This is a genomic window from Clostridiales bacterium (assembly GCA_018333995.1).
Taxonomy (GTDB): Bacteria; Actinomycetota; Coriobacteriia; order Anaerosomatales; family SLCP01; genus JAGXSG01.
Window position 1 is genome coordinate 57,672 of sequence record JAGXSG010000022.1, and the last position, 49,666, is coordinate 107,337.

Consider the following 49,666-nt stretch of genomic DNA (forward strand, 5'->3'; position numbering starts at 1 on the left):
ACGAGCCGGTGCCTCGCTCATAACCGTACACGGCCGGACTCGCGACCAGTTCTACCGAGGTGCGGCCGATTGGACCGTGATCTCGCGGGTACGCGACGCGGTCGATATCCCGGTGATCGGCAGCGGTGATGTTCTCTCGGCGGGCGACATCGCACGGATGTTCGAGTTGGCGGGCGTTCACGCGGTGATGGTGGCACGTGGCGCCCAGGGCGATCCGTGGATATTCGAGCGTGCGCGCTTCCTGCTTGACACCGGAACGGAACCGCCGCCGCCCAGTGCGTTCATGCGCATCGACATGGCACGTGAACATGGCGCGGCCCTTGTCGCGTTTGGCGGGGAACGGGCGTTTGTGAGGATGCGCAAGCATGCGGGTTGGTACATGACCGGACTCCCTGGTGCGACGCGTGTGCGCGAGCGTGTCAACGCCGCCACGTCCCACGCTGAGTTGGATAGCATTCTCGCCGAGTACCGGCAGCACCTCTCGGACAAGGGGCTTACGGAGTAACATCTGCGTTCGATCGTCTTAAGTCCGCTGTGGTAGACACCGAATCCGCTGTGGTAAACTCCACGTCGCACGTGAATCTGTCGTTCTAGCGAGAAGTGGGCGAACCGTCCGCTTCTTTTGTTCTGGAGGGAGGCCGGTCGTGGAACAGCTACTGCGCGAACGCATCGAAGCGCTACTCGCGCCTGCGGCCGTGCGCGAAGGGTTCGAACTCGCCGCGATCGAGACCGGTGGCGCGGTACACTCACCTGTCGTGCGCGTCTTCCTCGACCGCGAAGGCGGGATCGGAATCGATGCGATCGTGGAGGCGAACCGCTGGATCTCAACCGCCCTCGACGAAGCCGATCTCGTACCCGGTTCATACACCCTTGAGGTGAGCTCACCGGGCATCGACCGTCCGCTTACCACCCTCGATCACTACCGCCGGTTTCTCGGCGAGGCAGCGACGATCAAGGCGAGACAGGCAGGGGGTATGTCGACATTTCGAGGAACCATCGAGGAAGTGCGCGATGACGTCATTCTCCTTCACGTGCAAGATGAAACCGTCCACATCCCCTTCCGCGACATCGTAAAAGCGCGCCTGAAGGGCCGTGTGGACTTCTCTCAGAAGGGAACGGAGGAGTAGATGAGTTCTGAACTCATGGAAGCGCTGCGCCAGCTTGCGCGTGAGAAGAACATTGACGAGTACGACATGCTCAACCGTCTGGAGCAGCAGCTCGCGGCGACGTACCGGCGCATCATGGACCTGGAGAACGACGCCCGGGTTACTATCGACCGGGAGAGCGGTCGCATCTACGTCTATGAGCTCGTCCCCGTAGGAGGCTCAGAGGAGTCACCTGAGTTCGAGGAGCGAGACATCACCCCTACAGACGTCTCGCGTATAGCCGCCCAAGCCGCGAAGAACGTGATCATGACCTCGATTCGCGATGTGGAGCGAGAGCGCATCTATGAGGAGTACTCCGACCGTGTTGGAGAGAGTGTCACCGGCACGGTTCAGCAGTCGGATTCTCGCTACACCCTCATTAAGCTCCGCGAAGGAGTGGAGGCACTGCTTCCACCGTCCGAGCAACCGCCGAGCGAGCGATACGATCACAACCAGCGCATAAAGGCCTACATCACCGAAGTTCGCAAGACGACCTCGGAACCGTCGATCGTAGTCTCTCGGACACATCCGGGCTTGATTCGCAGGCTCTTCGAGCTGGAGGTGCCTGAGATTTACGATGGCGTCGTCGAAATCAAGAGCATCTCGCGCGAACCCGGCCTGCGTTCGAAGGTCGCGGTGTCCAGCCGCGAAAGCGGGCTCGACCCTGTTGGCGCATGTGTGGGACCCAAAGGCAGTCGCGTCAGGATGGTCGTCAGCGAACTGCGCGGCGAGCGGATCGACGTGATTCCGTGGGCGGAGGACGCCCAGACCTACGTCGGTAACGCGATCTCGCCCGCGAAGGTTTCCCGCGTCCTCATTGACGAAGCCAACCACATCGCCACGGTTATCGTCCCCGATGACCAGCTGTCCCTTGCTATCGGCAAGGAAGGACAGAATGCTCGCCTCGCCGCGAAACTCACCGGGTGGCGCATCGACATCAAGAGCGTTACGCAAGCGACCGCTTCAGGTCTACCTATCGGTTCTGGCCACATGCACGGAACGCCGGGAGATGAAACGCACGATGACCGTTGCGCCGCCGTGACCTCCTCGGGCCTTCGCTGCCGCAACAAGGCAAGACCAGGAACCCGGTACTGCGGCGTACACGAGAAGGAGGCGCTCAGCGAGTGAGCCATTCCCGCAAGACGCCGAAGCGGACGTGCGTCGGTTGTCGCTCGACAACAACCAAGCGTGAACTTGTACGGGTGGTCCGCACACCAGACGGCCACGTCGAACTCGACCCAACAGGTAAAGTTGACGGACGGGGAGCGTACGTGTGCGCTGCCGTTGAATGCTTCGATGCCGCAGTGAACCGAAACCGCTTCGACCATGCGCTTCGGGTGAGACTGCTTACCGACGATATCGACCGATGGCGACGAGAGTTCGAGGCGCTGCTCGATACCAAGCAGCCCTCGCCCCAAGGACGGTGAACCGATGCCCAGCATGAGAGTCCACGAACTCGCAAAAGAGTTCGGCATGACCTCCAAGGAGTTGCTCGAACATCTCCAAGGATTGAAGATTCCCGCCAAGAACCATGCGTCAACCTTGGTCGAGGCCTATGTTGACAAGATCCGCAAGGATCTCGGACCGCTCATCGCCGAGCGTCAAGCCGTGCTCGAAGAAGAACGGCTACGTGCCGAGGCAGCTGAGGCGCTCCGCATAGAGGCGGAGGATGTAGCGCGTAGAGAGGCCGACGAAGCTCGGCGTGCGGCCGAAGTAGCCGACCGTGCCGCTCGCGAAGCCGAAGAGCACGCGCGCCGTGAGGCTGAGGAGAAGGAAGCCGCTCGCCACGCTCTCGAGGAGTCCCAGCGCAGGGCGATTGTTGAAAAGGCCGCTCGGCTGACTGAAGAAGCACGCCTCGTGGCTGACGCGGCTGAGAGCGAACGCCTCGCCGCCCAAGAGGCAGCGCAACTTGAGAAGGCCGAGGACGAGCGCTACCGGCAAATGGCACGGGAAGCAGAGCGTGTGCAATCGGCGTCGAGCATCGTGATCGAAGAGGCGAAAGCGGCTGTCGCCGCCGCAGCGGCCGAGGGCGGTAAGCGAAAGAAGAAGAAAGAAAAGCGCGCAAAAGAGTCGGTCGCGGCCGCGCCGGAGAGAGTCCCGCAGCCAATGCCCGCTTTCGACGAAGAAGCCGCATCACCGGTCGTCGTAAGCGAAGGCGTCACTGTAGGCGAACTCGCCGACGCGTTTGGCGTTCCCTCGGCGGAGATCATCAAACGACTCATGATGCTCGGTGCGCCGCTCACCGTGAACCAGCCGGTGATGAACGAAATCGTTGATCTCATCGCGGACGATCTTGGGCGCCACGTCACAATCATCGCCCCGGAAGATGAGGTCGGATTCGTATTCGAAGACGCCGAGGAGGACCTGAAGACTCGTCCGCCAGTCGTCACCGTCATGGGACATGTCGACCACGGCAAGACATCGCTCCTCGACGCGATACGCGAGACGGGGGTCGCGGAGACCGAGGCGGGCGGCATCACCCAGCACATCGGCGCGAGCGTCGTGTTTCGCAACGAACGGCAGATCACGTTCATCGATACCCCTGGCCACGAGGCGTTTACAGCAATGCGCGCCCGCGGAGCGAAAGTAACGGACATCGCAATTCTCGTTGTCGCGGCCGACGACGGCGTCATGCCCCAAACCGTTGAAGCGATCCACCACGCGCAAGCGGCTGGTGTTCCCATGATTGTGGCGGTCAACAAGATCGACAAGGACGGAGCAAACCCTGAGACCGTCCGGCAGATGCTCACGGAACACAAAATCGTCCCAGAAGAGTGGGGCGGGACGAACATATTCGTGAACGTCTCAGCAAAGAAGCGACTTCACATCGAGGACCTTCTGGAGATGGTATTGCTCCAAGCCGACATTCTTGAGCTTGTGGCCAATCCAACCGCTCCCGCTTCCGGTGTTGTAATCGAAGCGAAGCTCGACCGAGGCCGCGGTCCGGTCGCGACGGTGCTCGTACAGCGCGGCACTCTTCGTGTGGGCGACGCGATCGTCGCGGGGACGAGCTACGGCCGGGTTCGTGCGCTCATCAATCCGCTGGGGGAGATCGTCGCAAGCGCGGGACCCGCCGATCCGGTCGAGATCCTCGGACTTGGGAGTGTCCCCTCGGCAGGCGATGAGTTCCGCATCTTCGCAGACGAACGGGATGCCCGGGATCTTGCCGAGGAGCGCTCGCTCAAGCAGCGCCTGCTGGCGCAGGAGAAGAAGGTGCACGTTTCACTCGACGACCTGTTCGCACGGATACGACAAGGCGGACTGAGAGATCTCAACCTCGTCGTGAAAGCTGACGTCCAAGGATCGATTGAGGCGCTCAAAGACGCGCTTGAGAAGATGGACCAGAGTGAGGTCCGCATCAACGTCATCCATTCGGCGGTCGGCGCGATCACCGAGACCGACGTCATGTTAGCCGATGCCTCCGACGCGATCATAATCGGCTTCAATGTGCGTCCCGAGCCTAAGGCAAAGGCAACCGCCGAGAATGAACATGTAGATATCCGCCTCTACCGTGTCATCTACCAGGCGATCGAAGAGATCAACGCCGCTCGCATCGGGATGCTCGCGCCTGAGTTCCACGAGGAGGAGACCGCACGGGTCGAGGTCCGCGAGCTCTTCCGTGTTCCAAAGGTTGGCGTTATCGCCGGCTCCTACGTCTTGGAAGGCGAGATCAGCAGGGACGATCTCGTGCGTGTGGTCAGAGACGGCACAGTTGTCTACGAGGGCAAGCTGCGCTCACTGCGACGCTTCAAAGAAGATGTGAAGTCGGTGCGCTCCGGATACGAATGCGGAGTTTCCGTCGAAGGATTCCAAGACGTCAAAGAAGGCGACATCGTCGAGGCATACAAGATCATCGAGGTCGCTCGCGAATCGTAGAATCGGATGGTTGCCATGAAACAGACACCCAGGACCCGCAAGGTCAACGAAGCGGTCCGTGAAGCCATTGCCAGTATCGTGCTGACCGAGGTAGCCGATCCGCGACTCGACCTTGTCACGGTGACCTCGGCAGAGGTCTCGTCGGACCTGTCAATAGCAAACGTCTATGTGACCGCCCACGGTGACGAGGACCGGTACCGCGAGATGCTCGACGGCCTCGAGTCGGCAAAAGGGCGCATCCGCTCGCTGCTTGGCAGGCGAGTTCCGATGCGGCTCACACCGGAGTTGCGGTTTTTCGTGGATTCCACGATAGATGGAAGCATGCGTCTCGCCGAGGCGCTCAAAGATGTGCCGCCCTCACTTCGAAACGCTGAGCCTGAAGACAGCGAAGACGCCGGTGACCTTGATCCAACCGATCCCGCACGCGCTGAAGGCGAGGAGTGAGGCGATGCTCGCTGAGTATCGGCACATCGCGGCAGCGCTGCGTAAAGCCTCTTCCGTGGTGATCGGATCGCACGTCAAACCGGATGGGGACGCTATCGGTTCGATGCTCGGGCTCACCCTTGCCCTGCAAAGTCTCGGAATCGCCGCCGTGCCCGCACTCGCTGATGATGCCCCTCCACCTTTCACCTACTCGTTTCTGCCAGGATTCGCGCTGTGCGTCCCGGCAGCGACGCTCGCGCCTCCGGAGGTGTTCGTAGCGCTTGACACGCCCAACCCCGAGCGTCTCGGCATGGCCGCGGATCTGTTCGCGAAGGCCGATTTGAGAATCGTCTGTGATCACCATCCCGACAACACACGTTTTGGCGATCTCAACGTTGTCGATCCGGAAGCCGCCGCAAGCGGCCAGATGGTGTGGCGGATCATCGAAGCTCTCAACCTCACGCCAACACCTGACGTCGCCCTGTGTTGCTGGGTCGCCCTTGCGACCGACACAGGACGTTTCTCGTACTCGAACACGACCCCCGATGCGCTACGTGACGGTGCCGCGATGGTTGAGGCGGGCGCCAACGTCGCTGAAGCACACCGGCTCGTCTACGAAAACAGATCGATGGCCTCACTCAGGCTCGAGGCGCGCGTGGTGTCAAGACTGTCAATTCACCATGGCGGACGTGTCGCGTACTCCTGGATAACCGATGGCGACTACGCCGAAACCGGAGCGCAACCTGCCGAAACGGAACACCTTGTCGACACCTTACGCGCGCTTGGGGGCGTAGACGTCGCCATATTGCTTCGAGTGCATCCAGACCACGTACGTGTGAACCTCAGATCGAAGACGGACTTCGACGTCAGCGCCGTCGCCAGGCGATTTGGAGGAGGTGGGCACGTGCCAGCGGCCGGATTCACGTTCGACGGCCCTGTGGACGCGCTTCTTCCGCCGCTCCTCGACGCCCTACCGGGAGGCGGTTCCATCTGATGGGCCGCCGGGGAGCTCCCACGGGCATCTCCGGAATCCTCCCGGTCGACAAGCCTGCCGGGATGACGAGCCACGACGTGGTCTCTGTGATAAGACACGTGACCGGGGAGAGGCGAGCCGGTCACGCGGGCACGCTCGATCCCGCCGCTACCGGTTTGCTCCTCGCGCTCGTTGGCCCCTCGACCCGGCTCGCACCGTATCTTATCGCCGCCGATAAGACCTACCTCGCTGACGTGGTTTTCGGCACGGCAACCACAACCGACGACGCACAAGGCGAACCCGTTCGCACTGCGATGGTGCCAGATGATCTTGCCGTCCACGAATACGCACGGCATGTGGTAGCCACACTCATCGGAACACACAACCAGATGCCGCCGGACTTCTCGGCTATTAAGCAAGGAGGAGTGAAAGCGTATGAAGCCGCACGCTCGGGCGCCCCGCTCGTTCTTACCCCGCGTAGCGTCGTGATCTCAGCCGCTCGACTCGTCTCCCTCGATTGCGGCCCTCCGGTCACCTGGCGTATCGCTGTGACAGTATCCAAAGGCACCTACATCCGCGCGGTCGCGCGCGATTTGGGAGAAGCGCAGGGCACCGCCGCCCACCTCGGCGCACTTCGACGCACGGCAGCAGGCAATGTCAACCTTGACTCCGCCAACCGGCTCGACGCGGTAAGAGAGGCTGGCTTCAGCATCGCGCGACTGTTCGCCGATCCCATCCAAGCCCTCGGACTTCCGGTCGTCACGGTGGATCCGCACACGGCAAGTCTGGTAGAGACGGGATCTCCGCTCACCGGTGTCGCTCACGCCGGCCCGCGAATCGCCGTCACCACCGCGTCACGCTTGCTCGCCATCCATGAGTGGGACCACTCTCTCCACGGCTACCGCCCTTCTGTGGTTTTGCCGGGAGGTGTCGCTCGATGCGGCTCATGACCTACTCCGACGGCATGTCGCGCCTAGGGCGCGTCGTGGTAGCGATTGGCGTCTTTGACGGCGTGCACATCGGGCACCAAGCGCTTCTCCACGCTGCAACTTCGGATGCGACGCGGCGCGGATGCCCGGCTGTGGCCGTTACCTTCGATCGCCACCCCGGCCAGGTGATCTCTCCCGAAAGCGCACCACCGCAGTTGCTTACCGTAGAAGACAAGTGCGCCCTTATCGCAGAGGCTGGGGCGGACATCGTGCTCGTGATTCCCTTCGATCTGCGCATCGCCCACATGCCACCGGCCCGGTTCATCGACGGCATCGTACTTTCGGCCCTCGACCCTGTCGCGATACATGTCGGATCGGATTTCCATTTTGGCCACCGTGCCCAGGGAGACGTTCGCACGCTCAGTTCCATCGGTGCACTGCGGGGCTTCGCCGTTTCAGGACACGAACTTGTAGAGACGGGCGATCTGCCAGTTACCTCGACACGCATCCGTGCGCTTGTCGCCGAAGGAGACGTGAGCGCGGCCGCGGCGCTCCTCGGAAGAGCGCACCGTGTCAGTGGACGCGTGGTACACGGCCGAGGGCAGGGCGCCTCACTTCTCGGCATACCAACCGCCAACATCGCACCGAGGGAGTTCAGCGCCCTTCCGGCGAACGGTGTCTACGCCGGATACGTCTCGGTGGACTCCCGCTCGTTTCCTGCAGGAATCTCGGTCGGTACGCCCCCTACGTTCCCGGAAGCGCGGGACACTCTCGAAGCTCACCTGCTCGGCTTCGATGGAGAACTCAGGGGGTCTGACGTAACATTGAACTTCCATGAGCGGCTCCGTGACCAGCGGGCGTTCGAGAATCCTGAAGGGCTAGCGTCCGCCATACTGGCTGACCTCGAACGAGTCCGTATACTCTTAACAGGAGGGAGTACCCCGTGACGGACGGCCGCCACACAAGCGATCCTCACGCGCCATACGATGACATGCCTCCCGACCCGTGGACCGAGCACGGAATCGACCTCTGGACGCTTGAGCAGGCGGAGCGTCTTGCGGCCGATGACGTCGATCCAGCAAGCACGAGGTGGGATGAGCTCGACGGACCTACGATCGACGAGTTCGACGATGCCGCACGAGAGTTTGAGCACGTTCACCAGTACGGCGCGTGTTGAAGCGGTCCTACCGGCTGGATGCGGCCGGTAACGGGAGGAATCGCTCTCATCGTCATCCTCGCGCTCGTTCTTACGTACGTGCTTCGTTAACGGATGTGCTAAACTTCACGGGTTGTGTCACTACCTTCGTCAGGGATCGCCGACTCACCGACGGCGATCGCGGATGGAGGCGAATCCAGAGAGAATGGTGAACTAGCTCATGTCGTTGTCCAAGGAAGTCATCGCCCAGATTGTCTCCGAGCACGCTCGGACAGAGGGCGACACCGGCTCACCGGAAGTACAGGTCGCGCTACTTAGTACGCGCATCTCTGAACTCACGGAGCATCTGAAGATCCACAAAAAGGACCACCACACCCGCCGCGGACTGCTAAGACTCGTAGGACAGCGCCGCCGCCTGCTCCGGTATCTCAAGAACAACGATATCGAGCGCTACCGCGCCATCGTTGCGAAGCTGGGGCTGAGAGGGTAAGAACGATAGGGAAACCGAAGGCGGGAGGTGTCCTCCCGCCTTCTTACTGCTAGGCGCCGGATGCGCCTGGCGGTCCAGAGGACCTCGCGCACGGGGCGTGGAGGTGAAGAGGCAGAGGAATGTGAAGCATGTCTAAGATCGTCAAGCGGTTCGAACTGTTTGGTAAGGAGTACGTGCTCGAGACCGGCGAACTCGCAAAACAGGCAGGTGGTGCGGTCGTGGTCCGCCAGGGCGACACCATGGTGCTCGTCACGGCCACAGCCTCGCGTCACCCCAAGGATCTTGACTTCTTCCCTCTGACCGTTGATTTCGAGGAGCGCATGTACGCCGCCGGCAAGCTCCCCGGAGGGTTCATCAAGCGCGAGGCTCGCCCGAGCGAGAAGGCCGTGCTCACCGCTCGCATGATCGACCGGCCGCTTCGCTCTGCGTTTGCTGACGGTTTCCGTAACGAAGTCCAGATCATCGCTACGGTTCTCTCGGCGGACCAGGTGCATCAGCCCGACGCCATCAGCATCATGGGAGCCTCAGCGGCACTGCTCGTCGCGGGCATCCCGTTTGAGGGCCCGCTCGCCGGTGTCCGAATCGCTCGCGTAGACGGCGAGTTCGTCGTCAACCCCACCTTTGACGAGCTTGAAGAGTCTGATCTCGATCTCGTGGTCGGCGGTTCGCGTGACGCGATCTACATGATCGAGGCAGGGGCGTACGAGGTCTCCGAGACCGACATGCTCGCCGCGCTTACCTTCGCCCAGCAGGCGATCGCCGAGTTCTGCTCGGCGCAAGAGGTCTTGCTTGCCGAGTGCAACGTGGTCCCGATGGAAGTCCCGCTCTACACCATCGCCGAGTCGTTGCGCGAGCGAGTCTTTGCCGACGGCTCCGAGAAGATGCGCGCAGCCCTGCACAACCCCGATAAGCACTCACGTCAGGACGGCGTCGCCGCTGTCAAAGATGAGATCCTCGCCACGTTCACCGGAGAAGAGCTCGCCGCTGACGGCAAAGACATCAAGACGCTTCTCAAGGAGCTTGAGAAGAGCACGATGCGCCGAATGGTGCTCACCGAGGGAGAGCGCGTCGATGGACGTCGCGTCGACGAGGTTAGGCAGGTCACATCGATCGCGGGGTACCTCCCACGCGCGCACGGCTCCGGTCTGTTCACCCGCGGACAGACCCAAGTCCTTTCGGTACTCACCCTCGGCATGCTCTCCGAATGGCAGCGGATCGACACGATCGATGTCACCGAGGGCAAGCGCTACCTCCACCACTACAACTTCCCGCCGTTTTGCACCGGCGAGACCGGGTTCATGCGCGGCCCGAAGCGCCGCGAGATCGGTCACGGCGCGCTCGCCGAGCGCGCGCTCGTACCGGTTCTTCCGGCCGAAGACGTATTCCCGTACACCATCCGGATCGTGAGCGAGGTCCTCGAATCCAACGGCTCGAGCTCGATGGGCTCTGTCTGCGGTTCGACACTCGCGCTCATGGACGCTGGGGTGCCGATATCGGCGCCGGTTTCCGGCATCGCCATGGGACTGATCAAAGAGGGTGACGAAGTCGCGGTCCTCTCGGATATCCAGGGGGTTGAGGACTTCCTCGGTGACATGGACTTCAAAGTCGCCGGTACCGAAAAGGGAATCACCGCGCTTCAGATGGACAACAAGGCCAAGGGCCTGTCCTACGAGGTCCTCAAGACCGCGCTGCACCAGGCAAACGCCGGACGGGCGCATATTCTCAGCAAGATGCTCGAAGCGATCGACTCGCCCCGCGGCGAGCTTTCCCTTTACGCTCCGCGAATCCTCACGATCAAAATCCCCAGTGACAAGATCAGGGACGTCATCGGATCCGGCGGCAAGGTCATTCGCGGCATCCAAGACGAAACCGGAGCGCACATCGACATCCAGGAAGACGGAACCATCTTCGTTGCCTCCCGCGACCAGGGTGGCGAGGAAGCCGTTCGACGTATCCAGATGATCGTGAAGGTCCCGGAGGTTGGCGAGCGCTACAAGGGCCGCGTCGTCTCAATCCAAGCGTTCGGCGCCTTCATTGAGCTCACACCCGGCAAAGATGGACTTCTTCACATCTCCCGCGTCGCCAAAGGCCGTGTGGAGAAGGTTGAGGACGTACTTGCCGTAGGTGATGAGGTGGAAGTCGAGATCCTCGACATCGACGAGCGCGGAAAGATCTCCCTTGACCGTCTTGACAAGCCCGACGCGCCTGTCGGCTCCACCGGATCCGGGCGGTCTGAAACCAACTCCAGCGAGGGCGACAGCAATCGCGGACCTCGTAGGGATGGCGGCGGAGACGGTCGTAGACCGCGCCGCCGCCACTAGGGGACGGCGAACGTGTTCTACCGTTCGACGCGTCTTGAAAACGGAGTGACCGTGCTGACCGAATCGATCGACTCGGTCCGGTCTGTCGCGCTTGGCATCTGGTTCTCGGTAGGGAGTCGTGACGAGACGCCCGCCGAGGCCGGTATGTCTCACTTCATGGAACACATGATGTTTAAGGGTACGCCGACGCGCACAGCTGCCCAGGTCTCTGAGGCGTTCGACGGTATCGGTGCTGAGCTCAACGCGTTCACCAGCAAGGAATACACGTGCTACTACTCCCGCATGCTCGACGAGCATCTGCCTACCGCGGTAGAGATTCTTTCGGACATGGTATGCCGAGCAACCCTCGCCGATGAGGCGTGCGCAAAAGAACGCCAGGTTGTAATCGAAGAGATCGCACGGATGGAAGACACTCCGGACGATCATATCCACGAGCTGTTTGGGCGGACGCTATGGCCTGAGCATCCCATTGGATTGTCTATTCTTGGCAACCGCGAGACCGTAGGCGTGTTTGACCATGCTGCTTCGATCGAGTTTCGCCGCCGCCACTATCTCACCGGGAACTGCGTAGTCGCAGCAGCCGGCAACGTTGACCATGACCTTCTTGTGGCACTCGTCGAGTCACATCTCGCCGAGCTTCCCGCTGGCCCGCGAAGCGAGCGTCCCGCCGCCCATTCGCCGTCTGCGAACCGTCTCAACGTGTTCGAAAAGGACACCGAGCAGGCCCATATCTGTTACGGCACGACGGGACTTGCGGCGCACCACGATGACCGCTTCGTCCTCTCCGTGATCAACCACATCATGGGCGGGGGCATGTCGTCGCGTCTGTTCCAGGAGATCCGGGAGAAGCAGGGACTCGTCTACTCGGTCTACTCGTTCAACGCCCAGTACCAAGACACCGGCCAGTTCACTGTCTACGCTGGCACACGTCCATCGAACGCTGCTCAGGTAGTCGCCCTCATACAGGAGGAGTTCGACCGCGTACGTGATGAGGGACTCGAACCGGCGGAGATCGAACGAGCTAAAGAGTCGATCAAGGGCCATCTCGTCCTCTCACTTGAGAGCACCCGCAACCGCATGACACGGCTCGGAAGAAGCGCGGTGACCGCCGGTGAGCTACTCTCCATAGACGAGATCGTCGCGCGCGTCGAAGCCGTCGATCCCCAAGCGGTTCGCCGAGTTACGGCTGACATCCTCGCGCGAGACCGAGTGCTTGCGATGATCGGCCCGTTTTCCACATCCGAAGTAGAACACCTCATCACCTGAGAAGTGGATGGTGACGGATATGATTGATGTTCTTGTCTCTGGCGGCGGTGGCAAAATGGGCCGGGAAGTGATCGCAGCGGTAACCGCGGCACCCGGAATGCGAGTGGTCGCCGCGGTCGACACAGCACACGCTGAAGAACCGATCTCGGACGGAGCTGGTGGCTCGATCACGTGCGAGGCGGATCTCTCTTCGGCTATCGACCATCACCGCCCGCACGTGATGGTCGATTTCACGCACCCTGAAGCGGTCGAGGCGCACGTGCGCACGGCCGCCTCAGCGGGAATCGATTGTGTTGTGGGCACTACCGGACTTGCTGTCGGCACGCTCGAGACCATCGCCGCTTCCGCTCCCGAAGGGACGTGTGTCTTCTTCGCCCCTAACTTCGCGATCGGTGCGGTGCTCATGATGCGCTTCGCCGCTGAGGCGGCTCGGTACATGCCCCATGTGGAGATTATCGAACTCCACCACGATCGCAAGGCAGACGCGCCAAGCGGGACTGCCTTGCGCACCGCAGCGCTCATCGCCGAGACCCGCCCGGAGGCGCCTGCTATTCCTGGCAGGGAAAGCCAGACCTTCGAGGGTGCCCGGGGTGCGCTCGTGGAAGAGATCGCGATCCACTCGGTCCGCCTGCCCGGACTCGTCGCCCACCAGGAAGTCCTCTTCGGCGGTCAGGGACAGACCCTCTCGATACGTCATGACTCAATTGACCGTACCTCGTTCATGCCTGGCGTCGTGCTTGCGATCCGCGCGGTGCGAGAGCGCACCGGTTTCGTCATCGGGCTTGAGAACCTGATGGAGATGTAGCGTGTCCGGCGCCGACTTACTTTCCAAACCTCGCCCCGTGGTCGTCATGAAGTTCGGAGGCACCTCCGTCGCCACCGCAGAGGGCCGCTCGGCAATCTCGAGCCACGTGTCTGCGGCGCTCGCCACAGATGAGGCGCCCGTCGTAGTCGTCTCGGCTATGGGCCGCGCTGGCTCGCCATACGCGACCGACACCCTGCTTTCGCTCGTCGAAGGCTTTCCCGTTGACCTGGCGGAGCGCGATTGGCTCATGGCGACTGGCGAGATCATCTCCGCTGTGGTGTGCGCCCATGAGCTGCGAGCTTCAGGCATCAAGGCGCGCGCGTTCACCGGCCCGGATGCCGGGATCGTCACCGACGGGGTGTTCGGTGCCGCCACCATACAATCGATCAATCCGGCGGCGCTTCTATCCGCGATTAACAGCAGGATCGTGCCCATCGTCGCCGGCTTTCAGGGTGTTTCTGCCGATGGCGCACTCACCACGCTCGGCAGGGGAGGAAGCGACACGACCGCATGCGCACTCGGGGTAGCTCTCTTAGCCGAGCGGGTCGAGATCTACACAGACGTGGACGGTGTGTTGAGCGCCGATCCTAAGACGTGCGGCGACGCGACTGTCCTTGAAGTGATCCGCGCTGACGAGCTTGTCCAGATGTCCCGCCACGGTGCCCGTGTGGTCCACACTCCCGCAGCGGAACTAGCGCTCTCAAGCGGACTTGCCGTTCTTGTGCGCAACACCTATAGCGAGCATCCGGGAACACGCGTCGCCGACATTTCGGCGTACCAGCCTGAGCGTGTAGCGACCGCCGTGACGAGTGCGGACGGCGTTGCCCGCATCAGGGTCGCACTGCCCGCTCCAGAGGCCACGAGAGCGCATATGGCCGCACAAACGCGTGTCTACCGGGCCATGGCGGACGCCGCAATCTCACTGGACATGTTCACGCCGGTAGGGGAGAGCCTTGTCTTCTCAGTGTCCGAGGCGTCGCTTGAGCGTGCATGCGACGTCCTTAGCACCCTCGGATTGACCTTCCAGGTGCAAGCGGGGCTGGCGAAGGTGACGCTCGTCGGGGCGGGCATGCATGGTGTACCAGGCGTCATGGCGCGGATGGCCGAGTGTCTCTCGGCGGCGGGTGTGACCGTTCTGCAAACCGCTGACAGTCACACGACGATCTCTGTGACGCTCCCTCGCGAGGAAGCGTCACGAGCGGTCCACGCACTGCACGAAGGATTTCTCCTCGGAAGTCGTGGAGACCACTGACGTCACACCTAGGGCCGTGTGACGCGGGACGGTCGGCGAATCCCGCTGTCACAGCTTTGTGGCACAATGAGCCACGTTGGAGTTGGAATTCCGCGCCACTACGGACTGATCCCGGCACAAGGGGTTTCTCATGGCAACACCGCGGTTTGGCAGGATTATCACAGCGATGGTCACACCCTTCGATGAAGATCTCGAACTTGACCTCGATCGCGCGCAAGAACTCGCCGTGCGCCTTCTTGACGAGGGTAGCGACGCTCTTGTTGTGTGCGGAACGACAGGCGAATCACCGACGGTCTTCTACGATCAGAAGATTGACCTGTTCAGGGCGGTGCTCGAGGCGGTAGGAGACCGCGCTCCGGTCATCGCCAACGCAGGCGACAACTGCACAGCTGACTCCGTGCGGTTCGCGCAAGATGTCGTCTCTCTCGGAGTCGATGCGATCATGGCGGTCGTTCCCTACTACAACAAGCCACCTCAAGAAGGGATGTACCGGCACTTCCAATCGATCGCGAACTCGGTTGATGTGCCTGTTGTCCTCTACAACATCCCTGGGCGGTGCGTCGTGAACATGACCGCCGAGACCACACTCCGGCTCGCTCACACGTGTGAGAACATAGTCGCGGTCAAGGAAGCGAGCGGGGACCTTGGGCAGTGTGCCGCGATCATATCTGGGGCGCCAGACGGATTCGAGGTTCTCGCCGGCGACGACGAGGTCACACTTCCCCTGATGGGTCTTGGCGGCACGGGCGTCATCTCGACCATCGGCAATATCGCTTCTGGCCGCATGAGAGAGATGGTGTACGCGCAGGCGAGCGGCGAGCATACCCGAGCGCTTCGCATCCACCTCGAACTACTGCCGCTCATGAAGACCCTATTTTTGACGGCAAACCCGATCATGGTAAAAAAGGCGCTCGAACTCATGGGCTTTCCCGTGGGATCCGTTCGCCTCCCGCTCGTTTTGCCAACAGATGAGCTCGTAGCCGAGTTGACTCGTGTGATGCGACACGTGGGCATGCTGCCCGCGTGATGAAACGGAGATCGGACCTTGACGTCGGTGCTACCGCCGATGCCTCGACTGTGGCGGCACGCACGGATGTGTAGCCGCCAGTAAGGAGTGCTGAAACCACCCATATGACATCGAAGAAACAGCGCCTCCGCGTGATCCCCCTTGGGGGTCTCGGCGAGATTGGCAAAAACATGACTGTGTTCGAGTACGGCAACGACATGGTCGTTGTCGACGCGGGCATTATGTTCCCGGACGACGACCACCCCGGGGTCGACCTGATCCTTCCCGACTACAGCTACGTACTCAAGCGCAAGGACAAGCTGCGTGGCATCATCATCACGCACGGCCATGAGGACCACACAGGCGCGTTGCCGTATCTCCTTAAGGACCTTGGCCATGCGGTACCGGTTCTCGGCACCAAACTGACGCTTGGTTTGATCGCGGTGAAGCTTGAAGAGCACAAGATCAAGAAGCCAAAACTTCGCGAGGTCAGGGCAGGCGGTCACGTCAGTCTAGGTGCGTTTGGCGTGGACTTCATGGCGGTCAACCACTCGATTCCCGACAGTGTCGCCCTGTTCATCCGCACACCTGTCGGCAACGTCGTCCACACCGGAGACTTCAAGCTCGACCAGACCCCTATTGACGGCCGCCTGACGGACTACGCCGCTCTCGCCTCCGCAGGCAAGAAGGGCGTCATGCTTCTTATGAGCGACTCCACAAACGCTGAAACCCCCGGCTTCACGCGTTCCGAAGCCATTGTGGGGTCATCACTGCGCGAGATCTTCGCTGCCGCGGAACAACGCATCATCGTGGCGTCGTTCGCAAGTCATATTCACCGGCTTCAGCAGGTCTGTGACGCGGCGGTCGAGTGCGGGCGGAAGGTCGTGGTGACCGGACGCTCGATGATCAACAACACGCGTATCGCTCGCCAGCTTGGCTACCTCGATGTCGCCGAAGGAAACCTCGTAGACGCCTACGACATGGACGATCTTCCTTCCGAGAAGGTCGTCGTGCTGTCAACGGGAAGCCAGGGTGAGCCGCTCTCAGCGCTGTCCCGGATGGCCATGTCAGAACACAAGACCGTGACCATCGAAGCAGGCGACACTGTGGTGATCTCGGCGACGCCTGTACCCGGCAACGAAAAAGCCGTCTCTAAAGTGATCAACCGTCTCACTCACTCAGGCGCTCATGTCATGCACAAGGGTGTTGCTGACGTACACGTGTCGGGTCATGCCGCAGCTGAAGAGCTCAAGCTCATGTTGAACCTTACCTCGCCGACGTACTTCGTGCCGATTCATGGAGAATCCCGCCACCTTCACTCACACGCCGATCTTGCGTTCGCGGTTGGGGTGCCGGAGCGAAACATCTTCGTCCTCGACGCAGGTGAATGCCTCGAGCTCGACGGCGAAGGAGCGCGAATCGCCGAGAAGGTCGAGGCCGGCGTAGTCTACGTTGACGGGCTGTCCATCGGAAACGTAGGCCAGGTTCTCTTGAAGGACCGCCAGGCACTTGCGCAAGACGGCATCGCGACGATCGTGGTAGCCGTGGACGCAAAGACCGGCAGACAGGTACGAGAGCCCGAACTCGTGGTCCGCGGTGTGGCCGCTGGTGCGGAAGAGTCACAATTCCTCGAAGAAGCCCGCGCCCGCGTCGTAAAGACCATCGCAAGAAGCACCAAGGAGGGCCCCTGCGACATCACAGCGCTCAAGGCCTCAATTCGAGAGTCGCTCTCCCAATTCATCTGGGAACGTACGCGCTCACGTCCAATAATCATTCCAGTTATCGTGGAGGTTTAGCCCGTGCGGGAGATTCTGATAGCGATACTCCTCGGCGTCATCCAGGGACTCGGCGAGTTCCTTCCCATATCCTCCTCCGGGCATCTTCGGCTCTTCCAAGACGCGTTTGGGTGGACTGACCAGTTTGGACTCGTCTTTGACACCTGGCTTCACGTCGCGACGCTCGGAGCCGTCGTCGTGTATTTCCGAGAGGACCTCGCCAACATGGCGACCGCGGCGTTCTCCCGCAACCCTGAGCGCGCCCGCGACAAGCGCCTCGCGTGGCTCGTAGTCGTCGCCACGATCCCCACGGGGATGATTGGACTTCTCGGCGGTGACTTTTTCGAGAACGCCTCTCTGCTTTTCATCGGCTTCGCGTTCCTGGGTACGTCAGCACTCTTGATGGGCGCCGATCTCCTCTCGCGCAAGAGTCTCTACCCCGCCGAGGGCCTGGGGTGGGGGAAGGCGCTGCTTGTGGGTATTGCGCAGGGCATCGCCATCATGCCGGGCATCTCGCGTTCAGGTGCGACCATGGCCGCGGGTCTTGCCCTGGGGCTCAATCGTGAGCAGGCCGCACGTTTCTCTTTCCTGCTCTCCGGACCGATCATACTGCTAGCCGCAGGTAAGCAATCTGTTGACGCCATGCTGGGCGGCGAGACAGGCCCGGGGGTGGCTGCCACACTCTTCGGTTGTACCGCCGCGGCGATCACCGGATATCTGGCTATCGCCGGCCTCATGGCCTACCTGCGTAAACACTCATTCAAGCCATTCGCGATCTATACGGCCCTGCTCGGCACGGGCGTGATAGTCTGGCAGTTGATGGCTAGCTGAGACCGCGAGAGAACGCGTCAAGATGACAAGGCGTGGCGACAAGACGACGTCCCGGCAAACTGGCACCCGGCGAACAAAGACAACGGGGGCACGTTCTGTAGCGCGATCACCTGACTCCGCCCGAAACGCCGCACTAGGTCCTGAGGCACGGAGGGACATCTTTGGCATCGCCCTCATCGCGATCTCCATCGCCCTCGCGATCGCTCTACTCAACGAGTCCGCGGGACTCGTAGGCGGTGCCGCTGCCACCGCGATGAGGCAGGTTTTTGGCGCTGGCTCCTTCGTGGTGCCGGTGCTACTCCTCGTGTGGGGCCTGACCTTCTTCGTCCGTGCGTTTGCGATCAGCGAGCGTCGTGTTGGCGCCGGATTGTGCCTCGTCTTTCTCGCGCTGATCGGGATGTTCGCAATGGCTTCTCCCACTGAATCCCTCTTCGACTCTGAACTCGTCCATCTGCACGGCGGCTACGTTGGATCCGCTATCGCCTGGACGCTCAGATCACTTCTCGGCAGCGAAATCGCCTACGTCACGCTCGGCGCAACCATGCTCATCGGTCTCGTCGTCGCGGGCATGTCCGTCTCTGGCATCGTTGAGTGGGCGACAAAGCGTTTTGGCGGCACGAGAAGTGGCGACGGTCCAGCTCCGCGTCAGAATCTGCCGCGAGAGCGGGCACCCAGGACCGTACCGCTCGGCGACACAGACGCGCTGTCCCGGCCCGCCGCCACACGAAGGAAAGAGCCGGGCACTCCAGATCTGGAGGCCCGGAAGGCGACGCAACCTACGCCTCGCGCGCGCCCGCCTAAAGCCTTGGAAGGCTTTGAGGTCCCCCCGTCGTCTCTTCTCACCAGAACGCCTGAGTCAGCAAGCCGTTCCCGCGCCAGTGACAGGGAGTTGAGTTCGACCGCACGACTTATCGAAGACACCCTCGCGACGTTTGATATCCAAGCCCGGGTGGTAAGCTGGATTCCTGGTCCAACAGTCACCATGTACGAGATTGAGCTTTCTCGCGGCATCAAGGTTAGCCGTATCACGCAACTCGCCGATGATCTGGCTCTCGCGCTTGCCGCGCAGACCGTGCGCATCCTCGCACCCATTCCCGGAAAGTCACTCGTTGGCATCGAGGTTCCCAACGCCGAGCGCTCCACTGTGACCCTCGGCGACATTCTGTCCGCACCTTCAGCACAAGGTGGCGGGCCCCTCACACTCGCGATCGGAAAAGACGTCGCGGGAGACAGCGTTCTGGCCGACCTCGCGACGATGCCGCACTTGTTGATCGCAGGGTCGACAGGCACGGGGAAGTCGGTGTGTATCAACGCCTTGCTCATGTCGATACTGATGCGGACGACACCTGCCGAGGTCCGGCTCATCCTCATAGATCCGAAGCGTATTGAGCTGTCCCTCTACAACGGAGTGCCCCATCTCTACGTACCGGTTGTCACAGAGCCCAAAGAAGCCGCCAGCGCACTGCACTGGGCGGTCGGAGAGATGGATGCCCGTCTCAAGCGGCTTCAGAAGGCGGGTGCTCGCAACATCGGCGCGTACAACGCGATGGTCCAGGACGGGACGGCGCCCGAAGGCGAACGGGAGATGCCGTACCTCATGATCGTCATCGATGAACTCGCGGATCTGATGATGGTCGCCGCGAAGGAGATCGAAGACTCCATTTGCCGACTTGCCCAACTCGCTCGCGCAGCCGGCATTCATCTCGTCGTCGCGACCCAGCGTCCCTCCACCGACATCATCACCGGCCTCATCAAGACAAACATCACGAACCGCATCGCCTTCGCAGTCTCGTCCGGAATCGACTCACGAGTCATTCTCGATCAGCCAGGTGCCGAGAAACTCATTGGCGAAGGCGATATGCTCTTTTCCACGCCTAAGCTTGACAAGCCCAAGCGCATCCAGGGCGCGTTCCTGACCGAGTCTGAGATCATCGCCGTAGTCGAGCACTTGAAGGGTCAAGCTGAACCCGAGTATCACGAAGAGATCCTCCACCTCAAAGTCACGCCGGGCGGCGGCGGTATGGGCCACGCCGATGATGACGATCCGCTTGTGTGGGAAGCCGCTGACATAGTCGTCACGTCAGGTATCGGTTCCACCTCCCTGCTTCAACGCCGCCTCAAAGTCGGTTACGCTCGTGCAGGACGCATCATGGACATGCTCGAGTCCAAGGGCGTGGTCGGGCAACCCGACGGCTCGAAACCACGTGAGGTCCTGGTCGACGTCGAGGACCTCGAAGCCATCAAAGCGTTCGAGCGATCAGACCGGAGCGACGATCCGAAGGAGGTGTAGGCGATGGCCGAGACACTCGGGCGTACCCTCGGAGAGGCGCGCCGAAAGCTCGGCATGGCCTTGACCGACGCGGAGTCGAAGACCTTCATCCGCGCCAAGCTCCTCGCCGCGCTGGAGGCAGGGGAGTACGAAGCCCTGCCCGACCCGGCGTACGTTCGCGGGTACATCCAAAACTACGCCAAGCTGCTCGGCCTCGACCCTAAACCACTCCTCGCGCTGTACGAGCGAGAGACGAGCTCTAGCACCCGCCAGCATCTTGTTCTACCCGAGCCGGTAGTTAGACCGCGCTCACACATCAACACCATTCCACCCAAAGTAGCCGTGTTGATCGCACTCATGGTTGGCCTCGTAGCACTCGCGGTGTGGGGTGTGACGCGGGCCGTGCTCGCCCCGGATCCTTCGCCGCCGCTACCCACCTCCACCGAGACAGCGCCGTCCGGAAACACGACCCCCTCCACGGAAGCCACCGTCCCTGCAGCGGCACCGGAACTTCCTGGCACGGCTCCAGGGGGCGCTGACGACGCACCTCTAGACGAAACTAGCGAAGCGCCAGACTCGGCTGTAGCCGTTCCCTTCACTCTGCGCGTCACCATCGCCCCCGACAACGCCTCGTGGATGCGGATCACTGTCGATGGCTTGATCGCCTACGAAGGAACTCTGATCGGTGAGGACTCACGTGATTGGGAGGTCACTGAAGAGGCGTCACTACGGATCGGACGCCCTTCGGCGGTGAGCGTCTACAAGAACGACACGAGTGTCGACATACCTTCGGGCGACCCGCCGGTGCTCGTGCTTTCCGCGAAGTGACCGGAGCCGTCCGCCACACTGCCTCGCACGCACCACAACAGTCAGTCAAGGGAATGGAGTATCCATGGCTAAGGACCAGAGCTTCGACATCGTCTCGGAAGTCGACATGCAGGAGGTAGACAACGCCGTGCAACAGACGGCAAAAGAGATCGCCCAGCGCTACGACCTCAAAGGGTCTGGAGCGAGCATTGCGCTTGACAAATCTGCCGCTACAGTTACCGTTGCGGCCCCGGCTGATTTCGTCGCCCGGCAAGTCATCGACGTACTCAACACCAAGCTCGTTCGGCGAGGAATCGATCTCAAGGCGCTGGCATGGGGCGACGTTGCACCGGCATCCGGCGGGAGTGTCCGGATCACAGCCGCACTCGTCAATGGCATCGAAACTGGGCTTGCTAAGAGGATCAGCAAGGATGTGCGCGACGCGAAGATCAAGGTGAAGGTACAGATCGAAGGTGACCGGCTGCGGGTCTTCTCGCCCAAGCGCGACGATCTTCAGGAAGTGATCGCATTTCTCAAGGAACAAGAGTACGGAATCCCGCTTCAGTACACCAACTACCGGTAGGAAGAGCGCCTGTGGCGTCCGTCGCTTTCATAACACTCGGGTGTCCGAAAAACGAGGTAGACAGCGAGCGCATGCGCGCGCTCGTCGCGTCCTCCACTCACCGGCTCGTCGATGACATCACTCACGCGGATGTCGCCGTTCTCAATACGTGTGGTTTCATCACCGCCGCCGTTGAAGAGGCGGTCGATCACGCGCTCGATCTCATCGACTGGCGCGATGCCGTCGCCAGCCGACGTCTCATCATCGCTGGATGCATGGTGTCGCGGTACGGAAGCGATCTTCACACCGCTATGCCTGAGGCCGATGCGTTCCTTCCGCTCGTTGATGAAGCCACCCTGTTGTCAGTTATCGACCGGGTCACTGGAGAGAAATCGGTCGTGAATTCGGGACCTACCCGGATCGATTCGGGACCGAGCGCGTATCTGCAACTTTCGGACGGCTGTTTTCGCACGTGCGCATATTGCACCATCCCCGCGATCCGCGGGCCTTACCGGTCACGGTCACTACCTGATCTGCTCACCGAGACAGAACTCCTCATCTCGAATGGCGCGAGAGAAATCGTCTGCATCGGCCAGGATATCTCGTCGTGGGGACGCGACCTTACCGGACCCCAGACGCTTACCGACGTCGTACGCGCCATCGCCGGGACTCACGGCCTCGCATGGCTTCGACTCATGTATACGCAGCCCGATGGCGTCACCGGCGACCTCCTCGAGACGATGGCCGCACTCCCGCAGGTCTGTCACTACCTCGACATACCGCTGCAACATGCTTCGCCGACGATACTGAAATCGATGGGACGTTCTGGTTCCCCGGAAGAACACCTCAACCTCGTGTCGAGGATCAGGCAGGTGATGCCAGACGTCACCTTGAGGACGAGCGTGATCGCCGGATTTCCCGGGGAGACAGATCGCGATGTGGAGACGCTTGAGAGCTTCCTTCGAGAGGTCGCTTTCGATTACGTCGGAGTCTTTCCTTTCTCGCCTGAAGAGGGAACGCGGGCTGCGACACTGCCCGGGCAGCTTCCAGAAGACGAGCGTCTCGAACGCGCACAGCTCTTGAGGGACACAGCAGACAGCATCGGATTTGCCAGAGCCGAAACGCGTGTTGGAACGGCGCACGAGGTTCTCTCCGAGGGGTTCGATGAGGACGGCTATCCGGTAGGCCGCACCCGCCAACAAGCTCCCGAGGTCGATGGAATCGTCACGCTCGACATCCCCGTGCCTCTCGGCGAGATCGTGCTCTGCAACATCACGGACGCTTCGGGATACGATTTGACAGGGGAGGTTGTCCAATGATCAGCGCCCTCAACGCCGCAAATACCGTGACGCTTCTCCGGATGGTGTTCATCCCGGTCTTCGTGGTGAGCATGCTCGCAGGGATGCCGTATTGGGGACCAATACTTGCGGCAGTCCTCTTTACTCTGCTCGCGGCGACCGACGCGGTCGACGGATATCTCGCTCGATCCCGCAATGAGATCACCACCTTTGGAAAATTCATCGACCCGCTCGCTGACAAGCTCCTCGTGACCGCCGCCCTCGTCGCGCTCGTCGAGCTCGGTGAGCTCCCCTCGTGGATTGCGCTCATAATCATCAGCCGTGAGTTCATCGTCTCAGGACTGCGAATGGTAGCCATCGCGGAGGGTAAGGTCATCGCCGCGTCGGGTTACGGCAAATTGAAAACCGTGTTCCAGGTCATCGCGATCATCGGGTTCATCGTCAAGGACTCAGATCCCCTCGTCCGGCTCCTCAGCGTGTCCGGCGCGGCCGCCTTTGAATACACCGCGTGGGCGTTCATGGCGGTCGCCGTGACCCTGACACTGGCCTCGATGTTTGACTACTTCTACCACGCCCGCGACGTGCTCGTTGGACCATGGCAGCCCTCGAAGGAAGCGTAGGGGAGACCCCCGCCGAGATGATCGCCGCTGCGCGCGACGCTGGCCTCACGATCGCGGTCGCCGAGTCGTGCACCGGCGGACTTGTCGCCACCCTTCTCACCGAGGTTCCCGGCGCCTCACACGTGTTCCTTGGCGGGATCGTAGCGTACGCCGACGAGATCAAGCGCGACCTCCTCGGCGTGCCCGCTGCAACACTCGCTACACACGGTGCGGTGAGTGCACAGGTCGCCGACGCTATGGCATCGGGGGTCAGAAAGCGCTTTGGTGTCGACATCGCCGTGTCGATCACCGGCATCGCCGGACCAGAAGGAGGAAGTGACGAGAAGCCGGTCGGGCTGGTCTGGTTCGCCGTCGCTGACGCGGCCGGGACGGATATCGTCTCGCACACGTTTGGCGGTGACCGGCACGACATCCGCGCGAGTGCGGCGCGCACCGCAATCGACATGCTGTACCGTCGAATCATCACGGACATCAAGCAGTGAGAGCGTTCATCGGGATAGGACTTCCCGACAGTTGGCGCCACACGCTCAACTGCTGCGCAGAACAGGTACGAGCAGTATGCCCCGAGTGGCGGGACGCGCGTTGGGTGCCGCCCGAGAACCTGCACGTCACGCTTGCGTTCCTCGGCGAGATCGCTCCGCAGACGGTTGACCCCATCATGACGGCCCTGCACTCGACTCTATCGTCGCACCAGCCCTTCACGCTCACCCTCAAAGAGCCGGTGGTTCCAGTGCCCCACGGACGGCGCGTCCGCATGTTGTGGGCCACCCTCGATGACTCGTCAGGTAAGTGCGAGCAGATAGCGCGAGCTGTCGGCGAAGCGGCTGCTTCGTACGGCGCACTTCAAGAGACTCGCACGTTCAAGCCGCATATCACCCTCGCGCGAGCCCGCTCTCCGCTCGTGTACGCAGCGCCCGGCAACGGCGGTTTCGACCAGTGCATCACGCCCTGCCTCACGAGCGATGCAGCCATGTCAGTCGCTCTTGTTACGCTCTACTCGAGCACGCTGACACCACAAGGCGCCCGCTATGCGATCCTCGGCAACGCCCCACTTGCCGGACGTTGACATCGAACGTATGTTCGTTTAAGCTCATCGCGCCCCCAGGGAGCCGCCCGACACAGGAAGAGGAGCACTGAGCGATGGATTCCGAGAAGGCCAAGGTACTCGATGCGACCAAAGAGCAGATCGAGCGCAAGTTCGGTAAGGGCTCCCTCATGAAGCTCGGAGAGCACGCAGCGGTGACGCAGGTGGCGGCGATCCCAACGGGTTCGCTCGCACTCGACGCGGCTCTCGGTATCGGAGGGGTACCTCGCGGTAGAGTGGTCGAGATATTCGGTCCCGAGTCGAGCGGCAAGACGACCCTTGCGCTCCAGATCGTTGCAGAGGCGCAAGCCATGGGGGGCATCGCCGCATTCATCGACGCGGAGCACGCCCTCGATCCCAGCTACGCGGCTCGACTCGGAGTCGACATCGACGACATCCTCATCTCGCAACCTGACACTGGAGAGCAAGCCCTCGAGATCGCGGACATGCTCGTGCGCAGCGGTGCGGTCGACGTGATCGTCGTCGACTCGGTGGCCGCCCTCGTCCCGCGCGCAGAGATAGAAGGCGAGATGGGAGATGCATCGGTCGGACTTCATGCCCGTCTCATGAGCCAAGCGATGCGCAAACTTGCCGGGTCGCTCAGCAAGTCAGACACCACGTGCATCTTCATCAACCAACTGCGCGAGAAGATCGGCGTCATGTTTGGAAGCCCTGAGACGACCACCGGGGGCCGCGCGCTCAAGTTCTTTTCTTCCGTGCGCATCGACGTCCGCCGCATCGATTCCATCAAACAGGGAACCGACATCGTCGGCAACAGGGTGCGCGCCAAGGTTGTCAAAAACAAGGTCGCTCCGCCTTTTCGCCAAGCGGAATTCGATTTGATGTATGGCACGGGAATCTCCAAAGAGGGGAACCTCCTCGACCTCGGCGTCGAAGAAGCGGTAATCGCAAAGTCCGGCGCGTGGTACACGTATGGCGAAGAGCGGCTCGGCCAAGGCAGGGAGGCGGCAAAAGAGTATCTCAGAGAGCACCGTGACATCCGCACAGAGATCGAGGCTACGATAAGGGAGCGCCTCGGTCTTCCCGCACTCGGCGGCACTCCCGCAAGCAAGGCGAATAACCCAGTCGAGTGAGGCGCCATGTCATTCACCGAGGACAAGGGAATCGTCCGCTTCACTACTCCCTCACCACGCTCACGAGTACGAGTCATTCAGCTTGACGGAGTCGAGGTGCGACGCACGTCGCGCGACGCTCTTGCGCTCGCCGGGATTACTGACGGCTGCGCTTATACGTCGACCGAACTCGAGAGTGCCCTCGAAGCGGTCGAACCGGCCTCCGCAAACAGCCGCGCGATCTCATTGCTTGCGCAACGTGAGCGGTCCGCGGCGGAAGTCTTCAAACGGCTGACCGGTGACGGCTATCCCTCCTCGGCAGCGCGCGAAGCCGTCGACCGCTCCGTCGAACTCGGCCTGATCGACGACGCGCGCTTTGCGGAGGCGTACGCACGAACAAAAGCGGCATCCCGATGGGGACGTGAGCGTATCGCCAACGGTCTAGACGCGGCTGGCATCGACCGGGATACCGCGCTGGCAGCACTCGACTCTGCTGTGCCAATCGATGGAGAAATCGAGCGTGCCACGTCGATCTTGGGACCGCTCGATCTTCACGACCGCAAGGTGCGCGAACGGCACGTGCACAGACTTGTCTCACGGGGCTTCCGCTACCCAGACGCGATGGAGGCCGTCATTCGCGCTTCTACCGCCACTAATCGAAATCAATCCGATTCTTGACCTTTTGTGCTGGTAATCGGTAGTATGTGCATGGCACATGTGATTCTCCGCCGCGTTTCGCGTGCAGCAATGCCGGCGGTTCGTCTGATTGTACACGGACTGTGATACCGGCCGGGCCTTACGAGGTCCGGCACGGCTGTATACGGCAGGATGCACCCATCGCGCAGCGACTATCACGTATGTCGTGCGGTGCGTCAGCCGAGCGATCCATGGCACACGCTCACTGCTTGAATACCTTGAGTAATGGCGTGTCACTAATCCCGGCGTAGCGACGCTCGCCCGTTACCAAAATTGTCAATGCTTGGAAGGGAGGGCACACAGTGGAACTCGCGCTCATTATTGTTGGTAGCGTGATCGGTGTCGCTCTCGGCTTCGTGCTCAGCAGATATCTCGTTACGGGTCGCGCGGCGCGGACGCGTGAAGACGCCGAACGGATTCTCAGGGACGCCGAGAAGCAGGCCGAAACGCTCAAGAAGGAAGCCCTGATCGAAGCGAAGGATCAGATCTTCCATTTTAAGCAGGACGCTGAAAGTGAGTCGAAAGAGAGACGAAAAGAACTCACCGCGCTTGAGAACAGGCTACTTCAGCGTGAAGAGAGCATCGACCGACGCGCTGAGTCCCTCGACAAGCGCGAGCATCAGTTGTCGAGTCTCCAAGGCCAAGTGACCAAGCGCGAAACCGAGCTCAACGATCTCGTGGAACAGGAACGCCAGCGTCTTGAGAGTCTTGCAGGACTCACATCGGATGAGGCACGCGACCTGCTTCTTGATCGCGTCAAGGACGACGTCCGAAGAGATGCGGCCGCATTTGTTCGTGAGACGGAGGCGCGCGCACGCGACGAAGCGGACAAGAAGGCTCGCAACATCGTCGGTATCGCCATCCAACGCGTAGCGGCAGACCACACCGCGGAGTCTACCGTCTCGGTTGTTCACATTCCCAGCGACGACATGAAGGGCCGGATCATCGGACGTGAGGGCCGCAACATTCGCGCCTTTGAGCAACTGACCGGAATCAACCTCATCATCGACGACACTCCGGAAGCCGTCATTCTGTCGAGTTTCGACCCAGTACGTCGCGAGATTGGCCGAATCACCCTTGAGTCCCTGCTGGCGGACGGTCGCATCCATCCCGCACGCATCGAGGAGCTGTTCAATAAGGCGGAAACCCTTGTCGGCTCACAGATCCAGGAAGCCGGAGAACAAGCCGCCTTCGACACTGGCATCCACGGGTTGCACACCGAAGTCGTACGCACGCTTGGCCGTTTGAAGTTTCGGACGTCATACGGCCAAAACGTACTGAAGCACTCCCTCGAAGTCGCTTACCTCGCGGGAGTGATGGCCGCTGAGCTCGGAGTCGACGTGAAGCTCGCTACACGCGCGGGGCTCCTCCACGATCTCGGCAAGGCGATCGATCACGAGATTGAGGGGCCGCATGCGCTGATAGGCGCCGATCTCGCACGCAGGATGGGTGAGACTCCGGCGATTGTTCACTGCATCGAAGCGCACCACGGCGACGTCGAACCGACGACAGTTGAAGCCGTGATCGTTCAAGCGGCTGACGCGATCAGCGCGGCGCGTCCTGGCGCGCGGCGCGAAACCCTCGAAAGTTACGTCAAGCGTCTCGAGAAGCTCGAAGCCGTCGCCCAGTCGCACCACGGCGTTGAAAAGTGCTACGCGATGCAGGCCGGACGGGAGATCCGTGTGATGGTCAAACCCGAACAGATCGATGACTCAGAATCCGTCTTGCTCGCACGCGAAATCGCCAAACAAATCGAAGAGGAACTCGAGTACCCCGGCCAGATCAAAGTCATGGTCATCAGGGAGAGCAGGGCTGTTGACTACGCGAAGTAGTCAGCCGTTTGATACGATTGGCACGGCTTCCAACCGTGCGAAAGGAGGCCGCTCATGCGGCCTCCTCCGCGTCAAACCTACGAAAATCCTTGGAGCTGAGAACCAGAGTGACAGCACGCAGCGACGACGACCACCGCGACAACGGCGGCCTTCTCGATTTCGTCGGGGCCGTCTCAGGTGAAACGTATCTGAAAGTCGAGGAGAACCTAGGGGAGGGGTTTGTCCGGCTTCGAGTTTCCGAAGCCGAACGCCGCCAGGCAACCCACGACATCCGCTCATTCGAAGATGTCGTCATCGAGCTGCTCAGGAACGCGCGAGACGCACGCGCGAACTTGCTCTTTATCGCTACCTCCCGCGATGGAGACAACAGGCTTCTGACCATGATCGATGACGGCGTCGGAATCCCTCAAGCACTTCACGACGCTGTCTTCGAACCGCGCGTCACGTCAAAACTCGAATCGATGGTCATGGATCGCTGGGGAGTCCACGGCCGCGGCATGGCTCTGTACTCAGTGCGATCAAACGTGAGCTCCGCGCGAATCGCGGTGTCTGACTCCCACAAAGGAGCCGCCATCTCCGTCTGCACCGACACGAGCGCACTTCCAGAACGAGCGGACCAGTCTGCTTGGCCCGCACTCGAGCGGGACGACACTGGCCGCATGTTCGTGGCTCGCGGCCCCCACAACATCATCCGGCGAGTACTAGAGTTCGTCTGTGAACATCCCGAACTCGATGTTTACTATGGCTCGCCCGCCGAGGTGGTTGCGACCCTTCGCTCGATCGCAAGCCGGGACCTCGACGCCTCCCAGCTTCTCTTCTGTGATGACGTTGAGAGTCTTCCGGTCTGGCAAAGACCCGCGACCGCAAGCGACGCCCGTGACCTTGTGGCCCTCGCAAACCACATGGCCCTACCGATATCGGAACGCACGGCACATCGAATCCTCGCGGGTGAACTTGGTCCGCTTGACACTGTCATGTCACAAGCTGTCCACGAGGAAGAGGATGACCCGGTGCCGCCCAGGCCGGACATCTACCGAGACCGCCGTGGGCTGAAGATCCACCACACTGACCTCGCACGATTCAAGCACGATTGTGCCCGGGCCTTTGACGACCTCGCCGAACGCTACTACGTACACCTGAAAGGCGAACCAAAGGTCAGCGTTACCCGGGATGGTCTACGTGTCAGATTCGACGTAGAGAAGGACGAGTAAACCACCATTTCCTGCAACTACCTTGCGGTATACTTGTGTATGATTGTCTACTGTCGCACCTCTATTTGATGCACCGACGAAGCCCCCGTGCAAAGCCGCACGGCACCGAAGCAGAGATCCAGCAACGCAGGGAGTACCTAAGTGGAAGTCCTCAGAGTATCGAGCAAGTCAAACCCCAACTCCGTAGCCGGCGCGCTTGCGGGCGTTGTTCGCGAACAGGGTGCCGTTGAAATTCAGACCGTCGGTGCCGGGGCACTCAACCAGGCGATCAAGGCGATCGCCATTGCGCGCGGCTTCATAGCACCGTCTGGGATGGAGCTCACTTGTGTGCCAGCGTTCGCCGAGATCATCATCAACGGCGAGGAACGCACCGCGATCCGCCTCCTCGTCGAGCCGCGCGATATGCGACGGTGACTCGATCACCCATGGGGGCTGACGTGCGCATCGACCTCCATGTGCACACGACCGCATCCGACGGGACTCTCACGCCGTCCGAGACAGTCGCTCTTGCCGCAGCCAAAGGCCTCGATGCGATCGCGATCACCGATCATGACTCGGTGGAGGGTGTGGAAGAAGCTCTCTCGGCCGCCGAGTCGACCGAACACGCTCCGATCGTGATACCTGGTGTGGAACTCTCGTCTGTGCACGACGATCGCGACGTACACATACTCGGCTACTTCGTTGACCACACTAACCCAGCGTTCCTCAATCAACTCGAAGACCTCCGCCAGGCCCGTTTGGGCCGTGCCGAAACCATTGTCACCGCGCTGTCTAACGCGGGATACGCTATCGACCTTCCGCACGTGCTCGCGCTCTCGTCCGGCGGGGCGGTCGGCCGTTCACACGTCGCCCGCGCCCTCGTCGAACAAGGCATGGTCACTAATGTGACCGAGGCCTTCAGGAACCTTCTGGGAAGGAAAAAACCATTCTACGTGCCCAAGGATGTCCGTACACCCGCGGAAGCGGTCAAGCTCATACGGGAAGCTGGCGGCGTCGCGGTGCTCGCTCATCCGGGAGTCACCGGATGTGAGCACCTCGCCAGGTGCTTCATCTCATCGGGTCTCGAGGGCATCGAAGCGTACCACTCCGAGCACGATGATGTGACTTCACAGAGGTGCGCATCACTCGCGAATGAACTCGGTCTCATAGTCACGGGCGGATCCGACTTCCACGGTTTGGACTCACCAAACGATGACATTGGCGGAACCGCCGTGCCACCTGGAGTCCTCTTCGAGCTCTACCGGCGTGCAGGCAGGCCGCTGCCGCCCCTCTGAACTCCCGGCGACTTGTTTGCGTGCTACACTGTGCCGGCTATGGAGACCTTTTTAATCCGTACCTTCGGGTGCCAGATGAATAAGCACGACTCAGAACGCGTCGCTGGCATGCTTACCGCCACTGGGATGAGCCTCGCCCGGGAACCTGACGAGGCGGACCTGATCGTGTTCATGACGTGTTGCGTCCGGGACAACGCGGACCAGCGCCTCTATGGACAGGTCGCTTCGCTCAAGAGCTCAAAATCAGCCCGCCCCGGACAACTGATCGCGGTGGGCGGGTGTATTGGCCAGCGCGACGGAAAGACCCTCGTTGATCAGTTGCCGCACGTGGACATCGTCTTCGGGACGCACAACATCGCCCGGCTGCCCGCACTCATCGAGAGTTCTCGCGCCGCACTGGGACCGGCGGTCGAGATTGCTGATTCGAGCGACGGCGCCACCTTCGACCTGCCGTCGAGGCGTGAGCATCCGTGGCGCGCGTGGGTGCCGATCACGGTTGGCTGTGACAACTTCTGCAGCTACTGCGTCGTTCCGTACGTCCGAGGCCGCGAGCGCTCGCGTACCCTGGAAGAAATCGTCGCTGAGTGCGAGGTGCTCGTAGCCAATGGCGTGAGCGTGGTAACCCTGCTCGGCCAGAACGTCAACTCCTACGGGCGCGACGTGTACGGACGCCCCCGGTTTGCCGACGCGCTCCGAGCTGTCGCGGACACCGGCGTCCGCCGAATCCATTTTGCTACCAGTCATCCCAAGGATCTGTCTGACGAAACCATTGCCGCGATGGCCGAGACACCCGCGGTCGCGCGCTACCTCCACCTCCCTGTCCAGTCCGGTTCTGACAGGGTACTTTCGGCGATGAACCGCCACTACACCGCAGTGGAGTACGTCGATCTCACCGAGCGGCTCAGGGCCGCCATGCCCGATCTTGCGCTCTCCACCGATATTATCGTTGGCTTTCCCGGAGAGAGCGATGAGGACTTCGAGATGACGATGGATCTTCTCGACCGCGTGGGCTTCGACCAGGCGTTTACCTTCATATTTTCGCCGCGCGAGGGAACTCCCGCGGCCACGATGCCCGGTCAGTTGCCACGCGAAATTACCCAACCCAGATTCGAACGGCTCGTTTCCGCGATCCACACTTCCGTGCAGGCGAAGAACCGCGCACTCCTGGGAACGGAACACGAGGTCTTGTTCGATGGCGCCTCGAAGCGCGACGAGACCATGCTCACAGGCCGCACTGCGGGCAACAAGGTGGTTCACGTGCCGCTGCCCGAGGGAGCCGCGGCATCGGATTTCGCTGGCCGATTCTTTCAGGTACACATTGACGAAGCGCAGACATGGTTCCTGGGCGGGTACATCAAGACTGTATAGGCCCAATTGGCTGGCGCCGTAGCGCGCCACAAATGCGGGGGTGATCGATTACGGGCGCAGCAGTCTTGGGAATCATCGCGCCTCATCCACCAATAATGGTCGAGAGCGTTGGCGGACCTGATTCCGCGCAAACCGGGCGCTCAATCGTGGCGATGCGTCGGGCCGGTGACGCGCTCGAAAGATTTGCTCCGCAAACGGTGGTCGTCATGTCACCGCACGCTCCTTCACTTCCTGCCTCGTTCCTCGTCGACACGGCCCCACGCTATTCGGGAGGACTCGAGCGCTTTGGGGCATCCGACCCGCACCTTCTCTACCAAGGTGACACCGCGTTTGCGTCGGGACTGCTCCGTCAGCTTGCCCGTGACGGTATCCCTGCGCTTGACCGCGCCAACGCAGCGCCTCTGGCCTCGGGGCTTCTGGACCATGGTGTAGTCGTTCCGATGAGCTTTCTCGATCCAGCCGGGCGCTGGCCCATCGTCTGCATATCCGTATCGGGACTCTGCCTCGAGGCGCATCGGTCGCTCGGCAGAGCCGTCGCAGAGGTTTCGCGCGCGCTCGAGCGCCGTATCGCATTCATCGCAAGCGGCGACCTCAGTCATCGGCTCTCGCCGGATGCTCCGGGAGGATTCGCCCCTGGGGCGGAGCACTTCGACCGAACCATTGTCGACCTTGTCTCGCGCGGACAGCTCGGCGCACTTGCGCAGGTGGACGCGAATCTGACCGAGAAGGCAGGGGAGTGCGGGCTTCGCTCCTTCGTCACACTCTCAGGTGTCATCGAGCGCCCGCGCGCGAGGGTTCTCGCGTACGAAGCTCCGTGGGGAGTCGGCTACCTTACGGCCCTGTGCGCGGACGCTGCCACGTATGACCGTCTTAATCTCGGTACCCCGGAAGACGGTGTCAAGCACGGTACCGCCGACTCTCCCGGAGAACATGAGATCGTCTCGCTCGCTCGCGCTGCGATCGAGACGTACGTCCGCACCGGCGCGCACCTCGATCCGGCACCTGTTGGCGGCATAGTGTTACCGTCGCGAGCTGGAGTGTTCGTCTCGCTTTACGCGCACGGGATGTTGCGAGGGTGCATCGGTACGGTCGCTCCTGTCGCCTCCACGCTCGCCGAGGAGATCGTGGCGCACGCGATCCTCGCAGCGACGGCAGATCCCCGTTTCCCCGCAGTCACCGCAGAAGAGCTCTCGGAACTCGAGATCACCGTCGACGTGATACGATCGATCGAACCCTGCGACGCTGACGATCTCGACCCGTCACGGTATGGCGTGATCGTCTCGGCGGGTAATCGCCGAGGAGTCCTCCTGCCCGCGCTACCCGGAATCGATACAGCGGATCAACAGGTAGCCATCGCACGCCGCAAAGCGGGCATCCCTCCCGGTGAGCGGGTTGATTTCCGCCGGTTCAAAGTTGATCGTCATGCCTGAGGTCGTCGCGATCGTGGGGCCCACCGCTTCTGGAAAGACCGCCATCGCACAGAGCCTCGCCGAGATACTCCCTCGCAGCGGAGAGATCATTTCCGCCGACTCCATGCAGATCTATCGCGGCATGAACATCGGCACCGCGAAACCCTCACCCGCTGAGCGGACGGTTCCATACCACTGCATCGATCTGGTCGATCCCGGAGAGCCGTACTCCGCAGCGCTGTTCCAGCGTGCCGCTCGTGAAGCGATCGCGCGCACGCTTTCGGCTGGCCACACGCCGATCGTAGCGGGCGGAACCGGGTTGTACGTCCGTGCCGCCCTCGATGACTGGGAGTTCCCGACCGGCGAGCAAGGCGCTCCCGTTCGTGTCGATCTCGAGCAGGAGGCCGCCTCAGCGGGAGCTCACGCGATGCATGAACGTCTCCGATCACTCGATCCCGCTTCCGCCGCGCTCATCCACCCAAACAACCTCCGCCGCACCATCCGCGCACTGGAAATGGCCGCCGCCGGTGACTCGTACGAGGATCAAGCCTCTGGATTTTCCAAACGAAGGAGCGTCTACGACACCGTGTTCATCGGCTTGCATGTCCAACGAGAGGCGCTCTATGAGCGAATCGAGCTGCGGGTTGACGCTATGATGGCCGGAGGGCTTCTCGATGAAGTTCGCACGCTTCTCGAAGCTGGCCTGAGAGAAGGCCTCACCGCGCCATATGCGATCGGATACAAGGAACTTGTTCAAGTGGTCGAAGGTGTCTCCGATCTCACTGTCGCGGTTGACCAGATCAAGCAGGCCACTCGGCGGTACGCCAAGCGCCAGATGACCTGGTTGCGGGGTGACCCGCGAATTCGCTGGATCGACGTGACCGAATCGTCACCTGAAGACTCCATCGCCACCATTGTCGACCTGGTAGAATCCCACTCACCCCGATAAGAGACCGCCACGCGTGCCAAGAGCATGCGACCGCGACGAGGATAACCTCGGCAGACGTATCAAAGGAGCTTCTGTGGAACTCACGTTCACTAAGATGCACGGTCTGGGAAACGACTTCATTGTGATCGAAGATCTCGACGACTCAATCGACCTTGCGCCCGAAGCGGTGGAGTACTTCTGTGACCGCAACTTCGGAGTGGGTGCCGACGGTCTCATTCTCGTCAGGCCAGCGGCTGTCGCCGGGGCCGACTACTTCATGCTCTACTACAACGCCGACGGAACAACTGCCGAGATGTGCGGCAACGGTATCCGCTGCTTCGCAAAATATCTCGTCGACAGCGGCCTGATCGACGAAGCCGCAGAAACGGTGCGGGTGCAGACACTCGGCGGCGTCAGGCCCATCACGATCACACGCGCGCCGGACGGCACGATGGACGCCGCGACGGTCGATATGGGGCAACCAGTACTCTCACCACCGCTCATACCGGCGGTGTTCGACGGTGAGACCGCAGTCGGACGCGTACTCGAGACCGACGCTGGCGCGTTTGCGATCACCGCTGTGTCCATGGGAAACCCGCACGCCGTTGTGTGGGTAGATGATGCGGATAGCGCACCTGTCACGACCGCGGGACCGCTGATCGAGACCCATCCCGCGTTTCCCGCAAAAGTAAATGTGGAGTTCGCTCAGGTCGTCTCGGACACCCACATCAGACTCCGGGTATGGGAGCGCGGAGTAGGGGAGACGCTCGCGTGCGGGACCGGCGCGTGCGCGACGCTCGTTGCCGCCGTCCTAGAAGGCAAGACAAGCCGAGAGGCGACGATCGAGCTTCCTGGAGGCGAGTTGGATATCCGCTGGGACACGGACGGTCCCGTCTACATGACAGGTTCCGCCGCCTCCGTGTACACGGGAACCCTACAGATCGCCGAGGAGTGCGAGTGCCCCTAGCGCTGTTAGGGTGGGCACCCGTCGCGATATCGTGTTACCAGACAGCTGATCCGCACGAACTCTACTGGTTTGCTACCATGTCTCAACGGCGCTCACGCCGACCGCATGTTATGTCTCGCCAACGGATCGAAGTTCATGAAAGGGATGGACGAGAGTGAGAACAGCCCGCCGTATCGACAACCTGCCTCCGTACCTTTTCGCCGAGATCGATCGTAAGAGGGAAGCAAAGCAAGCTCAGGGTATAGACGTTATTTCGCTCGGGATCGGTGATCCGGACACGCCCACTCCCGACAGGATCGTCGATGCTATGGCCGAAGCGATCCGAAACCCGGCAAACCATCAGTACCCCAGCTACTTCGGTGCAAAGCGATACCGCGACGCATGCGCTGAGTGGATGAATCGCCGCTTCAGCGTCACTGTCGATCCAAGCGACGAAGTCGTCGCTCTCATCGGCAGCAAGGAGGGTATCGCTCACGTCTTCCTCGCGTTCGTCGACCCCGGCGATGTCACGCTCGTTCCGGGAGCAGGCTACCCTGTCTACCACACCGGGGGAATCCTGTGCGGTGGAGAAAGCTACTTCATGCCAATGACGGAGGAGGGCGGCTTCCTCGCCGACTTCGAGTCCACGCCCGCTGACGTTTTGGCCCGGGCAAAGATGATGTTCCTTTCGTATCCAAACAACCCCACTTCGGCAATTGCTACCGACGAGTACTTCGACAAGGCGATAGCCTTCGCAAACGAGCACGACCTGCTGATCATTCATGACAACGCGTACTCCGAGATTGGCTTTGACGGTTACCGTCCGCCGAGTTTCCTCGAAAGACCCGGCGCCAAAGATGTCGCAATCGAGTTCTTCAGCTGTTCAAAGTCGTACAACATGACAGGCTGGCGAGTGGCCTTCGCCGCAGGCAATGCGGCCGCAATAAAGGCACTCGGTACCGTTAAGTCAAACATCGATTCAGGTGTGTTCACCGCGGTGCAGGACGCGGCGATCGAGGCGATGCTAGGAGTCCAGGACGATGTCTTCGAGCTGTCCGCGATGTATCAGCGTCGGCGCGACCTTGTGATGCCCGCGCTCGCCAAGATCGGACTGCGTGCCGCGACGCCTCAGGGCACGATCTACATCTGGGCACGCGTCCCCGACGGATTCACCTCGGCAGGATTCGCCGAGAAGATCCTCGAAGAGGCGAGCGTCATAGTGGCCCCAGGAAACGCGTACGGGCCGAGCGGAGAGGGCTTCATCCGGATATCACTCTCAACGCCGGATGACCGCCTCGAAGAGGCCATCGCGCGGATAGAGGCGACACTCTGATAATGGCGCCGCGATGAGTGGGCGAGGGCGTTTGCCCGAGTGGGAGCGCGACGACGCTCGTCCGCGTGCTGTGCTCGTCGGCGTGGATCGTGGGAGCGGCGAGTGGCCGCTTGAGGAATCGCTCGAAGAGCTGCGACGACTCGCCGAGACGGCCGGTCTCGATGTTTCGGGAACCACCACTCAGCGTCTCGACAAGGTCAATCCGAGAACGTTCATCGGATCGGGCAAGGCAAAAGAGATCGCAGAACTCGCAGCACGCGTCGACGCCGCAACCGTCGTGTTCGACGATGACCTCACCCCGCGCCAACAGGCAAACCTCGAAACCATGATCCCGGATACTCGGATCGTCGACCGAACCGCGCTCATTCTCGAAATCTTCGCACTTCATGCGGTCAGCCGTGAGGGTAAACTTCAGGTCGAGCTCGCGCAACTCGAGTACCTCCTGCCAAGGTTGAGGGGCATGTGGGGACACCTCGAGCGCGAACGTCTCGGCGGGGGCCGCGGAGCGAGGTTCGGGGCGGGCGAATCTCAGCTCGAAACCGACCGTCGGCTCGCTCGCAAGCGAATCTCTGTCCTCAAGAAGGAACTCCGCCACGTCGCTTCGGCCCGTCAAACCCAAAGAAAGGCGCGGGCGGAAAGCGGGGTTTTCCGTGTCGCACTCATCGGATACACCAACGCCGGCAAGTCGAGTCTCCTCAACTGTCTCACCGGCGCCGACGTACTCGCGTACGACATGCTTTTCGCAACCCTTGATTCGACGACCCGCAAAGTGAACTTGCCCGACGGGCGCGAGATGACACTTACCGACACGGTCGGCTTCATCAATAAACTTCCGCACGGACTCGTTGAAGCGTTCAAGTCCACTCTCGACGAGGTGGTACAAGCCGATCTGCTCCTGCATGTTGTCGACGCCAGTCACCCGCAGGCCGTCCCCCAGATGGCCGCGGTCGACCGGGTGCTCGGCGAAGTCGGTGCGACGGGCATTCCCACGCTGCTTGTGTTCAACAAAGCCGATCTCATCGGCCCTGAGGATCGTGCTCGAATCGCGATGCGCCATCAAGACGCGGTCGTGGTCTCAGCGCAATCCGGCGAGGGCACACCCGCTCTTATGGAGCGTATCGCCCTCGAGGCGACGCGCGATTCGGCCACGCTCACTCTCATGGTTCCGTTCGCTCGCGGCGACCTGGTGCGACTACTTCATGATCGCGCGCACGTGGTGAGCGAGCATCACACCGCTGAAGGGACACTCCTTGTTGCCCGGGTTTCACCCAATCTAGCCCAGCGGTTTGCTGACTTCGTTGTGAGTGAGGCCGATACTCGTGCCCGTTCAGATCTTGCGGAACAGGGCAATCACTTTGCCGAGGATCGTCACGTCACGTGAGTAGATAGCCTCGAGCGCGCTATTCTCAGGCTGCAAGCGAATGCTGTCCGCCTCGCGGAAGAACCGCTTGACCGTGGCCTCATCGCCGAGCATAGCCACGACGATGTCTCCATTGTCAGCGTGCGACTGCTGACGCACAACCACGAAGTCCCCGTCGAGGATACCAGCCTCCACCATAGAGTCACCCCGTACGCGAAGAATGAACGTCGCCTCGTCGGTCAGCTCGACCGGTAGCGTCATAGTCGTTTCGATGTTCTCAGCGGCGAGAATTGGCTCGCCAGCGGCGACGTGACCAACGAGCGGGACCGCGCGCGCGCGCCCGTAATCGATGCCACGATCACCGTCGCGATAGTCGAAGACCTCAAGCGCTCGAGGCTTGGACGGATCACGCCTGATTAATCCTTTGGCCTCGAGTGCCGCAAGGTGCGAGTGAACCGTGGATGAAGACGAAAGTCCCACAGCTTCGCCGATCTCGCGAACCGATGGGGGAAAGCCTCTGCGGTGAAGCTCAGCTCTGATGAAATCAAGTATTTGCTGCTGACGTGCGGTTATCTCGCGCTTGTACGACATCAGGTCCCCCTTTGGCACGAATACACGTTCGATGGGAGTGTAGCGCACCTGAAAACACACCGCAAACACGCGTTCGATTGCCACTTGCACCCGAACATGTGTTTGGTATACTGAGACACGAACACATGTTCGCTTCAGTGAATGTCAGAGCGTGAGCATATGGTCACACTGACGAATCGGATGAAGGGTGAGGAGATTGTGATGGGCCAATATTCGTGTGCCAGATCTCACTATGACAAGGACGTCCAGACCACACGCGGCTTACCTGATTCCAGGAGGCGCACTGTGGTTCGGCGAGACTCCGCCGTCAGAGGATTCACCATTGCTGGGGCACATCCGGTCGAGTGGATTGTCGCCATCACGGTAGTACTTACTCTTGCCTTGGCCTCAGTGTGGTGGTCAATCGGACCGGATCCGGACTTGACTACCGGAAATTCACAAGCCATTGCCACGAGATGATGCTCCTGACCGCGCCCTACCGGTACCATCGTATCCGCGATCAGCGCTTGTCGGCTCAAAAACACCAATTGTAACCCCATATATTGTGTGCTAATCTCACCATTAGCCAAGATGTAGGGGTGAGATTATGCGGTGCGCCTTCTGCGGACACGATGAGACCAAGGTCATCGACTCACGTGTGTCAGAGTCTCAAGATGCGATCCGCCGTCGCCGAGAGTGCCTCTCGTGTCAGAAGCGTTTCACCACCTATGAGCGGCGGGAAGAGATGCCGCTCATGGTGATCAAGCGTGATGACGCACGAGAACCGTTCGACCGTGGCAAGCTCCTCAGGGGACTCGTTGTCGCCACGGCGAAGCGTGACGTATCCGCAGAACGGCTTGAGGCGCTCATAGACGATATCGTCGCCGAACTCCACAACGAGTTCCGTTACGAGATTGAGTCTCGGGTTCTCGGCGACATGGTGCTAGACCGGCTCAGGGGGCTTGACAAGGTGGCATACGTGCGTTTTGCCTCTGTCTACAAATCGTTTGAGGACGTCGACGAGTTCACCGCGGAACTGCGCGGCCTCAAACGGCACTGACAAGCGCCGTGCACACTACGACAGGAACGGCATTATCACACTTCCGCCCCGGTCGGGTTCTCACGTGCTCGCATCACCTGATAACAGCCACGAGAGGGGCGTGAAATCCGATGGATCTTGCTGTCAAGCGGCTCGACACGGGACTTCCCCTTCCGCGTTACGCTCATGTGGGTGACGCAGGGCTCGATCTGCACTCGGCCGTCTCCATGACACTGCATCCATTTGAGCGCCGACTCGTGCCAACCGGCATCGCCATCGCGATCCCTGAAGGATTCGCGGGTTTTGTCCAGCCCCGCAGCGGACTTGCGATACGCGAGGGACTGTCGCTCGTCAACGCTCCTGGACTGATCGACAGTCACTACCGCGGCGAGATCAAGGTCATCTGCATCAACCTTGACCCGGAAACCCCGATCGTGATCAAGCGAGGGGACAAGATCGCCCAGCTCGTCGTACAGCCGGTCGTCTCGGCGAACGTGATCGAATCCACGCAACTTGAAGAGACTGAGCGAGGTGAGAGTGGATTTGGCAGCACTGGAGTCTGAACGCCCGCGCATCAGAGTGGCGGCGCTCATCACCATCGACGACCGCGTAGTACTCGTACGTCACAGGAAAGATGATGCCGCCTACCACCTGCTTCCTGGCGGGGGAGTCGAGCACCGTGAGACGCTTGCGCAAGCCCTCGCGAGGGAGGTCGCCGAGGAGACCGGGCTTGGCATTGTGGTGGGACGGCCGTTGCTCATCAGCGACACCATAGCCCCCGATGGATCCCGGCACACCGTCAACATCATCTTTGACGCGGCGGTGACGCACGGATCGCTAGCCGATCCTGCTGGTGATCCCCGCATCGAAGCGGTCGAACTTGTCGACAGCGAGTCTCTCAGCACACTCGATCTGCGCCCGCCGATCGCTGGCGCCCTCGTTCGCGCACTCGCATCACGACCAACGTTTGCGGCGGAGTATCTTGGCGCACCCTACTCGTCGAAGTGAACATACTCGCATCGCGATGTTACATAAGACCTGTTCTGTGCAGATGCATGCTCCAGAAAGGGGGGACGCCAGCTTGTGAGAGCCCGATGAGCCGACACGCTCGGCACTAAGGATCGCCTGAAACCACCGACAAACTGAAAGGAATGAGATGGAACGGCTTTTCAGGTTCTCCGAGCGCGGCACCGATCTCAAGACCGAGATCATCGCCGGGTTCACGACGTTCATGACAATGGCATACATCATCTTCGTGAATCCGGGGATTCTCTCGGCCGCCGGAGTGCCCTTCGCCGGCGCAGCCACCGCGACAGCACTTGGTGCGGCCTTGATGTGTGTCTGCATGGGCTTCATCACCAACCGGCCTTTCGCACTTGCATCGGGCATGGGTCTCAACGCTGTGCTGACCTTCTCGGTCATTGGGTTCCAGCAAGCCAACGTGCCCTGGCAGGTCGGCATGGCAGTGATCTTCGTCCAAGGACTCATCATCCTCGTGCTCGTGCTTACCGGGCTCAGGGAAGCGGTCATGAACGCCATCCCGCTTGACCTCAAACGTGCCATCGGCGTCGGAATCGGCCTGTTTATCACGCTCATTGGATTGAACCAGGGCGGGATCATCAGGCCCGCACCGATCACCCTCGTTGAGCTTGGCGATTTCACTCAGCCCTACGTGTGGGTAACCCTCATCGGCCTGCTCGCGATCACGCTGTTCATGGCGCTCAAGATCAAAGGTGACATCTTGTGGGGGATACTCGCGGCCACAGCCTTCGCACTCGTCCTCGGCGTGACGCAGTTGCCCTCCAAGGTCTTCGCGGCACCCGACTTCTCGACGTTCTTCGCGCCATTTGCCCAGGTAGATGGAGGCATCGCGATTCTGCAGATTTTCACCCCGGCACTTCTGCTCGCGATATTCGCTATCATGCTCACCGACTTCTTCGACACGATGGGTACCGTGGTCGCTGTTGGCGAGCAGGCCGGCTTCGTTGAGCCAGACGGAAAGGTCCCTGGAATTCGCAACATTCTGCTCGTTGACTCGGCCGCGGCCTCAGTGGGCGGCTTGTTCGGCGCCAGCTCTATCACCACCTACATCGAGTCTGCTTCCGGCGTTGCCGAAGGTGGCCGCAGTGGATTCACGCCCGTAGTGACGGGTGCCCTCTTCGCGATAGCGGCGTTCTTCGCACCCGTCATCGGAATGGTAGGAGGAGGATTCACGATCCCCAACGCTGAACAGTATGCGGCGATGGCAGGGAGCGGCTTCGTGCCCCCTGACGGCGACTTCTACGTCTATCCAATCACAGCGGGTGCCCTGATAATCGTTGGATTCCTCATGATGCGAACCGTCCGCGAGATCCCGTGGACCGATTTCGAGGAGGCATTTCCCGCGTTCCTGACGATCGTCGGTATCCCGCTCACGTACAACATCAGCTACGGTATCGGATTTGGTTTCATCAGCTACGTCGTGATCAAGCTGCTCCACGGCAAAGCCCGTGAGGTCCACTGGCTGATGTACTTTGTGAGCGTGGCGTTCACAATCACGTTCCTCATGCCAGTCATTTCAACGCTGATCGGCTGAGGGAAAGACACCGCTCACGGCAAAGCGTGTCTCGCAGGACAGGCCCCTGATCGCAATCGCGCGGTCGGGGCCTGTCCCGTCGCGCGGCCGTTCCTGTCAGCGGTTTCGTTCTGCCTCGTATGTCTGATAATGTATCTTATGTTACGTCACGAACGGTTAGCGCAATTCCCCAATCACCGGAGATACCGCTCCTCAAACGTAGAGCGCGTCATCTCATCGAGGTCCTCCTGCACCCGTTCAAGAGCGGCGAGCGCCTCTTCTCGCGTGGCATAGCGCCCTGCCACGTGCACGACATCCTCATTGTCCATTTCAACAGCTTCCAGCAGCCACTCCTCGTCCGCACCGAGTTCTGGCGGTGGAGGCTTACGGTACAAGATGTCGTCGTGCCACTCGAAATCCAGACCTGTCGGCGCTTCGATGAGGGTAAGACGGAGTCGAAAGAAGTCAGCTGCCTGACCAATGATCCGAGTCAACACGTCCTCCTCTATTTGATCTCGTGAAATCCGCAGGTCACGCGTAGCCAGCCGGTGACTCGCTCAGCGACCTACCGGACCTCGGTGTACTGTTCACTTGCCGAGACGTACCCTTCGACCCCGTTCCGGTCTCGCACGCGATGCCAACCGTCGGCTGTACCGAGGTGCTCCAGCTCCGTCCCGCGGCTTAGCCCCCCAATGAGCTCGCCTTCCCGCGATGGCTGCCGACGGAAGTTGAGCCCCTCTATGAGGACAACCACACTTTTCCCTGACGCATCCGGGGTCGGCGGTGAGGCCTGTGCGCCGTCACCGCCATCTTCGCCGGCCTGTGCGCCATCACCATCGGCCTCGGCAGGAGCCGCCGTTTCCGTCGTCTCGCCACCTTCGGGGCCAGCATCCCTGGCCTCGCGATACTCACCCCACCAGTTCCACGCAAGCGAGGCGATGATGAGCATGCCGATCAGACCGAGTACCGTGCGAACCGGTCGTGACACGTCTGTCATATGTACAACCCTCCGCCGTACACCGACGCCTCGTCGAGATCATAGCGTTCACACGCATCCCGAACATACCCATCAGCAGCGGAGAACACTCTCTCAAGCCTATCTAGGTCGATCCGCGCGAGAGCATCGAACACCACCTCCGGATCGTCTGACTCCCCTACCCTTCCGGCCTCCTCGGCCACAACGAACGCCGCGTCGGCCAGGCCCTCAGCGGCTCGCCAGAGCGGTTGAGGAAGTGGCATCGTGTCAAGCTCATCGGCGGCCAGCCTCATCCGGTTTGCGGTCTCAACGAGCACCCTGCGGTCTTCAGACTCCGGATGCGTGGCAAAGTAGGTAAACCGGGCGTCATCTTCATCGGCGAGGTGCCGGACAACCGCTTCAAGTGTGCGGCGGCTCGCATGAACGCCTTCCCTGCGCCCGACGACCTTCACAAGCTGGTTGCGAACGATGTTACGCCAGCTAAGCCATACGGCGAAGGTGAATGCGACGAGCAGAGTCGCGGCAGAAGCCGCGGCCGCAACCCAAGCCCACGTGGGCGCTGAAGACACATCGAGCACTTTGTCCGATCCCATCGCCGCGTTTAAGCGCCATCACTAGCAACCGTCACCACGCTGGTCGAGCACCCGTATCGACTTTCCGGAACTCCGCTCGATCGAGCCTGGCTCTACGAGGGTGACTTTCACATGAAGCCCGAGCACGTTGTGAAGGCGTTCGGCCACGTTCTTCGAGAAAGCGACCATATCAGCCATGATATCCGAAAACACCTCGTCGGCCACTTCTACACGTACCTCAAGGTCGTCGAGACCATGCTTACGGTCGACCACGATGAGGTAGTGCGGACGCACCCCCTCGATCTGGTAGAGCACGTCTTCGACCTGGCTCGGAAAAACGTTCACACCTCTGATGATGAGCATGTCGTCGGTTCTCTCGCGCACCTTGCGCATACGCGCGGAAGTCCTGCCGCACGCGCAAGGCGTCCGGTCGATCACGGTGAGATCGTGTGTACGGAACCTGAGAACCGGGAACGCCTCCTTAGTGAGCGAGGTGAGCACGAGTTCTCCCTCCTCCCCGTCGGGCAGAGGCTCTCCAGTCGCCGGATCGACCACTTCTGCCAGGAAATGGTCTTCTGCGATATGGAGACCGACCCGGAACTCGCACTCACCAGAGACACCGGGTCCCATCACCTCGGATAGCCCGTAGTTGTCGGTGGCGACGACACCAAGTCGCCGCTCGATCTCGTCCCGGACCGCTTCCGAGCACGGTTCAGCCCCGAACAGCCCGAGGCGAAGCGGGAGCGATGGCACATCTATGCCCATTTTCTCCGCGACTTCAGCGATGTAGAGAGCGTAGCTCGGCGTGGAGACGAGGACCGTCGTGCCAAAGTCAGCCATCATCATGAGATGACGTTCGGTGTTGCCCGCGCTCGCCGGGATGACCGTGGCTCCGGCACGCTCGATGCCGTAGTGCATGCCAAACCCACCGGTGAACATCCCGTACCCGAAGGCCATCTGAACGAGGTCGGTATGCACGACACCCGCCGCGGTCGCCACTCGGGCGGTGAGCTCGGTCCACGTGGCGATATCGCCTTTCGTGTAGCCGACCACGATCGGCTTTCCGGTGGTGCCAGATGATGAGTGAATGCGAACCACCTGATCGAGCGGAACCGCGAACAACCCGAATGGGTAGGTGTCGCGCAGGGCCGTCTTGTCGGTGAATGGCAACGTGCGCACGTCTGCAAGTTCGCGAATGTCTCGTGGACGCACACCGGCGCGTTCGAGAGCATGACGGTAGTACGGCACGCGCTCGAATACCCACGCGACGGTCGAACGCACCCTCCTTAACTGCAGGGCCTCAAGCGACGCGCGGTCGATCGACTCGTACTCGGGGTTCCAGATCATCGCTCGCCACTCCCCTTCCCGCTCCAAGCGCCCAGGTAGATGAGGCGCACATCATCGTCAGCGAGCAACCGATCCGCGGTGCCCTCAAGCGCGATACTCCCGGTGCGCATCACGTAGCCCCTATCAGCATGCTTCAGTGCGAGGCGGGCATCTTGCTCGACAAGGAGTATGGTGAGCCCGTCAGCCCTGAGCCGCTCCAGCGCTTCGAATATCTCGGCAATCACCCGAGGCGCGAGTCCGAGAGACGGCTCGTCTAGCAGAAGCACGCGCGGGCGGCTCATGAGACCCCGTGCGATAGCTAACATCTGCTGCTCGCCGCCGGACAGAGTCGCCGCTGTCTGGTCTTTGCGCTCACCTAGCACGGGAAACAGATCGAAGACGTGTGTGCGCTCCGCCAAGAACTCATCGGCGGAGTTGATGTGCGCCCCGAGCCGCAGGTTCTCATCGACCGTCATCGGCGCGAAGAGCATCCGCCCCTCGGGCACCAGCGAGATGCCCTTTCGCAGCGCACGCTCGGGCGAAATTCGCGTGATGTCCTCGCCAAAGAAGTGAACGGAGCCGCCGCTTAGATGAACGAGGCCGACGATCGCTTTGAGTAGAGTCGACTTGCCCGCGCCATTGGCGCCGATGAGCGTCACGAGCTCACCTTGCGCCACATGCAGATCGACTCCTCGCAACACGTCAACCCTGCCGTAGCCAGCGTTAAGACCTCGGACATCGAGAGGATGTGCGCCCGCCTCAGACCTCATCGGTGTCCTCCTCGCCAAGATACGCCGCTATGACGAGCGGGTCTTTCTGAATGAGTCGCGGCGGACCTTCGGCGATCTTGCTTCCTCGGTCAAGAACGACAATCTCGTCAGAGACCTCCATCACGAGCCCCATGTCGTGCTCGACCACGACGATCGTCGTACCTTGATCGCGGATGCGGTAGAGCGCTTCGGCGAGCGCGGTCGTCTCGGCGGTGTTGAGCCCGGCGGCTGGCTCGTCGAGCAGAAGCAATCGCGGACGTGTGGCAAGCGCGCGTGCAATCTCAACCAGACGCCTGAGGCCGTGAGGCATGTCCGCTGCGAGAGCGGTGGTCCATGAAGCCAGGCCGACGAGACGTAGCAGGCGCTCCGCTTCGGCGGTCACCTCTCGCTCCTCTCGCACGGTCCACGAAAGCCGGAGCGCCGCCGCGAGAAACCCCGTCTTCGTGACGGCGTACGCCCCCGTCTTGACGTTGTCCAGCGCACTCATGTCCTCAAACAGCCGAGTGTTCTGAAACGTCCGCGCTACTCCCCGCCGCACGATTCGATACGCGCGCTCTTCCGTGATCTCTGAACCCTCAAAGAGAACACGGCCTTCATCGGGATGATCAAACGCGGTGATGACGTTGAACAACGTCGTCTTGCCGGCGCCGTTGGGGCCGATGATGGCTTTGATCTGTCCATCGTGTACGTCGAATGACACGTTATCGACGGCGGTGAGTCCACCAAACCTGCGTGTCACTCCCCTAACCTGCAAGACGCTCACGATGCCGCACCCCGCTTGCCGGTGTATTTGCGGATGAGCGCTCCGATACCGCCAGGCATGAACACCATGACCGCTATGATCGTCAGCCCGTAGATGTCCTCTTCCCACTTCTGGATGGTCTCCAGCGCGGTGCGAGAGATTCCCGGGACCACTGCATCGATGTACGGAATAAGTGACAGCACGACGGTGGAGATTACCGGACCAACAAGTGAGCCCGTTCCGCCAAGGACCGTCATCGCGACGAGCAGTACGGATACGTGCAGCGAGAACGTCGACGGGGAGACGAATCCGACGACATGTGCGTAGAGCGCTCCAGCAAGCCCGGCAAGCGCCGCTGAGATGACGAATACGCGAACCTTGACTCCGGTGATGTCGATCCCGCACGCGATGGCCCCGAGCTCCGAGCCATGAAGAGCGCGCATCGCTCGGCCAGCGCGTGAATTGACGAGGTTCGCGGCAAGGAGCAGCACGATTGCGGCTACCGCCCAGACGAGCCAGTACGCGTCTCGCGCCGAGTCGAACAGGAGCGGCCCAACAGCCGCGTGGGGAATCCCCGCGAGTCCATCAGGACCCCCAGTGATTCCACGCGCCTCGACAAAGGCTACCCGCATGATCTCCCCAAATCCGAGAGTGGCCATCGCGAGATAGTGTCCCTTGAGGCGAAGCGAGGGAATAGCGAGCAAGAATCCCCCAGTCGCGGTGAGCGCGACAGCGAGGGCAACCCCTCCCAGCCACGGCCAGCCGAGCTGCATGACCGCAAACGCGCACGTGTACGCGCCTATCCCGTAAAACGCCGCGTGCCCCAGCGATACTTGGCCCGCATAGCCAAAAAGAAGCGCCATCCCCGCGATGATGATGACGTTGACCCCGGTGAACGTGAACACGCGCAACACGTAACGCTCGGAGGTCAGCATGGGAAGCGCCGCTACGGCGGCGAACGCAAGTACGAGAAGCACGAGCCTGATGTCGATACGGGCACGCACGTCGCCCCTACACCTTCTCCCGGCTTGAACGTCCAAACAGTCCTTGCGGTCGCCAGAAGAGGACCGCGAGCAGGACCAGAAGTGAGATCGCGTCTTTGTATGTCGATGAGATGAACGCGATCGACATCGACTCAAGAAGGCCCAGAGTTATACCGCCCGCGACCGCCGCCACAGGATTGCCAAGCCCGCCGAGGATCGCCGCTGCGAACCCCTTGATGCCCACGCTCGGACCCACGTTGAATGCTGTCTGGGTGAGCGGAGTGACCGCAAGACCGGCGAGCGCGCCGAGTGCCGCGGCGAGAACGAAGCTCATTGTCACGATGCGACGGGTGTCGATACCTACGAGTCTGGCCGCGTCACGACTGACGGCGCACGCCCGCATGGCGCGGCCAAGGCCCGTGCGATTATAGAGGTACCACAATCCCGCCACAGCCATGACCGTCAGGCCAAGAATCCACAGGGATTGGATCTCAAGCATCGCACCAAATATGGAAACTGTTCCTGTGCCACTGAACGCCGGAAGGGCCTTCTCGAGCGGACCGAACAGGTGACGCGCGAAAGAGGAGAGCACCATCGAGCCGCCCACCGTGATAATGATGAGCGCGAGCGGATCTCCATCGGAGCGCGGTCTGATCGCCGTCAGTTCGAACAAGCCGCCAACAAGCGCGGTCGCGGCGACACCAAATACGGCGGCCAGCGGAAGCGGAAGGCCGAGGCCCGCGTAGGCCCATACCGACAACATCCCTCCGAGCATGTAGAACTCACCTTGCGCGAAGTTTATGACCCCGGTGGCCGCGTACACGATGGTAAAGCCGAGCGCCACGAGTGCATAGATGGCGCCGCTCTTCAAGCCCGCGAGTGCGAACTGCAGCAGCTCGACGTCTCCCACGCTGCTAGCGGCCCTTCTCGGCAGGTATCCACTCACCGTCGATGATGGTGTACATGGTCAGGGCATCCTCGGACATGCCGTTATGGTCCGTGGCCGAAAACGTGAACGTGCCGCCAATCGCCACAAGCCCGCTCGTGGCTTCAATTTCGTCCCGCAGCGCTTCAGGGGTGAGGTCTCCCGATACCCGGCGTGCTGCTTCGACCGTGATATGAAGGGCGTCGTAGGCGTGACCTGCGAAGATGTCGGGTTCCACACCCCATCGCGCAGTGAAGCGCTCTATGAACGCGGTCGCGACATTGTATGCTTCCGTGTCCTCACCGTACGTCTCGGGAGCCAGAATGTGACCCGCCGCGAACATAAAACCTTCAGCGGCCTCGCCCGATCCCTCGAGAAACTCTCGCCGCGCATTGCCAGGCGCACCGTAGAACGGGAGCGGGTCCGCCGCTCCGAGTGCCGCGTTGTTCTTCATGATGGTGGCCGCCTCTGCACCTGCGGACCACATGAGCACGGCATCCGGATCGGCAGCCCGTATCTTCGTCAGCTGGGAAGTCATAACGGTGTCACCCCGGTTGAACTGCTCCGTGGCAACAATCTCGATGCCAAAACGCTTCACGTTTGCTTCAGTCACACTCTGTCCATCAACACCGTATCCACCGGATTCGGAGATGAGCGCGAGGCGGGTGACGCCAGCCTCCTGTAGCGCACGCAAAGTGAATGGGACAACCACCCGGTTAGGCCACGGGGTCTGGAAGACCCACGGACTCAACTGGTCGGTGACCACAGAGCCGCCAGCCAAAGCTATCTGGGGCACCTCGGCGCGCTCAATCTCGGTGCGCATCGCCATCGACTGCGCGGTACCACTCCCGCCGATAACCGCGAGAACGTCTTCTTGCTCGATGAGGCGGG

General features: G+C 61.3%; 51 protein-coding genes (1 of these 51 running past the window's edge). 41 read left to right on the top strand and 10 right to left on the bottom strand.

The genetic code is table 11. The features are described 5' to 3' along the window. The 37 genes from dusB to hflX form a co-directional block, all read left to right on the top strand. Positions 1-505 carry the final stretch of a tRNA dihydrouridine synthase DusB gene (gene dusB / locus KGZ40_06545; protein MBS3957169.1) on the top strand. The gene continues 506 nt to the left of window position 1, outside the view, so 505 of the gene's 1,011 nt are visible here — the last part of the coding sequence; its start codon lies beyond the left edge, outside the window; the stop codon is at positions 503-505. Positions 506-644: 139 nt separating this feature from the next. Beyond that, the gene (locus KGZ40_06550; protein ID MBS3957170.1) at positions 645-1,127 is read left to right on the top strand and encodes a ribosome maturation factor RimP; all 483 of its coding nucleotides are present in this window, start codon (positions 645-647) and stop codon (positions 1,125-1,127) included. Further along, a complete protein-coding gene (gene nusA, locus KGZ40_06555; GenBank protein MBS3957171.1) occupies positions 1,128-2,273 on the top strand; it encodes a transcription termination/antitermination protein NusA in 1,146 nt (381 codons plus the stop codon). Then, the gene (locus KGZ40_06560) at positions 2,270-2,572 is read left to right on the top strand and encodes a YlxR family protein (protein ID MBS3957172.1); all 303 of its coding nucleotides are present in this window, start codon (positions 2,270-2,272) and stop codon (positions 2,570-2,572) included. The genes nusA and KGZ40_06560 overlap by 4 nt, the downstream gene beginning before the upstream one ends. Before the next feature lie 4 nt (positions 2,573-2,576). After that, positions 2,577-5,021, top strand: coding sequence for a translation initiation factor IF-2 (gene infB / locus KGZ40_06565; protein ID MBS3957173.1), 2,445 nt, complete (start codon positions 2,577-2,579; stop codon positions 5,019-5,021). Between the two features lie 15 nt (positions 5,022-5,036). Beyond that, positions 5,037-5,465: a 30S ribosome-binding factor RbfA gene (gene rbfA / locus KGZ40_06570; protein MBS3957174.1), complete on the top strand. Its 429-nt coding sequence runs from the start codon at positions 5,037-5,039 to the stop codon at positions 5,463-5,465. A gap of 4 nt (positions 5,466-5,469) precedes the next feature. After that, on the top strand, positions 5,470-6,438 hold the full coding sequence (locus KGZ40_06575; protein MBS3957175.1) for a bifunctional oligoribonuclease/PAP phosphatase NrnA: 969 nt from the start codon (positions 5,470-5,472) through the stop codon (positions 6,436-6,438). Next, positions 6,438-7,367: a tRNA pseudouridine(55) synthase TruB gene (truB, locus tag KGZ40_06580; GenBank protein MBS3957176.1), complete on the top strand. Its 930-nt coding sequence runs from the start codon at positions 6,438-6,440 to the stop codon at positions 7,365-7,367. The genes KGZ40_06575 and truB overlap by 1 nt, the downstream gene beginning before the upstream one ends. Then, positions 7,355-8,293 carry a riboflavin biosynthesis protein RibF gene (gene ribF / locus KGZ40_06585; protein MBS3957177.1) on the top strand — a complete coding sequence of 313 codons (939 nt, stop codon included), beginning with the start codon at positions 7,355-7,357 and terminating at the stop codon, positions 8,291-8,293. The genes truB and ribF overlap by 13 nt, the downstream gene beginning before the upstream one ends. Further along, positions 8,290-8,523, top strand: a complete 234-nt coding sequence (locus KGZ40_06590; GenBank protein MBS3957178.1) for a hypothetical protein — start codon at positions 8,290-8,292, stop codon at positions 8,521-8,523. The genes ribF and KGZ40_06590 overlap by 4 nt, the downstream gene beginning before the upstream one ends. Before the next feature lie 199 nt (positions 8,524-8,722). Next, complete coding sequence (rpsO, locus tag KGZ40_06595; GenBank protein ID MBS3957179.1) at positions 8,723-8,992, top strand: 30S ribosomal protein S15; 270 nt, start codon at positions 8,723-8,725, stop codon at positions 8,990-8,992. A 137-nt stretch (positions 8,993-9,129) separates the two neighbouring features. Continuing rightward, entirely contained in the window at positions 9,130-11,313 is a 2,184-nt protein-coding gene (locus KGZ40_06600; GenBank protein ID MBS3957180.1) for a polyribonucleotide nucleotidyltransferase, read from the top strand. A gap of 12 nt (positions 11,314-11,325) precedes the next feature. Continuing rightward, a complete protein-coding gene (locus tag KGZ40_06605) occupies positions 11,326-12,579 on the top strand; it encodes an insulinase family protein (GenBank protein MBS3957181.1) in 1,254 nt (417 codons plus the stop codon). Positions 12,580-12,598: 19 nt separating this feature from the next. Then, on the top strand, positions 12,599-13,384 hold the full coding sequence (locus KGZ40_06610) for a 4-hydroxy-tetrahydrodipicolinate reductase (GenBank protein ID MBS3957182.1): 786 nt from the start codon (positions 12,599-12,601) through the stop codon (positions 13,382-13,384). A gap of 46 nt (positions 13,385-13,430) precedes the next feature. Beyond that, on the top strand, positions 13,431-14,636 hold the full coding sequence (locus KGZ40_06615; GenBank protein MBS3957183.1) for an aspartate kinase: 1,206 nt from the start codon (positions 13,431-13,433) through the stop codon (positions 14,634-14,636). Positions 14,637-14,766: 130 nt separating this feature from the next. Continuing rightward, on the top strand, positions 14,767-15,663 hold the full coding sequence (gene dapA / locus KGZ40_06620; GenBank protein MBS3957184.1) for a 4-hydroxy-tetrahydrodipicolinate synthase: 897 nt from the start codon (positions 14,767-14,769) through the stop codon (positions 15,661-15,663). Positions 15,664-15,767: 104 nt separating this feature from the next. After that, complete coding sequence (locus KGZ40_06625) at positions 15,768-17,438, top strand: ribonuclease J (protein ID MBS3957185.1); 1,671 nt, start codon at positions 15,768-15,770, stop codon at positions 17,436-17,438. 3 nt (positions 17,439-17,441) lie between these two features. Further along, positions 17,442-18,248 (top strand): undecaprenyl-diphosphate phosphatase, encoded by an 807-nt coding sequence (locus KGZ40_06630; protein ID MBS3957186.1) that lies wholly within the window; start codon positions 17,442-17,444, stop codon positions 18,246-18,248. A gap of 22 nt (positions 18,249-18,270) precedes the next feature. Continuing rightward, positions 18,271-20,538 (top strand): DNA translocase FtsK 4TM domain-containing protein, encoded by a 2,268-nt coding sequence (locus KGZ40_06635; protein ID MBS3957187.1) that lies wholly within the window; start codon positions 18,271-18,273, stop codon positions 20,536-20,538. 3 nt (positions 20,539-20,541) lie between these two features. Beyond that, a complete protein-coding gene (locus KGZ40_06640) occupies positions 20,542-21,345 on the top strand; it encodes a helix-turn-helix domain-containing protein (GenBank protein MBS3957188.1) in 804 nt (267 codons plus the stop codon). Between the two features lie 64 nt (positions 21,346-21,409). Continuing rightward, the gene (locus tag KGZ40_06645; protein MBS3957189.1) at positions 21,410-21,907 is read left to right on the top strand and encodes a YajQ family cyclic di-GMP-binding protein; all 498 of its coding nucleotides are present in this window, start codon (positions 21,410-21,412) and stop codon (positions 21,905-21,907) included. A gap of 11 nt (positions 21,908-21,918) precedes the next feature. Next, the gene (gene rimO, locus KGZ40_06650) at positions 21,919-23,205 is read left to right on the top strand and encodes a 30S ribosomal protein S12 methylthiotransferase RimO (protein MBS3957190.1); all 1,287 of its coding nucleotides are present in this window, start codon (positions 21,919-21,921) and stop codon (positions 23,203-23,205) included. Further along, positions 23,202-23,804, top strand: a complete 603-nt coding sequence (gene pgsA, locus KGZ40_06655) for a CDP-diacylglycerol--glycerol-3-phosphate 3-phosphatidyltransferase (protein MBS3957191.1) — start codon at positions 23,202-23,204, stop codon at positions 23,802-23,804. The genes rimO and pgsA overlap by 4 nt, the downstream gene beginning before the upstream one ends. After that, a complete protein-coding gene (locus KGZ40_06660; GenBank protein MBS3957192.1) occupies positions 23,780-24,286 on the top strand; it encodes a CinA family protein in 507 nt (168 codons plus the stop codon). The genes pgsA and KGZ40_06660 overlap by 25 nt, the downstream gene beginning before the upstream one ends. Then, positions 24,283-24,870, top strand: coding sequence for an RNA 2',3'-cyclic phosphodiesterase (gene thpR, locus KGZ40_06665; GenBank protein MBS3957193.1), 588 nt, complete (start codon positions 24,283-24,285; stop codon positions 24,868-24,870). The genes KGZ40_06660 and thpR overlap by 4 nt, the downstream gene beginning before the upstream one ends. 74 nt (positions 24,871-24,944) lie before the next feature. After that, complete coding sequence (recA, locus tag KGZ40_06670; GenBank protein MBS3957194.1) at positions 24,945-25,982, top strand: recombinase RecA; 1,038 nt, start codon at positions 24,945-24,947, stop codon at positions 25,980-25,982. Positions 25,983-25,988: 6 nt separating this feature from the next. Then, the gene (locus KGZ40_06675) at positions 25,989-26,639 is read left to right on the top strand and encodes a RecX family transcriptional regulator (protein ID MBS3957195.1); all 651 of its coding nucleotides are present in this window, start codon (positions 25,989-25,991) and stop codon (positions 26,637-26,639) included. 320 nt (positions 26,640-26,959) lie between these two features. Beyond that, on the top strand, positions 26,960-28,489 hold the full coding sequence (gene rny / locus KGZ40_06680) for a ribonuclease Y (GenBank protein MBS3957196.1): 1,530 nt from the start codon (positions 26,960-26,962) through the stop codon (positions 28,487-28,489). Positions 28,490-28,596: 107 nt separating this feature from the next. Next, a complete protein-coding gene (locus KGZ40_06685; GenBank protein ID MBS3957197.1) occupies positions 28,597-29,700 on the top strand; it encodes an ATP-binding protein in 1,104 nt (367 codons plus the stop codon). A gap of 141 nt (positions 29,701-29,841) precedes the next feature. After that, entirely contained in the window at positions 29,842-30,114 is a 273-nt protein-coding gene (locus KGZ40_06690; GenBank protein MBS3957198.1) for a stage V sporulation protein S, read from the top strand. Between the two features lie 11 nt (positions 30,115-30,125). Further along, positions 30,126-30,974, top strand: a complete 849-nt coding sequence (locus KGZ40_06695) for a PHP domain-containing protein (protein ID MBS3957199.1) — start codon at positions 30,126-30,128, stop codon at positions 30,972-30,974. A gap of 75 nt (positions 30,975-31,049) precedes the next feature. Continuing rightward, positions 31,050-32,342, top strand: coding sequence for a tRNA (N6-isopentenyl adenosine(37)-C2)-methylthiotransferase MiaB (gene miaB / locus KGZ40_06700; protein MBS3957200.1), 1,293 nt, complete (start codon positions 31,050-31,052; stop codon positions 32,340-32,342). Positions 32,343-32,407: 65 nt separating this feature from the next. Next, a complete protein-coding gene (amrA, locus tag KGZ40_06705; protein ID MBS3957201.1) occupies positions 32,408-33,772 on the top strand; it encodes an AmmeMemoRadiSam system protein A in 1,365 nt (454 codons plus the stop codon). Then, entirely contained in the window at positions 33,765-34,700 is a 936-nt protein-coding gene (miaA, locus tag KGZ40_06710; protein ID MBS3957202.1) for a tRNA (adenosine(37)-N6)-dimethylallyltransferase MiaA, read from the top strand. The genes amrA and miaA overlap by 8 nt, the downstream gene beginning before the upstream one ends. A 94-nt stretch (positions 34,701-34,794) precedes the next feature. Then, positions 34,795-35,646, top strand: coding sequence for a diaminopimelate epimerase (locus KGZ40_06715; protein MBS3957203.1), 852 nt, complete (start codon positions 34,795-34,797; stop codon positions 35,644-35,646). 154 nt (positions 35,647-35,800) lie between these two features. Beyond that, positions 35,801-36,958 (top strand): LL-diaminopimelate aminotransferase, encoded by a 1,158-nt coding sequence (locus KGZ40_06720; protein ID MBS3957204.1) that lies wholly within the window; start codon positions 35,801-35,803, stop codon positions 36,956-36,958. Positions 36,959-36,971: 13 nt separating this feature from the next. Further along, positions 36,972-38,339, top strand: a complete 1,368-nt coding sequence (hflX, locus tag KGZ40_06725; GenBank protein MBS3957205.1) for a GTPase HflX — start codon at positions 36,972-36,974, stop codon at positions 38,337-38,339. On the opposite strand, the gene lexA is transcribed toward hflX, so the two are convergent. Beyond that, entirely contained in the window at positions 38,286-38,909 is a 624-nt protein-coding gene (lexA, locus tag KGZ40_06730) for a transcriptional repressor LexA (protein MBS3957206.1), read from the bottom strand. The genes hflX and lexA overlap by 54 nt on opposite strands. A 586-nt stretch (positions 38,910-39,495) precedes the next feature. Here lexA and nrdR point away from each other — a divergent pair. The 4 genes from nrdR (at position 39,496) to KGZ40_06750 (ending at position 42,502) form a co-directional block, all read left to right on the top strand. Then, the gene (gene nrdR, locus KGZ40_06735) at positions 39,496-39,948 is read left to right on the top strand and encodes a transcriptional regulator NrdR (GenBank protein MBS3957207.1); all 453 of its coding nucleotides are present in this window, start codon (positions 39,496-39,498) and stop codon (positions 39,946-39,948) included. A 110-nt stretch (positions 39,949-40,058) separates the two neighbouring features. Further along, on the top strand, positions 40,059-40,490 hold the full coding sequence (gene dut / locus KGZ40_06740; protein ID MBS3957208.1) for a dUTP diphosphatase: 432 nt from the start codon (positions 40,059-40,061) through the stop codon (positions 40,488-40,490). Then, a complete protein-coding gene (locus tag KGZ40_06745) occupies positions 40,441-40,935 on the top strand; it encodes an NUDIX hydrolase (protein ID MBS3957209.1) in 495 nt (164 codons plus the stop codon). Before dut ends, KGZ40_06745 begins: the two co-directional genes overlap by 50 nt. A gap of 148 nt (positions 40,936-41,083) precedes the next feature. After that, positions 41,084-42,502 (top strand): NCS2 family permease, encoded by a 1,419-nt coding sequence (locus KGZ40_06750; protein ID MBS3957210.1) that lies wholly within the window; start codon positions 41,084-41,086, stop codon positions 42,500-42,502. 173 nt (positions 42,503-42,675) lie between these two features. Here the strand turns inward: KGZ40_06750 and KGZ40_06755 are convergent, their stop codons facing one another. The 9 genes from KGZ40_06755 to KGZ40_06795 all read right to left on the bottom strand — a co-directional run. Further along, positions 42,676-42,978, bottom strand: a complete 303-nt coding sequence (locus KGZ40_06755; protein ID MBS3957211.1) for a hypothetical protein — start codon at positions 42,976-42,978, stop codon at positions 42,676-42,678. Positions 42,979-43,046: 68 nt separating this feature from the next. Next, positions 43,047-43,478, bottom strand: a complete 432-nt coding sequence (locus KGZ40_06760; GenBank protein MBS3957212.1) for an SH3 domain-containing protein — start codon at positions 43,476-43,478, stop codon at positions 43,047-43,049. Further along, complete coding sequence (locus tag KGZ40_06765) at positions 43,475-44,050, bottom strand: hypothetical protein (protein ID MBS3957213.1); 576 nt, start codon at positions 44,048-44,050, stop codon at positions 43,475-43,477. The genes KGZ40_06760 and KGZ40_06765 overlap by 4 nt, the downstream gene beginning before the upstream one ends. Positions 44,051-44,071: 21 nt before the next feature. Further along, on the bottom strand, positions 44,072-45,376 hold the full coding sequence (locus tag KGZ40_06770) for a phenylacetate--CoA ligase (protein MBS3957214.1): 1,305 nt from the start codon (positions 45,374-45,376) through the stop codon (positions 44,072-44,074). After that, positions 45,373-46,125 carry an ABC transporter ATP-binding protein gene (locus KGZ40_06775; protein ID MBS3957215.1) on the bottom strand — a complete coding sequence of 251 codons (753 nt, stop codon included), beginning with the start codon at positions 46,123-46,125 and terminating at the stop codon, positions 45,373-45,375. The genes KGZ40_06770 and KGZ40_06775 overlap by 4 nt, the downstream gene beginning before the upstream one ends. Continuing rightward, positions 46,115-46,888 carry an ABC transporter ATP-binding protein gene (locus KGZ40_06780; GenBank protein MBS3957216.1) on the bottom strand — a complete coding sequence of 258 codons (774 nt, stop codon included), beginning with the start codon at positions 46,886-46,888 and terminating at the stop codon, positions 46,115-46,117. The genes KGZ40_06775 and KGZ40_06780 overlap by 11 nt, the downstream gene beginning before the upstream one ends. Further along, on the bottom strand, positions 46,885-47,871 hold the full coding sequence (locus tag KGZ40_06785) for a branched-chain amino acid ABC transporter permease (protein MBS3957217.1): 987 nt from the start codon (positions 47,869-47,871) through the stop codon (positions 46,885-46,887). Before KGZ40_06785 ends, KGZ40_06780 begins: the two co-directional genes overlap by 4 nt. A gap of 7 nt (positions 47,872-47,878) precedes the next feature. Beyond that, a complete protein-coding gene (locus KGZ40_06790; GenBank protein ID MBS3957218.1) occupies positions 47,879-48,760 on the bottom strand; it encodes a branched-chain amino acid ABC transporter permease in 882 nt (293 codons plus the stop codon). A gap of 4 nt (positions 48,761-48,764) precedes the next feature. After that, positions 48,765-49,666, bottom strand: a 902-nt coding sequence (locus tag KGZ40_06795) for an ABC transporter substrate-binding protein (protein ID MBS3957219.1), incomplete at its 5' end; no start/stop codon positions are given.

Coding starts and splice junctions, on each gene's coding strand:
- KGZ40_06635 (MBS3957187.1), top strand. CDS start 18,271: ATGACAAGGCGTGGCGACAAGACGACGTCCCGGCAAACTGGCACCCGG.
- dapA (MBS3957184.1), top strand. CDS start 14,767: ATGGCAACACCGCGGTTTGGCAGGATTATCACAGCGATGGTCACACCC.
- hflX (MBS3957205.1), top strand. CDS start 36,972: ATGAGTGGGCGAGGGCGTTTGCCCGAGTGGGAGCGCGACGACGCTCGT.
- KGZ40_06610 (MBS3957182.1), top strand. CDS start 12,599: ATGATTGATGTTCTTGTCTCTGGCGGCGGTGGCAAAATGGGCCGGGAA.
- KGZ40_06760 (MBS3957212.1), bottom strand. CDS start 43,478: ATGACAGACGTGTCACGACCGGTTCGCACGGTACTCGGTCTGATCGGC.
- KGZ40_06575 (MBS3957175.1), top strand. CDS start 5,470: ATGCTCGCTGAGTATCGGCACATCGCGGCAGCGCTGCGTAAAGCCTCT.
- KGZ40_06660 (MBS3957192.1), top strand. CDS start 23,780: ATGGCAGCCCTCGAAGGAAGCGTAGGGGAGACCCCCGCCGAGATGATC.
- dut (MBS3957208.1), top strand. CDS start 40,059: ATGGATCTTGCTGTCAAGCGGCTCGACACGGGACTTCCCCTTCCGCGT.
- rbfA (MBS3957174.1), top strand. CDS start 5,037: ATGAAACAGACACCCAGGACCCGCAAGGTCAACGAAGCGGTCCGTGAA.
- miaA (MBS3957202.1), top strand. CDS start 33,765: ATGCCTGAGGTCGTCGCGATCGTGGGGCCCACCGCTTCTGGAAAGACC.
- truB (MBS3957176.1), top strand. CDS start 6,438: ATGGGCCGCCGGGGAGCTCCCACGGGCATCTCCGGAATCCTCCCGGTC.
- KGZ40_06770 (MBS3957214.1), bottom strand. CDS start 45,376: ATGATCTGGAACCCCGAGTACGAGTCGATCGACCGCGCGTCGCTTGAG.
- KGZ40_06695 (MBS3957199.1), top strand. CDS start 30,126: ATGGGGGCTGACGTGCGCATCGACCTCCATGTGCACACGACCGCATCC.
- nusA (MBS3957171.1), top strand. CDS start 1,128: ATGAGTTCTGAACTCATGGAAGCGCTGCGCCAGCTTGCGCGTGAGAAG.
- KGZ40_06625 (MBS3957185.1), top strand. CDS start 15,768: ATGACATCGAAGAAACAGCGCCTCCGCGTGATCCCCCTTGGGGGTCTC.
- KGZ40_06640 (MBS3957188.1), top strand. CDS start 20,542: ATGGCCGAGACACTCGGGCGTACCCTCGGAGAGGCGCGCCGAAAGCTC.
- pgsA (MBS3957191.1), top strand. CDS start 23,202: ATGATCAGCGCCCTCAACGCCGCAAATACCGTGACGCTTCTCCGGATG.
- KGZ40_06715 (MBS3957203.1), top strand. CDS start 34,795: ATGCACGGTCTGGGAAACGACTTCATTGTGATCGAAGATCTCGACGAC.
- KGZ40_06765 (MBS3957213.1), bottom strand. CDS start 44,050: ATGGGATCGGACAAAGTGCTCGATGTGTCTTCAGCGCCCACGTGGGCT.
- ribF (MBS3957177.1), top strand. CDS start 7,355: ATGCGGCTCATGACCTACTCCGACGGCATGTCGCGCCTAGGGCGCGTC.
- KGZ40_06675 (MBS3957195.1), top strand. CDS start 25,989: ATGTCATTCACCGAGGACAAGGGAATCGTCCGCTTCACTACTCCCTCA.
- infB (MBS3957173.1), top strand. CDS start 2,577: ATGCCCAGCATGAGAGTCCACGAACTCGCAAAAGAGTTCGGCATGACC.
- KGZ40_06750 (MBS3957210.1), top strand. CDS start 41,084: ATGGAACGGCTTTTCAGGTTCTCCGAGCGCGGCACCGATCTCAAGACC.
- KGZ40_06645 (MBS3957189.1), top strand. CDS start 21,410: ATGGCTAAGGACCAGAGCTTCGACATCGTCTCGGAAGTCGACATGCAG.
- nrdR (MBS3957207.1), top strand. CDS start 39,496: ATGCGGTGCGCCTTCTGCGGACACGATGAGACCAAGGTCATCGACTCA.
- rpsO (MBS3957179.1), top strand. CDS start 8,723: ATGTCGTTGTCCAAGGAAGTCATCGCCCAGATTGTCTCCGAGCACGCT.
- miaB (MBS3957200.1), top strand. CDS start 31,050: ATGAATAAGCACGACTCAGAACGCGTCGCTGGCATGCTTACCGCCACT.
- KGZ40_06615 (MBS3957183.1), top strand. CDS start 13,431: ATGAAGTTCGGAGGCACCTCCGTCGCCACCGCAGAGGGCCGCTCGGCA.
- recA (MBS3957194.1), top strand. CDS start 24,945: ATGGATTCCGAGAAGGCCAAGGTACTCGATGCGACCAAAGAGCAGATC.
- KGZ40_06775 (MBS3957215.1), bottom strand. CDS start 46,125: ATGAGGTCTGAGGCGGGCGCACATCCTCTCGATGTCCGAGGTCTTAAC.
- lexA (MBS3957206.1), bottom strand. CDS start 38,909: ATGTCGTACAAGCGCGAGATAACCGCACGTCAGCAGCAAATACTTGAT.